The organism is Baekduia sp. (assembly GCF_035996765.1).
GTDB lineage: Bacteria > Actinomycetota > Thermoleophilia > Solirubrobacterales > Solirubrobacteraceae > Baekduia.
In genome coordinates, this window is record NZ_DASYJG010000077.1 from 1 (window position 1) to 54017 (window position 54017).

Consider the following 54017-nt stretch of genomic DNA (forward strand, 5'->3'; position numbering starts at 1 on the left):
TTCAGACTGAGAGCGGCGTTAGCGTGAAGCTGCATCCGGTGTGCTCCTTGGGACTGGGGTGCTTGGCAGCTCTCAGCCTCCAAGAAGCCCCGGATGCAACTACCTCACCCCCGAAACAACGTCCTCAGGAACTACATCTAGGTCGGCGTGTCAGCCGTCTTCCCGGTAACGCTTCGGGGGCGAACTTTGGGTCCGTGGCGCCTCATATCCCACATGGGAACACCAAACGACACGGACCACATCATCGCGGCGCTCGCGGCCGGCCAACACGGTGTCGTCAATAGAAGGCAGCTGCTGGCCAGCGGCATCTCGTCTAAGAAGATCGCGATGCGAGTTCGCGCGAAGCGGCTGCTGCCGCTCTACCCCGGCGTCTACACGGCCGGCCACGCTGAGCTGCGACGTGAGGGCAACTGGCTTGCAGCCGTATGGGCGTGCGGGACGACGGCGGTGTTGAGTCACTGGGACGCGGCGACGCATTGGGGATTGATGCCGTCGCGCGGCAGCCAGATTCACGTCACGCGGCCCTCAACGGCCGGCCGTGCTCCCGACCGGACGCGGATCAAGCTCCATCGCGTCGGCACCCTTCACGCCTGGGAGCGCACGCTCACCGACGGCATACCGACGACCACGGTGGCGCGCACGCTCCTGGACCTTGCACCAGACCTGCGACCCAGAGCCATCGAGGACACCATCGCCCATGCGAATCGCCTGGATCTCTTCGATCTCGTTGATGTCCGCCGGTGCCTCGATGAGCATCCGCGTCAGCATGGAGCGCCGGCGCTTCGACGCCTGCTCGACGCCCTCGCAGGCACCGGCGCCGCCGACCTGCGAAGCATGTTGGAGGTCTTGCTGCTCCAGCTCTCCGACGACCACCAGCTCCCCGAGCCCGTCGCCAACGCGCAAGTCGAAGGCTTCACCGTCGACTTCTACTGGCCCCAAAAGCATCTGATCATCGAAGCCGACAGCTACACCTACCACTCGATGCCATCGGCCTTCGAGCGCGATCGCGAGCGCGATCAGCAGCTCACGCTCGCCGGCTACACCGTCGTCCGGTTCACCTACCGACAAGTCACCCGACAGCCCAAGGCGGTCGCCGACCGCGTTCGCCGTCTGCTCAGCTGATGCATGGCGTCTGGTGTCCCTATGCGGGACACCAGACGACACGGACTGCCGGGGCGTGCCTCCCGGGGGCCCGAGCCGCCGCTACTCCTCGCGCCGCCGCTCGTCGTCGCGCTTCAGGGCGTTGGTGAAGCGTTGCGGGACGCGGGGTGGCGTGATGCCGCCGGCCTGCTCCCACAACGTCACGACGATGAGCTCGGCGCCGTCGCGGCGGCAGACGAAGACGAGTGAGCGATCGGTGAGGTCGCGGACGTAGACCGAGCCGCGGGCGCCGGTGGCGCCCGGCGGCGGCTCCTCGGTCGTCCGGCCCGCGGCGACCGCCCGGGCCACGCGCGCGATGATCTCGGGCCGTGCGTCCAACGCCCCCGCGACCCGCTGGCGAAAGCGCTCGACCGCATGATCAGTTACCGCGACCAACATGGTGTTCTACAAGACCAGCCGGTAGCGGATCTCGCAGACGCCGGGCAGCGTCTCCTGCTCGGCGCCGTCGGCCATCCAGCCGCGGCGCTCGTAGAGCGCGCGGCTGTGCGTGTTCTCGCGGAAGGTCCACAGCAGCGCTGTCGTGTGGCCGGCGTCACGCAGGATCGCCTCGGCGTGGGCGAGCAGGAGGTGGTCGACCTCGGCCTCGTGGCCGGTCACGGGGTCGACGTGCAGGACGCCGATCTCCCCATTAGCGACGCCGACCACGCCAACGATCTCTCCTTCGCGCTCGGCCAGCCACGCCTCGCCCGGCCTGACGCCGTTCCACAGCCCGATGCGGTCGTCGAGCGTCGGCATGTGGGCCTCGTCGACGAAGCCCGCGTACTCCGCGCGCCAGGCGCGCACCTGCAGGGCGGCGATGGCGTGCACGTCCCTCGCGGCGACCGGGCGGATCGTCATCGAACGTCCCCCCGGTGGGGGCGACCGCCCGCGACCGCAGCGTTCGACGTCATGGGGCGAGAGTCTGCCGGTAGCGAAGCTCGGGCGCCTCAGCGGTGGTGCCCGACGCCCCATCAGCGGACCAGCCGCGACGCTCGTAGAAGCCGCGCGCATGGCCGTTGTCTGCAAAGAGCCAGACGACCGCCTCGCTAAAACCTGCGTCGCGCAGCGTCGTCACCGCGTGCTCGTAGAGCGTCGCCCCCACGCCGGCGCCTTGGGCCGCAGGCTCGACATCGAGTCCGCACAGGCGACCAACCGATGGGTCATCGGCATCCGGGCCGAGCTTCACGACCCCGACGACGCGCCCCTCCACCTCGGCGACGAACGCACCGTCGAGAGCACCGTCGGAAGACCAATGAGCCTCACGCTCCTCGACCGTGATCATCTCCGGCTCGGCGACGATATCGACGTAGGCCCAGCGCCACGCCCGGACCTCCAGCTCGGCGAGCGCCCGGGCGTCGGTGACGGTCGCGGGCCGGATCACGCGTCGCCGAAGAGCAGCTGCTCCAGGCCGATCACGAGCGGCTCACGCTGGTCACCGACGTGACGGACGGCCAGCAGCACGCCCGGCACGAACGACGTGCGATCGGTGGAGTCATGGCGGATCGTCAGCGTCTGGCCAACGTCGCCGAGGATGACCTCCTGGTGGGCGACGAGGCCAGGCAGCCGGACCGAGTGGATCGGTACCTCGCCCTCCATCAGCTCCGCCGTCCGCTTCGCCGTGCCCGACGGCTTGTCGAGCTTGCCGTCGTGGTGGAGCTCGATGATCTCGGCCTTGGCCATCAGTTTGGACGCCTCGGTCGCAAAGCGCATCATCAAGATCGCGCCGATCGCGAAGTTCGGGGCCAGGAACGCGTTGCCGGGTGGGCGGGGGCGAATTTCACGCAGCGGCGCCGGGTCAAAGCCCGTCGTCCCGATCACCACGTGGACGCCGGCCTCGACGCACGCGATCGCGTTGTCCAGCGCCGTGTCGGGGCGCGTGAAGTCGACGACCACGTCACAGTCGCCGAGGATGTCGGCCAGCGGCGTGTCCAACGCAGGATCGGCGCGGCCGGCGAGGACAAGATCCTCAGCAGCCTCCACCCCGTCGCAGATCGCCCGTCCGACGTTGCCGGCTGCACCGGCGACACCAACCCGCAACGGCTGGCTCATGCGGCCTCGGCGAGCGTCGGGGACACCGCTTCCAGCGCGCCACGGAAGACGCTCTCGTCGCCGCCAATCCCGGCGGCGCTCAGGCGCTCGGGTGCGTACAGCTCGCGCGCCAAGCCCGCGACGTCGTCGAGCGTGACGGCGTCGATCCGATCGACGACCTCGTCGACCGTGAGCACCGGCATGTCGGCCAGGACCGAGGAGCCGAGCCGGTTCATCCGCGCCGTGGTCGACTCAAGTGCCAGCACAACGCGGCCCTTGACGTTCTCCTTGGAGCGGTCGAGCTCCTCGGCGGTGACGCCGTCGGCCAGCAGCTTGTCGAGCTCGGTGCCGACGACCTTCATCGCCGTCTGCACGTTGTCGGGGCGCGTCCCGAGGTAGAGGCCGATCTGGCCCGTGCCCGCGTAGGACCCCGTGAACGAGTACACGCTGTAAGCCAGACCGCGTTGTTCACGCACTTCCTGAAACAGCCGCGACGACGACGTCCCGCCGAGCACCGTGTCGAGGATGCGCAGCGCGAAGCGGCGATCGTCGTCACGGGCCAAGCCGGGCGCACCGAGCGCCACGTGGTACTGCTCGGTCTCCTTGGCGAAGAAGCGCCGTCGGGCCTGCGCGGTGCCGGGCAACGCGAGCGGCGCGGGCGGCGCGCCGACCGGAGCCGGATCGCCGATCGTCGCCGAGACCAGCTCGACGATGCGATCGTGGTCGACGGCGCCCGCCGCCGCGACCACGACGTTCTGCGCGGTGTAGCGGCCACCGTGAAACGCGCGCAGCTCGGCAGCCGGCGTGCCGGCCACCACCTCGCGCGTTCCGATGATCGCCCGGCCGAGCGGATGCTCGCCGAAGACGGCCTCGCCGAGCACGTCGAAGACGCGGTCCTGCGGGTCGTCTTCGTACATCGCGATCTCCTCGAGGACGATCTCGCGCTCTTGGGCGAGGTCCTCGTCGGTGATCCGCGGACGCCAGACCATGTCGGCCATGACGTCGAAGGCCCGCTCGAGGTGGATGTCGAGCACGCGTGAGTAGACCGACGTCGTCTCCTTGCCGGTCCCCGCGTTGATCTCGGCCCCCATGCCGTCGAAGATCTGATCGATCTCCAACGACTCGTAGCGGGCCGAGCCCCGGAAGAGCATGTGCTCCAACAGGTGCGACAGGCCCGCTCGATCGGCGTCCTCGAACCCCGAGCCCGTCCCGATCCAGAACCCCAGCGCCGCGGATCGCACGGAGTCCATGGACTCCGTGACGACCCGGACGCCCGAGTCAAGCTCGGTCAGGCGATGCTCTTCGCGCAGGGCGATTAGATGGTTGGGGGTGGGCGGTGGGAGCCGATTAGTCGCGGTCGGGATCGCGGTCCGAACGGTGCCGCGGGCGGCCGGAGCCGCGCGGGCGATCGCCGTCGCCGCCGCCACGCGGGCCGCCTTCGCGGTCGCGTCGCGGGCCACGGTCGCCGCCGCCGCTGCGCTCACGGCGCGGGGCGCCGCCGTTGCCGCCGCCGCCCCCACCGCCGGCGCTGACGGTCGCGAGCTCCTCGACCGACTTGCCGGCGATCTCGGGATCGTCGGCGAGGCGCAGGCCGATGCGGCCGCGCTCGCGGTCGACCTCGACCACGCGGACCTCGATGTCGTCGCCCTTGTTGAGCACTTCCTCGACGGTGCCGACACGCTCACCGGGCTTGACGTTGCTGATGTGCAACAGGCCGTCGGTGCCCTTGGCCAGCTCGACGAACGCGCCGAAGGTCGTCGTCTTGACGACCTTGCCGCTGAACGAGTCGCCGATCTCGACCTCCTTGGTCATCGTCCGGATCCGCTCGGCCAGCTTCTCGCCGAGCTCACCGTTGGCGGAGTACACGAGGACCTGACCGTCGTCGTTGACGTCGATCTGGGACTCGAACTCCTCCGACAGACCGCGGATCGTCTCGCCGCCCTTGCCGATCAGCAGGCCGATCTTGGACGGGTCGATCTGCACCGTGATGATCCGCGGCGCGTAGGCCGACAGCTGCTCACGCGGCGTAGCGATGACGCGCGCCATCTGCCCGAGGATGTCCAGGCGAGCCTCACGGGCCTGGGCGAGCGCGTCGCGCAGGATGTCGAACGTGACGCCCGTGATCTTGATGTCCATCTGCAGGGCGGTGATGCCCTCGGCGGTACCGGCGACCTTGAAGTCCATGTCGCCGAGGTGGTCCTCAACACCGGCGATGTCGGTGAGGACGGTGTAGTCGTCGCCCTCCTTGATCAGGCCCATCGCGATGCCCGCGACGGGAGCCTTGATCGGCACGCCCGCGTCCATCAGCGACAGCGACGAGCCACAGACCGACGCCATCGACGACGAGCCGTTGGACTCAAAGATGTCGGAGACGACCCGCACCGTGTAGGGAAAGTCCTCGATCGACGGGACGACCGGCACCAGGGCGCGCTCGGCCAGCGCGCCGTGACCGATGTCACGCCGCTTGGGGCCGCGCATGAAGCCCGTCTCACCGACCGAGAAGGCCGGGAAGTTGTAGTGGTGCCAGTAGTACTTCTTGGTCTCCAGGCCGAGCGTGTCGAGGCGCATCTCCTCCTTCAGCGTGCCGAGGGCGGCGACGCTGAAGGCCTGGGTCTGACCGCGCGTGAACAGCGCGGAGCCGTGCGTGCGCGGGGCGACCGAGACCTCGATCGAGATCGGGCGGATCTCGGTCTCGTGACGGCCGTCGGGACGCTTCTTGTCCTTGGCGATCCGCTCGCGGATGATCTGCTTCTCGATCTTGGCGAACGCCGTCTTGGCGTTGGCCTTGTACTCGCCGAACGTGTCGGCGTCAGGATCGCCGGCGTACTTCTCGACGACGGCCGTCTCGACGGCCTTGGTCGCGTCCTGGCGCTCGAGCTTGTCGAAGACCTGGGTGGCGGCGTCGAGGTCGGCGCCGTGCGAGCCGCGGATCTCGTCGAGCAGGTTGGCCGGCAGCTCCTTGACCTCGAACTCCAGCTTCGGCTTGCCGACCTTCTCGGCCAGCTCGCGCTGGGCGCCGCACAGCTTCTTGATCGCGTCGTGCGCGATGTCCAGCGCGTCGAGGATCTCGGCCTCAGAGACCACGTTGGCCCCGGCCTCGACCATCAGGATGGCCTCTTCGGTGCCGGCCACGATCAGGTCGAGGTCGGTGTTCTCGAGGAGGTCCTCCTCGTCAGGGTTGACGACGAAGTTGCCGTCGATCTTGCCGATGCGGACCGCGCCAACCGGGTTGGGCAGCGGGACCGGCGAGATCATCAGCGCCGCGGAGGCGCCGTTCATCGCAAGGATGTCGTACGGGTGGACGTGGTCGATCGAGAGCGGGATCGCGACGATCTGCGTCTCATAACGCCAGCCCTTGGGGAAGAGCGGGCGGATCGGCCGGTCGATCATGCGCGCCGTCAGCGTGCCCTTCTCGCCCGAGCGGCCCTCGCGCTTGAAGAAAGAGCCGGGGATCTTGCCCGCGGCGTACATCCGCTCCTCGACGTCCACGCTCAGCGGCAGGAAGTCGATGTCGCGGAGGTTGCCCACGGTCGCGGTGTTCAAGACCATGGTGTCGCCCTGACGGACGACGACGGCGCCGGATGCCTGCTTGGCCATCTTGCCCGTCTCGAAGGAGATCTCCTTACCGGCGATCTCGACGGTGACCGTGGTCACGGCGTCATCTGACATATGTCGTTCCTCCTGGGGCCCACGCGTCGGACTCGGCGGGCCGGGTGTTCTTCATCTTTGATCCGAAAGTTCGCTCGTCAGTCTACCGAGGGGCGCAGAAGGGCAGGGGTTACCGTCACGCCGGCGCGCATCCCCTCGCGCAGGTCGCGCGTGACCCGCTGCGCCACCGCGTCGGAGCGGCGGTCGACCTCGAAGCGGTCGAGGTCGAGGCCGAGGTCGTTGCAGCGGTCCCAGAGGTGCGGATCGTCGATGCGCCCCTGGTCGGCGAACAGCGCATCGTGGAAGGGCCAGAAGGCGCCCTGCATCGCGGCCGCCTCGGCCGCGTGGGCCAGCGGCACGGCGCGCGGATGGCGTGCGCGCAGCGCGAAGTGGCGGAAGACCACGGAGCTGCCGGCGTCCTTGAGCGCGATCGCCGCCACCGCGCAGCGCGGGCAGCTGAAGTCGGCGTACATGACGACCAGCTCGGGGTCGTCTGGCTGACCGCGAAGATGATCCTCGGGCCGGACCGCGGGGATCGGCGCGCTGGTGAGATCGCCCATGCGGTGCAGACCGTACCCACCGGTGATGAAGGTCTTCACATTGTCGCGAGAGCAGTCGCTGCCGGGCAGGCCGGAGGAGGTCTTCCCGTTCTTCGCCGATGCGCGCAACCTGCAGGCGATTACGCCGCCGTTGTTGCGCTTTGAGGTGGTGACGCCGGGTGAGATCCCGATGCGCGTCGGAACGCTGATCCAGTATCGGCTGACGCTGCGCGGGATCGGCGTGAACTGGCTGACGTCGATCCAGGAGTGGGATCCGCCGTGGCGGTTCGTCGATGTGCAGGTGCGGGGGCCGTATGCGGTGTGGCATCACACGCACGAGTTCGCTGCGGGGGCCGGTGGCAAGAACACCATCATGCGCGACACGGTGCGCTACGCGATCGGGTTCGGGCCTTTGGGCGCCATCGCGGCGCGGGCGTTTGTGCACCGGGACGTGGCCAACATCTTCAACTACCGCCGTGATGCAGTCGTGGCCGCGCTCAGTTCAGACGCTAGTCGCAGTGCGGAGCGTGGTGCGTTGGCATCGAGGAAGAGGTGAGCGGTACCCAGGCGCCTAGGGTCTGACCGCGAGCCGCGGCCGCGGGGCTGAGCGGGTCGTTCGCCGCCTCATCGAAGATTCAGGTCGATTTCACCCCAACAGTTGGGGTCAGACCGACCCGAATCTTCGATGAGGCGGCGAACGACCCGCGCCCAGGCGCCCGCGGACGACCCCGGGCGGTGGCGCGATCCTTCACGCTCACTCCCTCGAATGCCGACAGACCACGCACCGCGCCACGGCCAACGGGCGCGCTGGACGCCACCAACGCCCGCGCTACGAAGCGCCGCCGACGGACGCAAGCCCGTCGAAGATCAGGTTCACGCCGGGCAGGTCCCCGGGCGAGTCCGCGAGGTGCGACCAGGCCACGACCCCGTCGGGCCCGACGATCACGAGAGCCCGGTTGGTCATGCCGGCCGCCTCGAAGTACGCACCAAACACCCGCGAGCCCGCGCCCTTGGGCTCGAAGTCTGAGAGCATCTCGATCGAGACACCGAGCTTTTCCTTGAAGGCGGTCTGCGACGGGATCGCGTCGGTCGAGACGCCGTAGAGCGTCGCGCCCTGCTCGGTCAGCTCGCCCAGCGCCTCTTCGTAGATCTGGAACTGGTCGGTGCAGACCGGGCTGAAGGCGAACGGGTAGAAGACCAGGACGGTGGTCTTGCCCTGCAGGTCGTCGGGCGTGAACTCGGCGCCGTCGCCGCGCCGAAGCAGGAAGTCGGGAACCTTGGTCCCGGGCGCGATGATGCTCACGGGAGATCCTCGCCGGCGCTTACCGGCGCAGGCCGAGCTCGGCGATGAGGGCGCGGTAGCCCTCGAGGTCGTTCTTGCTCAGGTAGTTGAGCAGACGACGGCGCTGGCCGACGAGCATGAGCAGGCCGCGACGGCTGGCGTGATCCTTCTTGTGCTCCCGAAGGTGCTCGGTCAGATCGTTGATGCGCGCCGTCAGCAGGGCGACCTGGACCCGGGTGCTCCCGGTGTCCTGGGCGTTCTCCCCGAACTTGGCGACAATTTCCTGCTTGCGGTCAGCGGTCAGCGTGCTCATGTGCGACGCGGAAGGCTAGCAGGGGCGGGCGTCAACCCGCGGAGAGGTCGCGTGCCTCGTCGACGTCGCGGCCCATCTGCTCCACGAGGGCGTCCACGCTGTCAAAGCGCCGCTCGCCGCGCAGCCGGCGCAGGAACTCGATGCGGATCTTCTCGCCGTAGAGGTCGCCCGACCAGTCGATCAGGAACGCCTCGATCAGCTCCCCGCGACCGGTGACGAACTGCGGCCGGACGCCGACGTTGGTCGCGGCCGCGGCAAGCGACCCGTCCGGCAGGGCGACGCGGCAGGCATAGACGCCGTGACCCGGCACGACGAACCCCGGTCGCGGCACGAGGTTGGCGGTCGGAAAGCCCAGCGTGCGCCCGCGCTTGTCGCCGTGCTGGACCTCACCGTCGACGGCGAACGGCGCGCCGAGCAGCTGATCGGCGTACTGCACCGCACCACCGGCCAACAGGCCACGGATGTGGCTGGAGCTGACGACCTCCCCATCGACCTCCAGCAGCGGCACCGTGCGCGTCTCAAAGCGCGGATCGTCGGCGAGAAGTTGCGCATCGCCCTGGGCCTTGTGTCCGAACCGGAAGTTCTCGCCGACGCTGACGTGCGTGGCCGCCACGCGCTCGACCAGGACGTGGTCGACGAAGTCCTGGGCGCTGCGCGCGGCGAAGTCACCGTCGAACGGGATCACGACGAGCTCATCGATCCCGAGCGACGCCACCAGCTCGGCCTTGCGCTCCAACGTCGTCAGCAGCTTGGGCTGCGTGCCGGGCGCGACGACCGACTGCGGGTGCGGATCGAACGTGACGACGGTGTCGGCGCTGCCGATGACCTCGCGGTGGCCGAGGTGGACGCCGTCGAAGGTGCCGATGGCCACCCGCCGCGGTCGCGGCTCCACGTCGGGCAGGTACGTGAGCTTCACGCCCGGAAGCCTACGCGGGGCTTGGCACGACCGTCGGTGACATCGGCCACGCAGACCGCCTCACCGTCAGGATCGACTAAGTAGACGTCGCCTGTCGGCGCGTCCGCCCAGTGCCCGCCGCCGGTGATGTCGACGACCTGGCCGTGACCGGCGCGCCGCGCGGCGTCGGCGTCGACCGGCACCGCGGGCAGCACTCCGTTGAGCGCCTGCGCGAGCGTGAGGACGCGCGGTGCGAACGGTGCCGCGTCGGAGCGATCGGGCGGTGCGATGGCCTCCTCGACACGGAACGGACCGATCTGGGTGCGACGCAGCTCGACGCAGTAGGCATCACCGAGATCAGCGATCAACGACCGGACGTAGGTGCCCGACGAGCAACGGATGTCGTAGCGGGCGCAATCGCCCTCGCGCCAGCGCTCCTCGAAGCCGGTGACATAGATCTCGCGCTCGGGGATCTCCACAGCCTCCCCCGCACGCGCCATCGCGTACGCGCGGCGGCCGTCGATCTTGACCGCGCTGTAGGCCGGCGGGCGCTGACGGATCCTCCCGATCGGCAACGTGACGTCGCGCGGTGGCATGCGGCCCGTGTGGACCAGCTCACCTTCCGGATCGCCGGTGGTCGACGTCCACCCCAGCTGCGCAACCGTCTCGTAGGCCTTGGGCAAGGCCATCAAGTAGCGCTGGATCCGCGTCGCGCGGCCGAGCAGGATCAGCAGCAGCCCCGTGGCGAACGGATCGAGCGTTCCGCTGTGGCCGACCTTCGTCCCGCGCGGCAGCGTGCGCCGCACGCGGGCGACGATGTCAAACGACGTCGGACCGGCCGGCTTGTCGACCAGCACCACCCCATCAACCGGCAAGCAGCGCCTCCCCTAGGTCGACGACAGCGCCAACTGCGCGGCGATCTGCTCGCGCAGGAAGGCGACCAGCTCGTCGTCGCCGAGCTCGGTCGAGAAGCCCGCCGCCTGACGATGCCCACCGCCGCCGCCCGCGCGGGCGATGGCCGACACGTCGACCTCGCCGTCGGTCGAGCGCAGCGAGACCTTCTTGAGGATGCGCTCCGGATCGGCGCCGTCGATCTCGCGCGCCAGCGCGGCGACCTTGGTGTGCTCGACCGACCGCAGGTGGTCGATGATGCCCTCGGTGTAGCTGTCCTCGGCCCCGACGCGCTCGAAGTCCTCGCGCGTGAGCCGCGCGATCGTCAACGTGCCGTCATCGTGGCGCTCCACCCGCGCCAGCGCGCGGCCGAGGAGCTCGAGCTTCGCGTATGGCATGTCCTCGTAGAGCCGGCGGTAGATCGCATGCGTGTCGACGCCGGCCTCGATCAGCTCGGCGGCCATCACGTGCGACCGCGGCCCGGTGTTCTCATACATGAACCGGCCGGTGTCGGTGACGAGCCCCACGTACAGCGCCTCGGCCAGCTCCTGGTCGGGCTCGACCCCCAGCGCGCGCATCAGATCCCAGACGATCTCGGTCGTGCACGCCGACTCGGGATCCACGAGGTCGACCGTGCCGAAGCGCGTGTTGTCGTGGTGGTGGTCGATGTTGAGGATGTGGACGTCGTCGCCCTTGACGATCCCCAGCGGGTTGCGGTCGATGTTGCCGCAATCGAGGTAGATGATCGTGCGCTGCGGCAGATCGGTCGGCGGGACCGTCGAGAGCCCCTGCAGGTCGAAGAAGCGGTACTCGTAGGGCAGCGGGAACTCGTCGGCGGCCATCAGCATGACCGAGTCCTTGCCCAGCGCCGTGAGGATGCGGTGCATCGCCACCAGCGAGCCGAGCGCGTCGCCGTCGGGGTGCTCGTGGGTCACCAGGCAGAAGCCCTCGGCCCCGCGGATCTCGCGCAGGACCTCCTCGCGTGCCGCTGTCGCGCCGTTGCGGTCCATCAGGCTCCGTCCTCCGTGACGTGCTCGATCAGGGCTTCCAGCTTGGCGGCCTTCTCGGCCGTGTCGTCGAGCAAGAACTGCAGGGCCGGGGTGTGCTTCATCCGCAGCTCGCGGGCGATGCGCGTCTGGAGGATGCCGTGCGCTGACGCCAGGCCCTCGAGCGTCGCCGCCTTCTCCTCGTCGGTGCCGAACACGCTCACGAAGACCCGCGCTTGGCGCAGGTCAGCACTCGTTCGCACCTCGGTGACTGTCACGAAACCGACCCGGGGGTCCTTGAGATCATGGGCGACGGCATCGCCGAGCACCTCGCGGACGGCTTCGTCCACGCGGCGCATCCGCGCTCCTCCGGAACTCATCCTAGACCCTCTGCATGGCGTCGAGCAGTTGGAGCGGTGAGCAAGCCTTCATCGGCGCTCACCGCCCCGACCGGAACTACGACGGCTGGAGCTCGCGCTCCACCTGCCGCGTCTCGAAGACCTCCAGGACATCGCCTTCGCGAACGTCCTGGTAGTTGTGGAGCACGATGCCGCACTCGTAGCCGGACGCGACCTCGCGGGCGTCCTCGTTGAAGCGCCGCAGCGTGTCGACCGTGGTCTCGGTGACCACGGTCCCGTCGCGCACCAACCGGACCTTCGCCCCGCGACGCACGACGCCGTCGGTGACGTAGGAGCCGGCGATGGTGCCGATCTTGGACGCCTTGAACGTCTGGCGCACCTCGACCGTCCCGATCGTGTCCTCCACGATCTCCGGCGCGAGCAGGCCTGTCATGGCCGCACGCAGGTCGTCGAGCGCCGCGTAGATCACCGAGTAATCGCGGATCTCCACGCCCTGGCGATCGGCCAGCGCGGCGGCGTCGCCCACCGGGCGCACGTTGAAGCCGATGATGACGGCCTCCGACGCGGCGGCGAGCATGACGTCGGACTCGTTGATGCCACCGACGCCGCTGTGCAGCACGTCGACGCGCACCTCGTCCTGGGGCAGGCGGGCGATCTCGTCCTCGAGCGCCTCGACCGAGCCGGCGACGTCGCCCTTGATGACGAGCGGCAGCTCGGCGAGCTCGGCCTCACGGGCACGGCGGAAGACGTCCTCGAAGGACACCTTGCGGCCGGACCGACGGGCCAGCGCCTCGGACTTCTCGCGCGTCTCGCGCTCGGCGGCCAGGCGACGGGCCTCCTTGTCTGACTCGACCGCACGGACGTGCTCGCCGGCGTCGGGGACGCCGTCGAAGCCGAGGATCTCCACCGGATCGCCGGGGACCGCCTCGGTCACGCGCTCGCCGCGGTAGTCGATCATCGCGCGGACGCGACCCGGCTCGGCGCCGGCCACGATCGACTCACCGATGCGCAGCGTGCCGCGCTGGATCAGCACGGTGACGACCGGGCCGCGGCCCGGATCGAGCTTGGACTCGATGACGACGCCCGACGCCTCAGCGGTCGGGTTGGCCTCGAGCTCCTCGAGCTCGGCAACCACGAGGATCGTGTCGAGCAAGTCCTCCAGATTGGTGCCGGCCTTGGCCGAGACGTCGACGTACTCGGTCTCGCCGCCCCAGTCCGACGGCTGGAGGCCGAGCTGCGTGAGCTCGGTGCGCACCCGCGTCGGGTCCGCCCCCTCCTTGTCGATCTTGTTGACGGCGACCACGATCGGCACGTCGGCCGCGTTGGCGTGGTCGATGGCCTCGTTGGTCTGCGGGCGCGCGCCGTCGTCGGCGGCGACCACGATCACGGCGATGTCGGTCACCCGGGCGCCGCGGGCACGCATGGCGGTGAACGCCTGGTGGCCCGGGGTGTCCAGGAAGGTGATGGTCTTGCCGTTGTGATGGACCTGGTAGGCGCCGATGTGCTGCGTGATGCCACCGGCCTCACCGGCAGCGACCTCGGTCTTGCGGACCGCGTCCAGCAGCGACGTCTTGCCGTGGTCGACGTGGCCCATGATCGTCACGACCGGTGGGCGCTCGACGAGATCCTCGGCGGCGTCGTCGTACTCGATCTCGTCGTCGGCCTCGTCGGAGAGCGTGACGATCTCGATCTTCTTGTCGAGCGCATCGGCGACGAGCTGGATCTCCTCGTCGCCCAGCGTCTTGGTCACCATCGCCAGCACGCCCATGGACATGAGCTGCTTGATGACGTCGGGGACCGGGACGCCGAGGTACTCGGCGACGTCCTTGACCGTGGAGCCGGAGTTGATCCGGACCGTGTCGATCCGCGTCAGCTGATCGGCAGCCAACATGTCCGGCGTGTCCGGCATCGGCGTGCGGCGGCGACGCCGGCGACGGCGCGGCGGACGCTGCGGCGCCGGCCCGGGGCCCGCCCCGGGACCGCGACGGGCGGCCTGGGAGTCGATGACGACACGGCGCTTGCCGGCGCCGGGCCCACCCTCGCTGCGCATCCCGCCGCGCGTGGGGCGACCGGCCTGGCCCGAGGGCTGGGACTGCGTCTCGTCGCGCTTGGGGCGCTTGGGTGGCTCGGGGACCGAGATGATGCGCGGGCCTGCGCCGCGCGCGGGCGGCTCGACGTGCGGAACCAGCCCGGGCGTCTTGTCGTCCTTGCCCTTGGCGGTCGCGGCGCCCTTGGCGTCGTCGGGGGCCTCGGCGGCGGCCGCGTCTGCCGCGGGGGCCTCAGCCTCGGCGGCGGCCGCCTCGGCAGGCGGGGCGACGACCTTGGGGCGGTTGGCCTGGGAGTCGACCGACGGAGCCGGGACGGAGATCTTCTTGCGGCCCTTGGCCTTGGCGGGAGCCTTCTTGGCCGGTGTCTCGGCGGGCGCAGCGGCCTGCGGCGCCTCGGCTGCAGGCACGGCCTCAACCGCCGGAGCCGTGGTGGCCTCGGGCGCCTGCGGCGTGATCTCTTCGACTTCGACCGGCTCGGGCGCCTGGACCTCGGGCGACGCCGCCGCGGGCTGCGGCGTCGTGCGGGCCTGCCCCGGGCCGCTGCGGCCCATCTGGCGGCGCGGATCGACCGGGAGGTCGTCAAGGACGGGACGGCGCGGGACCGGACGGACGGGCTGCGGCGTGCCGCGGCTGCCCGGAGGCGGGCCGCCACGTGCGGGAGCCTGGCCGGGGCGTGCGGTGGTGTTGCCCAGCTGCGGTGCGCGTGCGGGCTGGCCACGGCCGGCGGGCGCGCGGGTGGGTGGGACCGGCTTCACGGGCTGACCGCGCCCGGCGGGCGGGCGCACGGGCTGCCCACGACCCTCGGGCGGACGCACGGGTGCGCCACGGGGCGCGCTCGCACGGGCGGGCTGGCCGCGCCCGGCGGGCGGCGCGGCCGCCGGAGCCTCGCCCTTGGGCGCGGCCGCCGGAGCCTTCGCGGGCGCCGTGGAAGATGGTGTGCCAGCGCCGTTGCCGGCAGCTGTCTTATCGCCGCTCATCGCGCGCAGCGCGTCGCCTTCCTCGACCGAGGAAGAAGCGGCCTTGACGTCAAGGCCCGCGGCCTGGAGCTTGTCGAGAACGTCCTTGCTGGACAGTCCCTGCTCCTTGGCGATCTCATGGATTCGCTTTTTTGCCATGCAGTCGTATCGATTCTACGAAGTCTTCGGAAATCTCCGCCGGTCCCCTCAGGGCACGGCTCACAGCGCGGCGCTTGACCGCCTGCTCAGCACACTCGGGGTTGCACACGTAGGCGCCCCGCCCGGGCATCGTCGCCGCCGGGTCTACCTCGACCCGACCTGCCACCGCAACCAGGCGCAGCAACTCGGATTTGGGACGGACCGTCCCACACCCGATGCAACGCCGGTGCGGTACAGAGCTTACGACGCCGGCTCCCCGGCCTGGGTCTCGGGGTCTGCGTCCACCGCCCCATCGGGCTCAGAGGCCTCCGGCGCGGGCTCGAGCCCGTTCTCTGAGGGCTCCTCCTCGACGAGCTCGGCCACCACCTCGTCGGCGCCCTCCGCGGGCACCTCGGCGGCAGGTGCGAGGTCGTCGTCGAACTCGCCCTCTTCCGGCTCGGCGTCTTCGTCGACGACCACTTCCTCCTGGTCGCCGTAGAGCTCCTCGGCCCTGGTGACGATGTCGACGACGTCGTCCCAGGTCTTGTCCGGATCGGCCAGGTCGGTGATCTCCTCGTCGCTGAGCGGCTCGAGGATCGCGACCGCGGCGGTGGTGAAGCGCGACAGCGCCTGGTGCTTGGGCAGGCCGCAGAACGGCGAGCCCGGCAGCGCCTCGTTGGGGCAGCGGCGACCGCGGACCGAGACGGCCTGGCAGCGGCCGCCGGTCTCCTCCTCGTACTCCTCAGAGGCGGTCGCCGTTGCGGCGAAGTCGGTCTCAGACTTGATGTCGATGCGCCAGCCGGTCAGCCGCGCGGCCAGACGCGCGTTCTGGCCCTCGCGGCCGATCGCCAGCGAGAGCTGGTCGTCGGGCACGATGACCGTCGCCTGCTTGGACTCGTCGTCGACGAGCACCTCGCGGACGCGGGCGGGCGACAAAGCCTTGGCGACGAACCGGGCGGGCTCGTCGTTGTAGGGGATGATGTCGATCTTCTCGCCACGCAGCTCGGAGACGACCATCCGGACGCGCGAGCCGCGCGGACCGACGCAGGCGCCGACGGGGTCGACGCCGTCGGCGTGCGAGATCACGGCGATCTTTGAGCGGTAGCCAGGCTCGCGGGCAACGTTGGCGATCTCCACCAGGCCGTCGGCGATCTCGGGGACCTCGAGCTCGAAGAGCTTCTTGATCAGCTCACCGTCGCGACGGCTGACGATGATCGAGGGACCCTTGGTGGAGGGCGAGACCTCCTTGATCACGGCCTTGACGCGCTGGCCATGGTCATAGCGCTCGCCGTCGACCTGCTCGCTCTTGGGCAGCAGCGCCTCGACACGGTCGCGCAGCTGCACGAGCGTGTAGCGGGAGTCCGACTGCTGGACGATGCCGGTGATCAGCTCGCCAACGCGGTCCTGGAACTCCTCGAACATCATGTCGCGCTCCGCCTCGCGGATGCGCTGCAGGATGACCTGCTTGGCGGTCTGCGCGGCGATGCGGCCGAAGTCGTCGGGGGTGTCGTCGATCTCCTCGATGCGATCCCGGTACTGCTCGAACTTCGCGGGGTCGATCTCGGGATCCTGCGGCTCGACCTTGTCGCCGGTCTCAGGGTCGATGTAGGACTCCTCGGCGATCGTCTCGCCGATCAGCTCGGCCTCGAGGTCCTTGGGGATGCGGTAGCGGATGACGACGAAGTCACCGGTCTCGGGATCGACCTCGACCCGCGCGTAGCGCGCGGCGCCGGGCAGCTTCTTGTAGGCCGAGAGCAGCGCGTCCTCGAGCGCGGCCATGAGCTTCTCGGGTGAGATGCCCTTCTCGCGCGCAAGCGCGGTCATGGCTTCCAGGATGTCGCGGGACATGAGGCTCCTGCTCCTAGGACTCGACGAGGTTGGATCGGGAGATGGCGTCGTACGGGATGGCGACGATGCCGGTACCTGCGGCCACCGTCACCTCCGTCTCGGAAGCTCCCACGAGCTCGCCGGTGAACGATCTGCGGCCGTCGTGCTCGTCGCGGGTGCGAACGCGAGCGCGTCGACCGATAAAGCGCCGGAAGTGCTCCGGCTTGCTTAGCGGACGCTCGGGGCCCGGAGAAGAGACCGTGAGGCCGTACTTCTCCAGGAGCTCGGGAAGCGCGTGGGTAACGCGCTCGCACAGCTCGAGCGTGACGCCTTCGGGATGGTCGATGAAGAGCTCCACGGTGTCCCCCTGCAACTCCGCGAGCAGCACCTCGACCTCGGGCTCGCGCTCAGCGAGCTTGCTCTCGATTTCAGCCTGGATCGTCGCGCTCATCAACCCTCCCCTCGAAAAATGAAAGAGCGGGCTCACGCCCGCTCCCTGTACATCACCGGGGACTGCTCCCCGGCACGGAAGTTGTGTGGTGAGAATAGCACCATGCCCTTACCCGAGCGGCTTCCGACACACGCCGTGACAGGGTCCATGCAGACGCGGCGCGGCGGGCGGCCTGAGGCCCGGATCGTCGTGGCTGGGCGTGCCGAAGGTCGGAGCCTCGTGCGCCAGCACCGGTTCCGGCCTGAGGTGCGTCCAGGCGCGTCGAGACGCCCCTCAGGCCGCCCGCCGACGGGCTTGGTCGCGGTATTTCGCATAGTCCGCCCGGTCGGGCTGAAGGTTGGCCGCGAGGACCAGCGGATGGAGCGCCTCGGCGTGCTGGCCGAGCTGCTGGAGGCAGCGGCCGAGGCAGAACAGCGCGTAGTCGTTGGTCGGCGCGTGCTCGACGACCGCCTCGAATTCGGCAGCGGCCTCGCTGAAGCGTTGAGCGAGGAAGAGCGCGCGGCCGTAGGCCTCGCGGACGGAGTCTTTGTCGGGCGCGAGCTCCCGGGCACGAGCCAGCGGCACCGTCGCCGCGTGGTGATCTCCGGCCTCTAGGAGCTCCGTGCCCTGGCGGAAGAGCTCGTAGGCACCTGGCTGGTCCATGAGCCTCAATTGTAGGACCGGCGGCGGCGCGGTCTCAACGCGTCCACCAGCTCGGCGGACCGCGGCGGGAGCGCCCACAGCGCCCGGATCCGCCCGCCCAGCCCGAGGCCCGCAGCCAACTCACGCCGCAGCGCGCGACGCTGGCGCGGTGTGGGCGACGGGCCGCCGGCGCCGTAGCGCGCGACCCGCAGCGAGGCGACGTAGCCCGAGGCCCCGTCGCTCCCGCGCAGCATCCCCTCGACCTTGGCGAGCGTGAGCTCCGGCAGGATGCCGCGGCCGGAGCGTTGCAGCGCGAGGCGTAACTCCTCGAGCTCGGGGTCGCCGCTGCGCGCCAGCTGGCGCCTGCGGCGGACGGCCATCATGGCGGCACCGGCGACCAGCGCGAGCGCCACGCCGCCAAGCACCAGCCAGGCGCCAAGGCCGATCCCCCCGCCGCCGGCGGCCGCGGCGGCACCGCCGGCTCGCGGGTCCGACAGCCGGTCGCCCGTCGACGCCGCACGACCCTTCGGCTTCGGAGCGGTGGACGCCACCGACACCGTGTCGGTCTGCTGCGAGCGCGCCGGCGAGTCGCCGGGCGTCGGGTCGAAGGTCACCCAGCCCAGGCGCGGGAAGTAGGCCTCGACCCAGCTGTGGGCATCGAGGTCGCGGATGACGTGCGTGGCGCCGTCGCGCGAGCCGGGCGAGAAGCCGGCGACGACGCGTGCCGGTACGCCGCCCATGCGCAGCAGCAGCGCGGTCGCGCCGGCGAAGTACTGGCAGTAGCCCGCGTGGTCGCGAAACAGGAAGGCGTCGAGCGGCTCGAGCCGGCCGGGGGACGGCGGCGCCTCGGTGTAACGCGCGTCGCGCTGGACGCGCGCGATCACCTTGCGCACGTAGTCATAGGGGTCGGTCGTCGCCCCGCTCAGCTCCTGGGCCAGCGCGTACTCGCGGGCGTAAGGCGAGGCGGACAGCGCCTGGTCGGCGTCGATGATCCCGAAGCCGCTCGCCGCGCGCGCCACGCTGGCCGCGTTGCTCCCCCACGGTGCGAAGTGCACCTCGACCGGGCCGATCCCTGGCTGCGACGGCAGCTCGACCGCGAGTTGGCGGATGACGTAGTAGGGGTAGTCGACGCCAGCGCTGTGGAGCTCGACCGTGCCCGGCGTCGGCACATAGACGACCGCGTCGTAGGAGTCGCCGCGGCGCAGCGGCTTGCCGCTGACCTGGAAGGTTCCCGGCGTCGCCGGGACGACGTCCTTGCTAGAGCGATTGACGACCGTGGTCGTTCCCGCGACCAGGAACTGGCGGCTCTTGAGACCTTTGACGGTGACGTGGATCGTCTGCGTCCAGTTGGGATGGCGTCGCGCGAACTGCGTGTCCGCACCGCCGCTCAGAACGCCCTTGGCCTGACGCCACTCGCGACCGTCGAAGTCCTCCAGGTTGGCGGTCTTGAGGTAGAGGTCGCCGCGGGCGCGCACCCGCGCGATCTCCAGACCGTCGCGCGGCCAGTTCAACGGGCCGTAGCTGTGGTTCCAGGTGAAGGTGGTGGTCTTGCCGCCCTGCAGCGCCTCGGCCAGCGCTTCGTAGTCGACCCACGGCCGCGGTGAGTCCAGGTGCGGAGCCAGCAGTGCCGAGCCCAGGACGGCGACGACGCCGATCGTGGCCGCTGCCGGCGCCTCGCGGCTGCTGAGGCGCTCGCCCCAGAGCATCGCGCCGAGCAGCAGCGAGAAGAGGATGCCGTCGAGGTAGGGGTGCGACGGGCGGTGCTCGATGATCGCCACCACGTAGAGGACGCCGAGGCAGAGCGTGGCCGCGAAGGTCTTCGGCCGCGGCGCGAGCGCGAGGATGGCGCCGGCCAGAAGTAGCACGCCGCCGCCGCTGATCAGCACGGTGCGCACCCACGGGTCGGTGCCGCGATAGGGCATCCGCAGTTCGGGGAGCGTGGCGATCGCGTTGGCGATGTTGACGCTCAGCGTGTCCCAACGATCAGGACGCAGGTACCACAGCGGCACGCCGGCCACCAGCAGGATCAGAGCGAGCGCTGCGAGCACGATCGCACTCATCGCAGCGATGCGCCGCCCGCGGGTGGTGAGCACCTCGCCCGCGGCCGCGGCCACGATGCCGGCGGCGAGGGCGATCAAGAACAGACCGAGCAGATCCCCGCCGGCGCCCGGCCGGACGATGCCCGCCCAGTGCGCGCCGCCGAAGAGCCCGAGCGCAGCGAACGTCGCGAGCCGCAGCGTCCAGGCCTCCGACCGCGAAGCGGCGCCGCGGGCGGCGCCCATCGTTCCGGGGACTGGGAGAGCTGTCATGCGACCGCCGCGCCGCGGCGCGCCTCCGACAGCTCATAGCCGATGCACTCGGCCACCGTGAAGGCCGCCCGGCGCCCGGCGATCGGCGCGGGCACCACGAGCACGCGGCCGCCGCCGGGCGCGTGGGCCAGCGCGCGCGGCGGGCGGGTGAGGCGGCGCGCGGCAACGTAGACGATTGGCCCACGGCGGGCGGCCAGACCGGAGACCGGCGGCGGCACGTTGCCGTCGACCAGCGCCAGGCGCGCATGCAGATGCGTCCAGCCGACGAGGCCCGGATCCAGCACGACCGGCCGGCGATCGCCGGGAATCAGCAGCGCGCACCCGCCCGCGTGCGCAAGATGGACGGCCAGTGACGCCGCTGCCCGCACCGCCGCGTCGAGATCCTCCTCGCTGGCCGCGGCCCGGGGATCCAAGACGACGAGCGGGCGCGTGTCGCTGTCGGCGCGCAGCCGACGCTCCAGCAGCTCGCCGCCCTTGGCCAGCGACGGCCAGTACATCCGTGACGCCGACGTCCCCTCGCGGGCCTGGCGCAGCCCGTCGAGCTCGATCTCCGCCGCTACCGACGAGCGGCGCCCGAGCTGGAGCGATCCGGAACCGTCGCCGCCGGCGCCCGGTGCCTGAACCGGCTCGATCCGTGGAAGCACCAGGACCTCGTCGGTGGCGATCGGCGCGCCGCGCACGATCCGCACCATCAGCCCGAGCGGATCGCGCACCGCCACGCGCGGTGGCGCGAGCAGCTTGCGTCCGCGGCGCGCGAAGCGCACCTCGATGCGCACGCACGTCAGCCGCCGGCCGGTCGCCAGCGGCGCGGGCGCCGGCAGCAGTGGGTCGAGCACGCCGCCGGTCGGCAGCGGCCGTGGCGAGGTCACGCGGATCTCGACCGGCACCGCCTCTTCTTCCAGGGCTCGTCGGCGGCCAACCGTGCGCGTGACGTGGATTCCGCGCGCGCCCGCGAGGACCCACGCGGCCGCCCCGAGCGCGACGGCGAGGAAGGCGGCGCCTGCCACGTACAGCGGCTCGGCGTCGAGCAGACCGGCGCAGAGGATGAGCAGCAGGCCGAGGGCGCCGGTGCGGAGGAGTGGGCGGGCGGTCTCCTCCATGGTCGGCTCCTCCAGACCCAGTCCTATAAGGCTGGGGTAGCGGCGAGCGCGTCGGCGACGACCTGCTCCGCGGTTGCGTCCAACGCCTCCGGCGCCAGGACGAGGCGGTGGGCAAGGACGACGCGCGCCAACGCCTGGACGTCGTCGGGCAGCGCATGGTCGCGGCCCTGCAGCAGCGCCCGCGCCTTGGCGGCGCGCAGCAGCATCAGCCCGGCACGCGGGCTCGCGCCCAACTCGGTGCGGGCGTCCTGACGTGTGCGCTGCAGCAACGCCACCACGTAGGAGCGCAGGCGGTCAGACGCGACGACGCGCGTGGCGATGTCGATCGCCTCCAGCACGTCGGCGGCGGTGGCGACCGGCTCCATCTTCTCGACGCGGTCGCCGGCCTCGTGGGCGCGCAGCATGTCGACCTCGGCGGCCGGCGTCGGGTAGCCGAGCGACAGCCGCGCCATGAAGCGGTCGACCTGCGCCTCAGGCAGCGGGTAGGTCCCCTCGAACTCGACGGGGTTCTGGGTGGCGAGCACGACGAACGGCCGCGCCAGCTCGTGGGAGTGGACGTCGACGGTGACGCGCCGCTCCTGCATGCACTCCAGCAGGCCCGATTGCGTCTTGGGCGAAGCGCGGTTGACCTCGTCGACGAGGACGACGTTGGCGAAGATCGGCCCGGGCCGGAACTCGAAGCGGTCCTCGCGCTGGTTGAAGACGTTGGTGCCGACGACATCGGCGGGCAGCAGATCGGCCGTGCACTGCACGCGCTGGAAGCCGAGGTCGGTCACGCGCGCGAACGCGCGCGCGAGGGTGGTCTTGCCGACGCCGGGGAGATCCTCGATCAAGACGTGGCCTTCAGCGAGGATGCAGACCAGCAGATCCTCGAGCACCTCCTGGCGGACCTCGACGACATCGTGAACCGCCTCGGCGATCCGCCGGGCCAGCAGGCCGGCGCGGGCGACCTCGGATCCGTCGAGGTGGCCCTCGGTGCTCATCTCACGCCCCGGCCTTCGCCTGGTTGGCGCGGAGCTTTTCGATGGTCGCGAGGATCGCCCGCGCGACCTCCGCTTTGGTCCCGCGCGGCACGGGCTCGTCGCCGGTGGCAGTGACCAGCGTCACCTCGTTGTCGACGGCGTCGAAGCCGATGCCGGGCTGGGAGACGTCATTGACCACCACCGCATCCAACCCCTTGCGGACCAGCTTGTCGCGGCCGTATTCCAGCGCGCCTGCGCCATGTTCTGCGGCGAAGCCGACGAGCGTCTGCTCGGGGCGACGGCCGGCGGCCAGTCCGGAGAGCACATCCTCGGTACGTTCGAGCACGAGCTCGAGTTCATCGCGGCCGGTCTTCTTGACCTTGCCCTCGACGGCGCTCGCCGGCCGGAAGTCGGCGACGGCCGCCGCCATCACCAGGACGTCGGCGGCGGGAAACTCGGCGACTGCGGCGTCGCGCAGCTCCGCCGCGGTCTCGACCTCGACGTACCGCACGCGCGGATGATGAGCGAGCGTGACGTTCGCGGCGATCACCGTCACCTCCGCGCCGAGCGCCGCGGCCTCCTCGGCGACGGCGAAGCCCATGCGGCCAGAGGAGCGGTTGCCGACGTAGCGCACGGCGTCGATCGGCTCGCGCGTGCCGCCGGCGGTGACGAGCACCTTGAGGCCGTCCCACGGGCGGGCGCCCACCGGAACCACGGCCTCGAAGGCGGCGACGAGATCGGCGACCTCCGCCAGCCGGCCCGTCCCCCACTCGTGCTTGGTCGCCAGCGCGCCGGTCCCCGGCTCGATCACGATCACCCCACGCTCGCGCAGCAGCGCGAGGTTGGCCTGCGTGGCCGGGTGCTCCCACATGTGATGGTTCATCGCGGGCGCGACGAGCACCGGGCAGGACGCGGCCAGCGCCGCGCTGGTCAGCAGGTTGTCGGCCTGCCCGTGGGCGAGCTTGGCGATCGTGTTGGCCGACGCAGGCGCGATCAGATACGCGTCGGCGTTGCGGACCAGCTCGAGGTGGCTGGCCGGATCATGCGCCGGCGGATCCTGATCGGGGAACGCGCCACGGGCGGGGTCGCGTTCGAACTCGTCGGTCAGGACCGGGGCGCCCGTCAGCGCCGCGAACGAGGCGGCGCCGACGAAGCGTTGGGCGGTCGGCGTCTGAATCGTCCGAACGGCATGCCCGGCCTTGGTGGCCAGGCGCACGACCTCGAGCGCCTTGTAGGCGGCGATGCCCCCGCTGACTCCGAGGAGCAGGCGCGCCACGATCTAGCCCTAGCGGTACTGGTACTTGATCTTGCCCGCTGCGACTTCCTCGAGCGCGATCGTGAGGTAGTTCTTGCTGATGGTCTCGACCATCGGGGGCGGGAACTCGTCGAACGTCCCCTCACCCAAGTTGTGGTAGTACGAGTTGATCTGTCGCGCGCGCTTGGCGGCGACGAGAACCGACGCGTAATTGGAGTCGACGTGGTCGAGCAGCTTGTCGATGCGGGGGCTGATCACGGTTCCAGTGTACCCCGCACGATCGCCTCCAGCTGATCCACCGCCGCATCAAGACGATCGTTGACCACGACGTGCTTGAACTCGCCCGCCGCTGAGAGCTCTTCGCCGGCCACGTTCAGGCGGCGCTCGACCTGCTCGGGAGTGTCGGTGCCGCGGCCGACGAGACGGTCGCGCAGCGCGTCGTCGCTCGGCGGGCGGATGAAGATCTGCGTTGCGTCGGGCAGCGTCTCGCGTACCTGGCGCGCGCCCTGGACCTCGATCTCCAGCAGCACGGGACGGCCGCCGGAGGTGTGGCGATCGAGCTCCTCGCGCAGCGTGCCGTAGCGACGCCCGGAGTACTCGGCCCACTCGACGAAGTCACCCGCGTCGACGTGACGAGCGAACTCCTCGTCGGAGAGGAAGTGGTAGTGCTCGCCCTGGGTCTCCCCCGGGCGCGCCTGGCGCGTGGTGGCCGAGACGCTCAGCGCGAGCTCGGGCACACGCTCACGCAGCAGACGGATGAGCGTGCCCTTGCCGACCCCCGAGGGACCGGTGATGACGAAGACACCGGACACGTGTATCTCGCGCGCGGCGCGCGCTACTTGCGGAGCATGCCGACGAGCTCGGCACGCTGACGATCCGACAGGCCGCCGATCGTCTTCGACGGCGAGATCCGGCAGGTCTGCAAGATCTTGTTGGCCTTCACCCGCCCGTACTTCGGGACGGCCAGGAGCATGTCGAAGACCTTGGCGGTCTCGAGGAACTCGGGCGGATCGAGAAGCAGTTTGTGGATCGACACTCGACCGGCCTTCAGGTCGCGCTTGAGCTGCGCGCGACGGGTGCGGATGACGTTGGCCTTTTGGAGGGCGTCCATCCGCTGATTGAGGCTGCGTTCGGGTGCCGCCGTGTGCTTGATGGGCGAGTTGGCGGCCGGCGACATCGGGGCGCCGATACTACACACCAACGGGCCTCCAGCAAGGCGTGACAGAGCAATTCGGCTGGACCTCGACCTGAGGTCCACCCTTCTTCACCCTGCTTGACGGTGCCGACGGGTTTTGCAGGTACTTTCCTGCCCCATCTCCACGCGCGGCCACATGGCCGACCGGCACGCTCCGCGAGCGTCCTCCGGTGTTTGCGGCTTTCCGTCTGAACGAGTGTGCAATGGCGACATACATCGGCCTCGAGCGCCAGACGTCCGTGGACCGACAGACCGCTCAGCGATCGTCCGCAGCCCGGTTCGAACCCGCATCGTGAAGCTGGCGCGCGAGCCCTCGCTGAACGCGTGACGGCCACAGCGGACCGCCGTAGACGAAGGCGGTGTAGGCCTGCACGAGCGTCGCCCCCGCGGCCAGCCGAGTTGCCACGTCCGTCGCGCTCTCCACCCCGCCGACCGACACGATCACGAGCTCGTCGCCGAGCCGCGCGCGCAGCCGCAGCAGCACCGCGAGCGACCGCTCGGCCAGCGGCGCGCCGGAGAGTCCGCCCGCGCCGGCGCCGGCAATCCCCTCAGCGGTGCTGCGCAAACCGGCGCGCGAGATGGTGGTGTTGGTCGCGACGATGCCGTCCAGGCGGGTCCGCAGCGCGAGCTCGGCCACGGCGTCGATGTCCTCGTCAGCCAGGTCGGGCGCGATCTTGACCAGCAGCGGGACGGTGTGGCCGGCGGCGGCCAGGCCCTCGCGCACCGCGACGATCAACGGCTCGAGCTGCGCCACCGCCTGCAGGTCGCGCAGCCCCGGCGTGTTGGGCGAGCTGACGTTGATGACGAGGTAGTCGGCGTGCGGCGCCAGCGCCTGGGCACTGGCGCGGTAGTCGGCCGCAGCATCCTCGGCGAGCTTCGTCTTGCCGATGTTCACGCCGACTACCACGCCGGGGTCGCGCGCGCGAGCCAAGCGCGCGGCCGCCGCCTGCGCCCCGGCGTTGTTGAAGCCCATGCGGTTGACCAGCGCGCGGTCGGCGGGCAGCCGGAACATCCGCGGTCGGGGGTTGCCGGGCTGTGGTTGCGCCGTAACCGTCCCGATCTCCACGAAGCCGAAACCGAGCGCCGTCAGCGCGTCGACGTGCGCCGCCTCCTTGTCAAAGCCGGCAGCCAACCCCAGCGGGCTGGGGAAGTCGAGGCCGAGGGCGCGCACGCGCAGCACGGGATCGCGCGGCGCCAGCGCGCGCCGCGCCAGCCGCCGCGCCCAGCGGGAGCCGAGCACGACGTCCAGCGTCCGGGTCCCGAGCCGGTGAGCGGTCTCGGCGTCGACGCGCCGCAGGACCAGTTCGAAGAGCAGCCGCCAGATCAGGAGGCGCTCGGCTGAGTGGGCATGGACAGCGCAGCTGATCGCGCGGCGTGCAGCTCCTGCAGCGAGATCACCTCGGCCACCCCCTGGCGTTCGGAGGAGATCGCGCGCGCGGCGCTGAGGCCGGCGCTCAGCGTCGTCAGGCACGGGATGCCCGCGGCGACCGCGGCGCGCCGGATCTCCCAGCCGTCCGTACGTGCACCCGAGCCCGTCGGGGTGTTGACCACCAGGTCGACCTTGCCTTCTTCGATCCAGGTGACCACGTTCGGGGTGCCCTCGTTGATCTTGTTGATGACCGTGGCGGGCACGCCCCAGCGCTGGATCGCCTCGGCCGTGCCGCGTGTGGCGACGATCTGAAAGCCGAGGTCGTGCAGGATCTGGGCGACGGCGCCGGCTGCCGGCTTGTCGGTGTCGGTGACCGTGATGAAGGCCGTGCCCTCGGTCGGCAGCGCGGCGCCGGCCGCGGCCTGGGCCTTGGCGAACGCGCTGGGGAAGTCGCGGGCGACGCCCATGACCTCGCCGGTCGAGCGCATCTCCGGACCAAGCACGGCGTCGGAGCCCTCGAAGCGGTCGAACGGCAGCACCGCCTCCTTGACGCTGACGTGATCCAGCGGCGCGTCCTCGGCGGGGAGGTCGAGCTCCACCAGCTTCTCGCCGAGCATCAGCCGGCAGGCCATCTTGGCCAGCGGCACGCCGATCGCCTTGGAGACGAACGGCACGGTCCGCGACGCGCGCGGGTTGGCCTCGATGACGTAGAGCTCGCCGGCGTGGACGGCGTACTGCACGTTGCAGAGGCCGACGACGCCGAGCCCGAGCGCGATCCCGCGCGTCGCCGCGCGGATCTGGTCGAGCATGTCGGGGCCGAGCGAGTGCGGCGGCAACACGCAGGCGCTGTCACCGGAGTGGATCCCTGCCTCCTCGACGTGCTGCATGATCCCGCCGAGCCAGACCGATTCCCCGTCACAGAGCGCGTCGACGTCGACCTCGATCGCGTTCTCCAGGAAGCGGTCCAGGAAGATGTCGCGCCCATCGCGGGCATGGCGCGTCAGGTAGTCGGCAAGGCCATCGCGGGAGTAGACGATCTCCATCGCGCGACCGCCGAGAACGTAGGACGGACGCACGAGCAGCGGATAGCCCACGGTGTCCCCCGCGTCCAGCGCGCCCTCGATCGTCGCGGCGGTGGCGTACGGCGGCGCCTTGAAGCCGAGGCGATCGAGCAGCTCGCCGAAGCGACCGCGCTCCTCAGCCAGATCGATCGAGTCAACGCTGGTCCCGAGGATCTTGACGCCGGCCTGTTGCAAACCATGCGCCAGCCGTAACGGGGTCTGACCCCCGAACTGGACGATGACGCCTTCGGGCTGCTCGATCGCGATGACGCCGAGCACGTCCTCCAGCGTCAGCGGCTCGAAATAGAGCCGGTCCGACGTGTCGTAGTCGGTGGAGACCGTCTCCGGGTTGCAGTTGATCATCACCGCGTCGCGGCCGCTCTCGCGGACGGTCATCGCGGCGTGCACGCAGCAGTAGTCGAACTCGATGCCCTGGCCGATGCGGTTCGGACCCGCGCCGAGGATCACGACCGAGGCGTTGTCGCCGCGGCGAACCTCGTCGGCCGCTTCGCGCTCCCAGGCCGAGTAGAAGTACGGCGTCTCGGCGGCGAACTCCGCCGCGCAGGTGTCGACGGCTTTGTAGGTCCGGACGCCGCTGAACGGCGCGTCGGGATCGAGCGCGACGGCTTGGAGCTCCCGGAGGAACCACGGGTCGATGAACGTCTTGGCGCCGATCTCCTCGATCGTCGCCTCCTTGCGGAAGGCCGCGAGGATGACGTCGAAGCGGTCCGAGGCCGGGCGGTCGAGCATCGTCAGCAGGTCGGCGCGGCCGAGCGCGTCCAGGCGCGGCGGCGCGTCCAGCTCGCGTGAGCGCATGGCCTTCAGGAACGCCTGGGAGAACGTGCGGCCGATCGCCATCGCCTCGCCGACGGACTTCATGTGCGTCGAGAGCTCGGCATTGGCGCCGCTGAACTTCTCGAAGGCGAAGCGCGGCCACTTGACGACCACGTAGTCGATCGTCGGCTCGAAGCTCGCCGGCGTCACCCGTGTGATGTCGTTGGGGATCTCCTCCAGCGAATACCCGACGGCCAGCCGCGCGGCGATCTTGGCGATCGGGAAGCCGGTGGCCTTGGAGGCCAGCGCGGAGGACCGCGACACGCGCGGGTTCATCTCGATGACGAGGATCTCCTCGGTGCTCGGGTTGACCGCGAACTGCACGTTGGAGCCGCCGGTCTCGACGCCGACCGCGCGGATGCAGGCCATCGCCTGGTCGCGCAGCTTGTTGTAGAGGCGGTCGGTGAGCGTCTGCTGCGGGGCGACGGTGACGCTGTCGCCGGTGTGCACGCCCATCGGGTCGAGGTTCTCGATCGAGCAGACGATCACGACGTTGTCGTTGTGGTCGCGCATGACCTCGAGCTCGAACTCGCCCCAGCCGATGACCGACTGGTCGATCAGCACCTGGGTGATCGGCGAGGCGGCGAGGCCGCGGGAGACGATCGTGCGGTACTCGTCCTCGGTGCGCGCGATGCCGCCGCCGCGGCCGCCGAGCGTGAACGCCGGACGCACGATCGCGGGCAGGCCGATGCGCTCGCGCGCCGCCTCGGCCTCTTCGATCGTCGTCGCGATCGCGTTGGCCGGCATCTTCAACCCGGCCTTGGCCATCGCCTGCTGGAAGAGCTCGCGATCCTCGGCCGTGTTGATGGCGTCGTAGTTCGCGCCGATCAGCTCGACGCCGAACTTCGCCAGCGTGCCGTCCTCGTGCAGCGCCTTGGCGAGGTTGAGCGCGGTCTGGCCGCCGAGCGTCGGCAGCAGTGCGTCGGGGCGCTCCTTCTCGATGACCTGGGCGACCGGGCCGGGCAGCAGCGGCTCAACGTAGGTCGCGTCGGCGAACTCCGGGTCGGTCATGATCGTCGCCGGGTTGGAGTTGACCAGGACGATCTCGTAGCCCTCCTCGCGCAGGACCTTGCAGGCCTGCACGCCGGAGTAGTCGAACTCGGCGGCCTGGCCGATGACGATCGGACCGGAGCCGAGGATCAGGATCTTGTGGATGTCGTTGCGGCGGGGCATCGGTCAGGCAGCGCTCCGGACGGCGTTCAGGAAGCGGTCGAACTGGTACAGCGCGTCGTTGGGGCCCGGGCCGGCCTCGGGGTGGTACTGGACGGTCGCGCCGTTGACCTCCAACAACTCCAGCCCCTCGACCGTGCGGTCATAGAGGTTGACGTGGGTCAGGGCGGCCTCGCCGAAGTCGGTCTGCCAGCGCACGGGCTCGTCGGCCTCGACGCGTCCGGTCCCGTCGGGAGCCTTCACGGCGAAGCCGTGGTTCTGAGCGGTGATCTCGATCTTGCCCGTCCGGAGATCCTTGACCGGGTGGTTGCCGCCGCGGTGGCCGAAGGGCAGCTTGTAGGTCTCCAAGCCGACGGCCTGGCAGAGCAGCTGGTGGCCGAGGCAGATGCCCCAGACCGGGCGCTTGCCGACGAGGTCGCGGACGGTGTCGACGACATAGCCGAGGGCGGCCGGGTCGCCGGGGCCGTTGGCGAGGAAGAACGCGTCGGCGTCGGTGGCCAGCAGCTCCTCGGCCGTGACGGTGCACGGGTGCAGCGTGACCTCCGCCCCGCGCTCGACGAGGTTGCGCACGATCGAGGACTTGATGCCCGTGTCGATGGCGTGGATCTTGGTCGCCCCGCCGAAGCCGAGGGTATGGGCGACCTTGGGCGTGACGACCTTCGCGAAGTCCGCGCCGACCATCGACGGCTCGGCGGCGATCAGCTCGCGCGCTTCGCTCTCGGAGATCTCGCCCGTGAAGACGCCGCCGCGCATCGCGCCGGCGTCGCGGATGTGGCGGACTAGCGCGCGCGTGTCGGCGCCGGAGATCGCCGGGATGCCGCAGTCGATCAGCCAGTCACACCAGCCGCGCTCGGCCTCCGGCGCGTCCTCGCGGTTGACGGCCTCGCGCATGATCGCCGCGCGCGCCCAGACGGCCTCGGACTCCATCGCGGACTGCGAGACGCCGTAGTTGCCGATGTGCGGGTAGGTGAAGGTGATGAGCTGGCCGGCGAAGGACGGGTCGGTCATCGACTCCTGGTAGCCGGACATGCCGGTGGTGAAGACGACCTCGCCGGTGGCGTGGCCTTCCGCTCCCACAGACTCGCCGTCAAAGCGCGTGCCGTCCTCGAGCAACACGTAGGCGTTGGACTTCTGCATCAGAGGATCACCTTCTGGACGGCCTTGAACTCGGGGGTGCCGGCGCGCTCGCAGAGCTCGAGCAGCGCGGCTTCGACGGTGGTCAGGGTCGCGCCGGCGCGGTCGAGGCGCTGAAGCCCTACCTCGCGATCGTGCGCGTGGCGGGAGCCGACCGCGTCGGTGACGATCTGCACGCTGACGCCGCGGTCGAGCAGGTCGAGCGCGGTCTGCATCACGCAGACGTGGGCCTCGATGCCGCAGAGCAGCACCTGGTTGCGCCCGGCGAGGTTGAAGCCGTCGGCGCGGACCGCGCTGAAGACGGACTTCTCGACGATCGTCGCGTCGTTTGGCAGCCCGACCTCGGGCGCGGTGTGCTGCAGGCCCTTGGGGTACTGCTCGGTCGCGATGATCGGGACATCGAGGATCTTCGCGCCCTCGACGAGGCGACCGCAGGCGGCGGCGACGTCGGCGAACGTGTCGTAGGAGCGGAAGCCGTCCTGGACGTCGACGACGACCAGCGCCGAGCGGCGACGGTCATAGAGCCGCGTGGAGTTGCTCTGAGCGCTCATCTCTAACGGACCACTTCCAGTTGGCGGGCCCGGAACGCGAGCGTCCCGGCGGCGATGGTCAGCAGCACCTTGCCGCGCAAGGTCTGGCCATCGAAGCAGCAGTTGGCCGAGCGCGACTCGTAGCCGCCGTCCCCCACCACCCATTCGCGCTCGAGGTCGACGAGCGTCAGGTTGGCCGGCTGGCCGGGCGCGACGGTCGGCGTGGCGAGGTCGAACAGCGCGGCGCCGTCGGTCAGGCGCCGCAGCAGCAGCTCCAGCGTCAACACGCCGGGCAGGACCAAGTTGGTGTAGATCGCCGCAAAGGACGTCTCCAGCCCGGTGGTCCCCATCGGCGCTTGCTCGAACGGGACCTCCTTCTCGTCGCGCGCGTGGGGCGCGTGGTCGGTCGCGATGCAGTCGATCACGCCGGACTTCAACCCGGCGATCAGCGCCTGGCGGTCGTCCTCGGTGCGCAGCGGCGGGTTCATCTTCATGCGCGTGTCGAGCGTGCGGACCGCGTCGTCGGTGAGGCAGAGGTGGTGCGGCGACGCCTCGCCGGTGATCTGCACCCCGCGCTCCTTGGCATCGGCGAGCGCCTGGACCGACGCGCGCGCACTGAGGTGCTGGATGTGGATCCGGCCGCCTTCGTATTCGGCGATCAGCGCGTCGCGAGCGACCATCGTGGACTCGCTGATCGACGGGATGCCGGTCACGCCGAGCTGCGCGCTGACGTCGCCCTCGTGCATGGCGCCCTTGCCGCTCAGCGTCGGGTCCTCCTCGTGCAAGGCGATGACGCCGCCGCACAGGCGCTGGTACTGCAAGGCCTTGCGCAGCATGCCCGCGCTGACGACCGGACGGCCGTCGTCGGTGAAGCCTGCGGCACCCTCCTCGCGCAGCGCCGCCATCTCGGTCAGCTCGGCGCCGTTCATGCCGCGCGTGACGGCGGGCAGGAAGCCGACGGGGATGCGCGCGTCGCGGGCGGCCGCGTCGCGGACCGAGCGCAGCAGCGGCGCGGAGTCGAGGACCGGGTCGGTGTTGGGCATCGCCAGCAGGGCGCAGAAGCCGCCGGCGGCGCCGGAGCGCGTGCCGGTCTCGAGGTCTTCTTTGTGCTCCTGGCCGGGCGTGCGCAGGTGGACGTGCGGGTCGACGAAGGCCGGGAAGAGGTGGCGGCCTTGTGCCTCCACCGTCTCGGCTTGGTCCGGCGCGCTGAGTGTCCCGGCCGGCCCGATCTCGGCGATCTCGCCGCCCCGGACGAGCACGTCGCGTTGTTCGTCGATCCCGGCGCGCGGGTCCAGCACGTGGGCCTCGCGGATCAGGACATCGACCGGCGAGGCCGAGTTGTGCACCAACAACGGAGCGGCCATCAGGCGGGGACTCCTTCGGGGGTCCGTGTCGTGCTCGGCACATGGGCCAGCACTTCGTAGAGGACCGCCATCCGGACGACGACGCCTGCCGCGACCTGGGCGGTGATGACGGCTTGGGGCGAGTCGACGACCTCGGCGCTCAGCTCCACTCCGCGGTTGACGGGGCCCGGGTGCATCAGCACCTGCTTGGGGCCGAGGCGCCGGCCGTTGATCTGGTACCAGTGAGCGTACTCGCGGATCGACGGGACCCAGCTCTCGTCCATGCGCTCGTTCTGCATCCGCAGCGCGTAGACGACGTCGGCCTGCGCGAGGTCGTCGAGGGTGTAGCGGACCTCGCAGCCCATCGCCTCGATCCCGCGGGGGATCAGCGTCGGCGGGCCGGCGAGCGTGACTTTGGCCCCCATCTTCTGGAAGGCCATGATGTTGCTGCGCGCGACGCGGCTGTGCAGGACGTCGCCGACGATCCAGATGTTGAGGCCGTCGAGGCCACCGAGCCGCTGGCGCAGCGTGTGGACGTCCAGCAGCGCCTGGGTCGGGTGCTCGTGCTTGCCGTCGCCGGCGTTGATGATCGAGGCGGGCGTCCAGCCGGAGACCAGCTCAGCGGCGCCGGCCCACGGCGTGCGGATGACGATCGCGTCGGGCTTGTGGGCGCCGAGGGTCAAGACGGTGTCCTTGAGCGACTCGCCCTTCTCGACGCTGGAGCCGGACGCGCTGAAGTTCACGACGTCGGCGGAGAGCCGCTTGGCGGCGAGCTCGAAGGAGCTACGGGTGCGGGTCGAGGCCTCGTAGAAGAGGTTGAGGACCGTGCGGCCGCGGAGCGCGGGGACCTTCTTGATCTCGCGGTCGGCGACCTCGGCGAACGAGGCGGCGCGGTCGCAGATGCGCTCGATGTCGGCACGATCGAGGTGCTCAATGGAAAGAAGATGCTTCATGACAGTGGCCTCGATGGTGCGGCACGGTCGAGGTGCTCGATGGAGAGGAGGTGCTTCATGGGCTAGGCCACCACTTCCGCGATCTCGGTGATGCGGACCTCGTCGACGTGGTCGAGCTCCTCGACGTGCACGTTGACGCGCTCGGTGCGCGAGGTCGGCAGGTTCTTCCCGACGTAGTCAGGGCGGATCGGCAGCTCGCGGTGGCCACGATCGGCGAGCACGGCGAGCTGGACCTTGGCGGGCCGCCCGTAGCTGAAGAGCGCCTCGATGGCGCTGCGCACGGTGCGGCCGGTGAAGAGGACGTCATCGACCAGCACGATCGTGCGGCCGTCGAGGTCGAAGTCGATGTGGCTGGAGTGGACGGTGGGCTGGTCGGGAAGGGGGTGGGAGCCAATCCGGCCGACGTCATCGCGGTAGAAGGCGATGTCGAGATCCCCGATCGGGACCTCGCGCTCCAGGAGATCGACCAGCAGGGCGTGGATGCGGCGGGCGAGGATCGCGCCGCGGCGGTGGATCCCGACGATCGCCAGATGCTCTGGCTGATCGTTGCGCTCCACGATCTCGTGGGCGATCCGGACGAGGGTGCGACGCATGTCGTCCTCGTCGAGGACGACCTTCTCATGGTCCATCGGTGTTCCGTTCCTTCCTGGCCTCACAGGACCGGGTTAAAGGAGTGGTTGCTGCGATCAAACCTAGCGGACCGTCCGGGCGTATGGTCGTGTCATGAGCGACGCAGCGCAAGACGATCGCGCCTTCAAGGCGCGGACCCGGGCCATGTGGGCGACCGGTGACTTTCCTCGCGTGGCACGTGAGACGATCAAGGACGTCGGCCCAACGCTGGTCGCCGCCGCGGGCGTGCGCGCTGGCCAGCGCGTGCTGGATGTCGCGGCCGGTTCGGGCGCGACGTCGATTCCAGCGGCGCTGGCCGGCGCCGACGTCGTCGCCTCGGACCTGACGCCGGAGCTGCTGGAGGCCGGCGAGGAGGCAGCGCGCGACGCCGGCGTCGAGCTGGAGTGGGTCGAGGCCGACGCTGAGGACCTGCCGTTCAGCGACGCCTCGTTCGACATCGTGCTGTCGTCCTTCGGCGCGATGTTCGCGCCACGCCATCTGATCGTGGCCGACGAGCTGCTGCGAGTGGTGCGACCGGGCGGCACGATCGCGATGGCCAACTGGACGCCCGAGGGCTGGGTCGGCCAGTTCTTTTTGACGATGCTGCCGTTCATGCCCCCGCCGCCGCCCGGCGCGCTGCCGCCGCCCGCCTGGGGCGTTGAGGATCACGTGCGCTCGCTGTTCGGCGAGGGCGTGAGCGAGCTGACGTTCACCCGGCAGATCCAGGCCGTCGACCACTTCGCCACGCCGGAGGCGCTCATCGACTACTACCGGGAGAACTTCGGGCCGACGATCATGGCCTATAAGTCGCTGGCCGGCGATCCGGAGCAGACCGCCGCGCTGGACGCCGCGCTGATGGACTTCGCGGTGCGGATGAACCTCGCCGGGCCCGGCGAGCCGGCGCGCTACGAGTTCGAGTACATGATCGTCGTGGCCCGTCGCGCGGCCTAGATTGCCCGACATGCCCGACGATCCCGAGCGTTCCCTCCAGTCGCTCTACCGCGCGGTGCTGGCCGCGTGGAACACCGACGACGCCGCGGCCTTCGCAGCCCCGTTCGCCGACGACGGCCAGGTCGTGGGCTTCGACGGCAGCGAGATCACCGGGCGCGCGAGCATCGCCGAGCAGATGGCCGCGATCTTCGCCGACCACGCGACCGGCAGCTACGTCGGCATCGTGCGCTCGGTGCGCCCGCTGGGCGCGGACGCGGCGCTCTTGCGCGCAGTGAGCGGCGTCGTGCCCGCCGGGGAGTCCGACCTCAAGCCCGAGCTGAACGCCATCCAGTCGCTCGTCGCCGAACGTCGTGACGGGAGCTGGAAGATCATCCTGTACCACAACACCCCGGCCCAGTTTCACGGCCGGCCGGAGCTCGCCGAGGCGCTGACCGAGGAGCTGCGGGGACAGCTGCCACCCGACCGCGACTAAGCGCGCGGAGCGTGTGTGGCCTCGATGCCGCGGACGTCGCCGTCCTCGTCGAGGAGGACGGCGACATCGGTGAAGCCGTGGCGGGCGAGGTCGTCGTGGAGGCGCTCGGGCTGTCCGGCGCCGAGCTCGAGCAGCAGCGCGCCGCCGGGGCGCAGGAAGCGCGGCGCGCCGGCGATCGCGCGGCGCAGGTGGGTGGTGCCGTCGTCGCCACCGTCGTAGGAGAGCGCGGTCTCGAAGGTGAAGGTGTCGCGCTGGAGCAGGTTCAGCTCGGGGGTCGGGACGTAGGGAACGACGCCGACGATGGTGTCGACCTGACCTTCGAAACGGTGCGGGAGCGGGTCGAGGAGATCGCCCGCGAAGACCTCGACGCCGTTGGCCCGCGCGCAGGCCGTTGAGCGCTCGTCGACCTCCGTCGCGACCACGCGAGCGCGCGGGTGATGGGCGCGCAGCACCGCGGCGATCGCGCCGCTGCCGGTGCAGAGGTCGACGGCGGTCCCGTCGTTCGGAAGGCGCTCGACGGCACGGAGCGCCAGCTGCTCGCTCTGCCAGCGCGGGACGTAAACGCCGGAGTCGACCCGGACCTCGATGCTGCAGAACGTCACGCTGCCGGTGATCCAGGCCAGCGGCTCGCCGGTGAAGCGCCGCTTGATCAACTCCTCGAGCCGCTCGTCGTCGCCGGCCGCGCAGGCCAGCAGCTCGTCGGCCTCCTCCTCAGCGGCGACGAAGCCGCCGGCTTCCAACCGCGCGACGAGTGCCGCGCGTTCCTGGCTCAAGCGATCGGTCCCTGGGCGGGCGCTGTCTCCACCGCCGGCGCGGGCCGGCTGGGGTCCCAGCGGTGCAGCTCCGGAGGCCCCTTCTCGGGAAAGGGCACGTCGATGAGGTCGAAGTCGCGCGGGACCTCGGTGCGCGGGAAGATCGCGCGCGCCTCGTCGCGAATCTCGCCGCCCGCGTAGCGCGTCGAGACGTGCGTCAGCGCGAGCAGCCCGACACCGGCCTCGACCGCCAGTTCGGCCGCCTGGCGCGCGGTCGTGTGACCGGTCTCCAGCGCCCGCTCGCGCTCCTCGGAGGTGAAGGTCGCCTCGTGGACGAGCACGTCAGCGCCGTCGGCGGCCACCCGCACCATGTCGCACGGCGACGTGTCGCCCGAGAACACCAACTTGCGTCCGTGCCGCGTCTCCCCCACGACCTGCTCGGGCGTGACGCCGCCGACGGTCTCGCCACGCTGCAGCCGTCCGAAGTCCGGCCCGGGCGCGACGCCGAGCTTCGCCGCCAGCACTGCATCGAAGCGACCGGGGCGGTCCTCCTCGATCAGCGCGTAGCCGTAGGCCTCACCGCGATGGCGGACGCGCAGCGCGTGAATCTCATACCCATCGAACTCGACGATGGCATCCGGTTCGAGGTCGACGACGCGCAGGCGGTACTTCAGCCGGCCGAAGATCGTCTGCTGCACGGTGTCGAGCAGCTTCTTGGTGCCGGGCGGCCCGAAGATCGTCAGCGGCGCCGTGCGGTCGCGCAGATCGAAGGACTTCAACATGCCTGGCAGGCCGAGCCAGTGGTCGGTGTGGAGGTGGGTGAGGAAGACCTCGGTGAGGTCCGGCAGCCCGACGCTGCGAATCAGCTGCCGCTGGGTCCCCTCGCCGCAATCGATCAGCACCTTGTCGGCGCCGCGACGGATCAACGTCGCGGGCAGGCCGCGGCGGGCGGTGGGCACGGAGCCGGCGGTGCCGGCGAAGAAGATCGAGAGGTCCATCAGGCGCGTGTGGAGGCTACCGCCGGGGGTAGGGTCGACCCATGCTCAAGGATTTTCGACAGTTCCTGCTGCGCGGGAACCTCGTCGACCTGGCGATCGCCGTGGTCATCGGCGCGGCCTTCGGCGCGGTCGTCGCGGCGCTGGTCAAGGACATCATCACGCCGTTGATCGCTGCGATCGGTGGTCAGCCGGACTTCAGTGGGTTGGACTTCACGATCAACAAGAGCCGCTTTGCGTACGGCGACTTCCTCAACGCGATCCTGACCTTCGTGATCATCGCGGCGGTGGTGTTCTTCTTCGTGGTCAAGCCGGTGAATGCGCTGATGGAGCGGATGCAGACGTCGGAGCCGGTGGATGAGGAGACGCGCGAGTGCCCGGCGTGTCTGAGCCAGATTCCGTATGCGGCGCGGCGGTGTGCGTATTGCACGGAGGAAGTCGGGTCGGCGCCGCCTCCTGTTGCCTCCGCCTAGGTCTACTTCGGGACGTCATACGGGCGGGGTTGGCTGGTCGGCGCTCCGTGACGTCGCCACCGCGCTCATGGGGTCTGCGGCGTTGAGTGAAAGTATGCACTGTGGTTCGGCGCGCATTTGTGTGGGCACCGAACGGGGCGCCGCCCGGATGCCGACATCACGGATCACCTCTCGGTTCAACGCACTCGCGCCGCTACCGAGCCGCCGCGCGGTTTGTGTCGGAACTGTGCGAGTCGTCGCGGGCCTGTGACGCCTTTGGTCACGTTGTGGCGGCGCGTGACCTCGTTGGGTCTGGGGCCTCGAGGTCCAGGGCGTTTCGTGGTCAATAGTTCACCACCAGACGCCCCGCATCGGTCGGGGGCGTTTCCGGCTCCATCTTGGAGCCCAAATCGACCCGGATTTCCCGCCCAAGGATCGAGGGCGCCCACCCCGAGCTCCGAGCGCGGGGTGGGCCTGTTGAACGCGAGCAGATCGTGCCAGATAGGCCCACGACTCCTGCACGACGTCGCGGACTCGACGTGGGCCCGTACAGCGACGCAGAACGTCCGCCAACAGGCCCACCCTCCCCGAGGCCAGAGCGGATGACGAGCCAACGCCGCGAGGCACCGATCCCGCTCACTCCCCTCGGTGCCGACAGACCACGCTGCACGCCCCGTCCCCGATTGCGCTGAGCGCCCGGACGTCCACACCCGGAGTTGTTGATGTGGTCGCGCAGCAGCACCGGTGCAACTTTGCACCAATTCTGCGCAGCTGACCAATACCGTCCGCCCCGTCAGCTAGGCTTATTCCTTCAATCAAATACAGCACCCCCGCGCCGGTGAGACGGCCGGGGGCATGACCCAAAGGAGTAGTCGCTCCCATGAGTACCCCGCAGCGTATCCACGCCCGGACGATCGTCGTCGATCGCGAGACCGCCGATGTCCTCCGGCGTGAGACCAAGAAGATGATGGATCTCGGCCACGAGCTCTTTGAGGACTTCCTCCTCTACGGCCCCGAGGCCCAGTACGTGCTCGCCATGCGCTTCTGCGCAGCGACCGCGCTCATCACCGCCGTCGGCTGGGATCCCGACAACGTGGACCCCGACGTCGAGACGTTCGAGGTCCCGTTGACCGACGACCTCGTCGAGCAGTTGCGCCACCGCCGCTACGACCTGGCGCTCTGCAACAACGACCGTCTCGACGGCCTACCTGTCGACAAGCCGATCGATCCCGACCTCCTCACCGAGATCACCACCGACCGCCTCGCCGCCCAAGCCTTGGACCGCCTCTTCGCCACCTACACCAAGGCCACCAAGAACTAACCGACAACCGCTCGGGTCGTGGCACCACCGCTGCGACCCGAGCCATCGGCGGGCCATCGGCCTACGGCCGTCTGACCTCCCCCGCGGAGTCGCGTACCGTCGCCTGCTTCTCCCCTGCCATCTCCAGCTGGTCCCGATGCTGTCAGCGACCTCCGGCATCGCGGCGTGCATACGGCGAGCAACACGAACGTGACCATCCGCCGCTCGCGGTGTACCACCTGTCATGACCTTCTCCCCCGCGATCGCCGTCGCTCGGCGTCACGCTCGTACCCTGCTCGCTGTCGGCATGGTCGCCACGCTGGCGTTCGCGCTCTACGCGCGGCGGGGCGATCTCGTGGCTTTCGACTGGTCGGTCAATCCACTGGCGCTTGCCGCCGCCGCGCTGCTGCTGGCGGTTCCGGGCCTCGTCCAGGCGGGGACGTTCGTCGTCGCGCTGCGTCGCGTCGGGGCGGGCGCGCGCTGGCGGCCGGCGCTCAGGATCTGGGCACGTTCGTGGCTGCTGCGTTACGAGCCCAGTGGCGCTGTCGGCTTCGCCCATCGCGTCGGTGCGCGAGAGCGTCTGGAGGCGACCACGCCGCAGGTCCTCACCGCCACGGCCTACGAGCAGCTGGCCGCTGTGGCCGGCGGCGCGCTCGCCGCGCCGATCGGCTTCGCGGTCGCGGGGCTCCAGCCTCCCGCGATCGCCCTCGCAGCCGCATCAGTCGCGGTGTTGACGCTCGTCGCGCTGCGTCCGGCGTGGCTTGGCGGGTGGGTCCAGCGGCGCCTGCAGGCACGTGGCATCGCCGCAGCCGCACCGCTGCGCGGCCGTGAGGTCGCGGCGCTCGTCGCCGTGCATGCCGCCGGATGGGCGGCGACCGCCGGCGGCCTCGCGCTGCTTGCTGGCACGCTCGGACTGTCCGACACGAGCACCGGTGTCCTGCTCGGCGCTGCCGCGCTGTCGTGGCTGGCCGGCGTGCTTGTCCCGATCGCGCCTGGCGGCCTCGGCGTCCGCGACGCCGCGCTGGCTATCGGCCTCGCACCAGTGCTCGGTGCCGGCGCGGCGACCGGCCTGGCGGTCGCGCTGCGCGTCGTGGGCTTCGCCGGAGAAGTGATGGCCTATGTGATCGCCGAGGCGCTCGCGGCCCTTCCGTCTCGCGCCGCAGCAGTAGACGCACCCGCGCCCGCTTTCCTCCCACCGACCGACCGCTCCGGCGTCATCGTCGTCGTCCCGACCTACCAGGAGGCCGAATCCCTTCCCCTCTTCGTCGAGCGCTTCGCCGCCACCGGCGTCGAGCTGCTGATCGTCGACGACGCCTCACCGGACGGCACCGGCGCGCTCGCCGACGAGCTGGCCGCCCATCGCCCGTGGATGCACGTCCTGCACCGCGAGGGCAAGGACGGGCTCGGCGTCGCCTACCGCGCCGGCTTCTCCTGGTGCCTGGCCCGCGGCTACCGCGCGATCGGCCAGATGGACTGCGACCTCTCGCACCCGCCGGAGAAGATCGCCGAGATGCTGGCCGTGCTCGACGGCCGCGAGGCCGACCTCGTCATCGGCAACCGCTACCTGCCCGGCGGCGGCACCGCCAACTGGAGCCGTTCGCGCCGCGCGCTCAGCCGCGTCGGCTGCACGATGAGCCGCCTGCTGCTCGGCCTGCCCTACGACGACCTCAGCGGCGGCTTCAAGCTCTGGCGCGCGAGCTGCCTGGAGGATCTCGGCCTCGACGGGATGCTCGCCGCCGGCTACGCCTTCCAGATCGAGACGACCCAGGTCGCGCATCTGCTCGGCAAGCGCATCGAGGAGATCCCCTTCACCTTCCAGGAGCGCGTCGCCGGCGAGTCGAAGATGTCGCTGGCGATCTCCCTCGAAGGGATCGGCGTCTGCCTCCAGCTGCGACGCCGGGGCCACGCGATCGGTGCGTGAAGCGCGCGAGGAGGGATTCGAACCCCCGACTTCCTCCTCCGGAGGGAGGCGCTCTATCCACTGAGCTACTCGCGCGGGTACGGGCATCGTAGCGGTCCCGGTCAACACCACCTGGACCTGGACGCCGAGAAGCCCATCATGTTGAGGTCCAAAGCCCTTGAGGACCGGCGGCTGCGGTGCCATCGTGCACACGGCATGGATGCCGCCAACGACCCGCTCACCCGCCTCGCCTCCGAGCTCGAGCGCCTGTCCCAGGCTCACCTCGCCCTCAGCGAGGCCACCGCATCCCTGATTCCACAGGCCGCACCCCACGAGCGCCGCATCCTCGGCCAAGCCGCCGCCGCATCCCGCGCCGCCGCACGCACGGCCGCCGAGGCGAGCGCCAAGACGCTGGCCGCCACCGACGGCTGAGCGTCAGCCGCTTCACCTGCCTGGCCTAGCGCTCGACCCAGACCCGCGAGTGACCTTGGATCGGCCGCGTTCGACTCTGGACCGCAGACCTGAGACGGCAGTTCATCGTCCGTGTTGCTGCGCGACGGTTAGACGGGTCAAGCGTCGCCAAAGTGCTGGATCTTTGATCCACAGTTCAGAGAATGGCTGAATCTGGCGTCCTTCCCAACGCACAAACCACCAGAACACACCGAAATCGTCTTCGCGTACTTCCTCGATCATGCGTCGTCTTGCTGGCATGGTATTGCCCGACGCAAGCACATCACTCGCGGCACGCCGCAGCCGCCGGATCATTCGATAACGACCTTCGACGACTGCTTCGTGGTTGATCCTGTTGAGCACATCAAGTGTGGCAAGTCCACGCACATCGACGACGTCCCCGGGGTGGACCTTCGGAGCAATCACACCCGTATCGGCCAATGCCAAGTGAGCCCACGCGTCGGTCCGTGTGGGATCGATCACGAGCGGCCCGAGATCAGGGTCGACCGGGAAGCGCGTCGACTTTCGCCGGTTGCAGTCGGTGCACGCCCACAGATGGTTCCGCCACACAAATGTGCTCGCATATTCGGAGTCGATCGGCGCGTAGTGATCGACATCTGTCCCCCGAGAGTCACTGCAGTAGAAACAGCGATCGCGAACACCTGCCATCCGGCGAAGTTCGTCCACGAGCGGACGAGCTTCGGCGAGCGGCCGGAACGCCTTCCACTCCTGTCGTGCCGTCTGGACATCTGAACATCTGTCGCCGCGACGAGCAAGCGCAACACGTGTTGCCAGCGGCAACTCCTGGCGGTACAAGCGCCGCACGCGCCAGTTACGTCCCGGACGCAGCAAAGAGGGCCAGTTGCTCTAGCTCGCGCGTCTCATCAGCAGAAAGGCCCACTGTTAGACGCTTCCCCTGAAGCAGTGCGTGTCGATTCCTAGCTCGGACCGCTCGGGGAGAACGCGTTTGCTGCAAACCGAATGCGGGCGTTAGCAGGATCTCGTCGGGCTTACCGGCGACGACCTCGTTGTAATCCTCGGTCGAAAGGCGAAACGCCTCACCTTTACCCGGTTGGGGCAGGTGATAGATCCGTCCATAATCTGCCGCCGGACACACCAGCGGACTGTGCGTCGTCACGATGAACTGAACATTCGGGAAATGAGACTTGAGCCAGAACCCGATGTCTCGCTGCCAATCAGGATGAAGATGTGCGTCCACCTCGTCGATCAGCACAACGCCTGGACGAGCGACGAACACGCTGCCGTCAGCTTGACTCGCGACGATGTCCGGGCCATAGACCATCGACATGTGCCGGAAGATGTCGATCAGCATCGCCAGTGCGGCCCGGTAACCCTCGCTCATGTCGCTCAACGCGATGCGTCGGCCCGCGGCATCTCGCAGCCAAACGCCTTGTGAATTCACCTCCTCCACGGCTGCCCCTTGACGAAGAAAATGATCGTTCAGAAGCATCAAGAGCCCAGCGAGTTGACGGCCGGCGCGCCCATCCTGCTCGCGTCGGCTTTGCTCTTCGAGGTGCTGGTACTGGAGATCCTTGATCCACTCTTCGCCTTCACCAAGCGTCGCGTCTTCCTTGAATAGGGTCGCGTAGTGAGGCACCCGACCAGGCAGCACCATCAGTCGCTGTGCATCGGGCGAACTTCCGTACAGACGCCGGAACGGCCCGTATCCCAGCGAGAACCAGCCATTGGTAGACGGCTGCCACGGCCCGTTCTGGGCGCTGACGCGCTTGTTTCGTCGGATGTCCACCGGCGCGAGGCGCCACACATTGTCCTCGCTGTAAATCTGGATCTCCGCCCAGAAGGTGCCACGAAGAGGAGCACCACCACGACGCGTGCTATCCCACTCGTGATGCGGCTTGACCTCAACGGAGACGGCTCCACGCTCTTCCCCCGTCTGAGCCCAACCCGAGAAGTCCTGCACTAGCCCGCGCGATTGGTCCGGTCCGAGTAGCGCAAGCGCAATGGCTCGTAGCAATGCGGTCTTACCCGCGCCGTTGTCGCCCGTAATAACGGCCCAGCCCGCATACTGTCCCTCTTCCGGACAGAAGTCGAACTGTGCATTCTTGAAGCTCTTTACGTCCGATAGCTCCACACGCTTGATGTACATCAGGGCTCCACTGGGCTGTACGTCACTTTCGGCAGCCTACGCGCTGGCCTCGACGTTCCGGAACCGCCAGCTTGGGACATCAACCATCTCCGGCGCGAAAGGCGAGACCCGGTTAGCTGTTTGCGCGGCAAGGAATGCTTGACAACCACCCCGTCGGCGCGTCCGTGAGAACCGGCGCGGACACGCGGCAACTCGATGGCAACGATCCGGGCCCAGCGCGGGAGGCTTCGGTCTCCATTGCGTCGCTCTCGGACGACGAGTTTGACCAGCGCCGACGCGTCGGCGTACAGAACGCCCTCGGTGGCTTCAGCCACGTTCTCCGCGCTGCTCCTGCAGCGCACGTGTGCCGGCGTCGGTGATCGGGCCGGTCAGCGGTCCGCGTCGTGCGAGCACGTCGCGCAAATCCGCCGTCGCGGGTCGGAGGCGACCCTCGCGTTCGAGACGATCGAGAACCGGGTCCGTCTTCGATGTGCGGCGCTGCGGCTCCACGCCGACAGCGTGTCACGTCCGACACAGCATCTGCAGCATCCCCAGCGCCCGTGACGGATCGCGGCGCATCATGGTGAAGGCGGCGCGTGCCTGCTCGACGTCGTCGAGGGTCGCGTCGGGACGCTCGACGCAGAAGCGGCCGATCCAGCGGACGGCGGCGCGCTCGTAGCGCTCTGGCTCGCGGTCGCGGAGGAGGACGCAGACCTCGAGCGCGTCGTCGAGCCGGACGGTCGGCAGCTCGGTGGCTGCGGCGCGGATGATCGTGAGGTTGCCGGAGCGCAGGGCGCGCTGGAAACGGGCGTAGGCGGAACCTTCATCTGACACGAACACATGTTCGCATACCGCGCAAGACCATCATGTTCCTCCCAACACGCGCCTCAGCCAGCAGGCAGCTCCTGCACCACCGCCAGCGCGTCGGCGAACAGATCGCCCTGGTCGCGCACGCGCGCCAGCACCGCGTCGAGGTCGAAGACGAGCTCCTCGGCACTCCCCGCCTCCACCGCCGCGGCGACCTCGTCCCAGCCCAGCGGCGTCGAGACCACCGGCCGCTCGCGGGCCCGCGGCGAGTAGACCGACACGGTGGTCTTGTTGATGTCGTTCTGGCTCCAGTCGACCAGGACCTTGCCCTTGCGCAGCGCCTTGGTCTGGCGCGCCACGACGAGGTCGCCCGCCTCGGCCTCCAGCAGCTCGGCCACCGCCTTGGCAAAGCCCTTGGTCTGCTCGTAGGTCACGCCCGGTGTGTTGAGCGGGACGTAGACCTGCATGCCCTTGCCTCCCGACGTCTTGACGACCGCGCGCAGGCCCAAGTGCTGGAACATGCCCTGCAGGACGGTCGCCACCTGGCAGCACTCCAGCAACCCCGCCGGTTCGCCGGGGTCGAGGTCGAAGGCGACCATCGTCGGCGCCAAGAGCTTGCCGTCGTCGTCTGCCCGGTGCATCGGCGTGTGCAGCTCGAGGTCGGCGAGGTTGCCGAGCCAGGCGAGCGTCGGCGTGTCGCCGGCCACCACGTAGTCGATGGTCTTGCCGCGCTCGAGCTTGACCGGCATGGTCGCGACCCAGTCGGGCCGGTGCGCCGGCGCCTGCTTCTCATAGAAGAACTGGCCCTCGGAGCCGTGCGGGTAACGCTTGAGCGTCAGCGGGCGGTCGCGGAGATGCGGGAGCAGGACCGGCGCCAGCTCGACGTAGTAGCGGATCAGGTCGTTCTTCGTGTGGCCCGAGGGCCACAGCGCCTTCTCCAGGTTGGTGAGCCGCAGCTCGCGGCCTTCGACCTCGGCGCGCACGGCCGTGGCGCCGCGAGCCCCCTTGGGCGGTGCGACCGGCTCGCGGACGACCAGCGCGGCGGGCTTGTCGTCACGCAGCCCCTTGTAGGACGGCGCGCGCAGCACGCCCTCCTGCGTCCACGCGATGAACTCGACCTCGCAGACCAGCTCGGGCTCGACCCAGACCGCCTCGCGCGGGATCTTCACGGCGCGTGGAACCTCGTCGAACGGCGACGTGTCGCGGACCAAGGGCCCCAACAACTCCCCGAGACGGTCGAGCTCGGCGTCCGTGAAGCCCGTGCCGACGCGACCGGCGAAGCGAAACGGCGCGTCGTCGTCCTCACGCACACCTACCAGGAGCGCCCCGATGCGGTCCTGACGCTTGCCCTCCCCCGGCAGCCAGCCGCCGATCACCAGCTCCTGGCGGTTGGTGTTCTTGATCTTGCGCCACGCGCCGCTGCGCCGGCCGGGCTCATACGGGCAGTCCAGCCGCTTGGCGACGATCCCCTCCAGCCCCTGCTCGCGGCTGGCGGCCAGCACCTGCGCGCCGCCGCCGACGACATGGTCGGGGACCTGCCAGCGCTCGCCGTCAGCCAGCAACGCACGCAGCGCGGCGCGGCGCTCCGCATACGGAAGATCCATCAGCGAACGGCCGTCCAGCCACAGCAGGTCGAAGGCCATGTAGTTGACCGGCGCCTCCTTGGCCAGCCGCCGCACCTGCGCGTCGCGCGTCAGATGCATGCGGCCTTGCAAAGCAGCGAACGACGGTTTGCCGTCCGCGTCAAAGGCCACCACCTCGCCATCGAGGATCGTCCGATGCATGCTCAGCGCCCGGTTCATCCGTCCCAGCTCCGGATAGCGCTGCGTGACGTCGTTGCCGTTGCGGGTCACGAAACGCATCCGGCCAGGCTGGCTGAAGACGATGGCGCGCACGCCGTCCCACTTGATCTCGTACGCCCACTCCGCATCCTCGCGTGCCGGCGGGAGCGCGCCGGCCTTGGCCATCATCGGCACGAGCTGGTCGGGCATCGCCTCCTGGCCGAGGACCCAGCCGTCGACGGCCGGCTCGCCCATGCGGTGGATCATCCAGTCCTTGGCATCCGAGCCCATCGGGAAGAGCGCGTAGCGGCCGGTCACGCGCTCGCCGTGGAGCTCGACCTCGACCTTCTTGCCCTCTTCCCACTTGAGCAGCTCGTAGGTGCCGCGGTCCCAGATCGTCATCGTCCCGGCGCCGTAGGAGCCCTTCGGGATCTCGCCGTGGAACTCCAGGTACTCGAGCGGATGGTCCTCGGTGTGGGCGGCGACGCGGTTGTCCTTAGCCGCCCACGGCAGGCCGTTGGGCAGTGCCCAGGAGGCCAGAGCGCCGTCGTGCTCGAGGCGCAGGTCCCAGTGCAGGCGCGTCGCGCTGTGCTCCTGGATGACGAAGCGCGGCAGGCCGTCGTCCGCGCTGCTGTCCTCGCCGCCCGCCGGCTCGGGCGTCGCGGAGAAGTCGCGCTTGGCGGCGTACTCGTCCAGGCGCTGAGCCATCGCCGAAGGGGCTACCCGCCGGCGATGCGCAGCACGGTCTCGCGAAGCTCGGAGATCGGCGCGTCCTTCTCGACGTAGGCGACGGCACCGCCGCGACGGCCTTCACCGTAGGCGCGCGGATGGCCGCTGAGAACGACCACGCGGATGTCGGGGACGACCTGCTGCAGCTCGCCGACCGCATCGCGATCGACATCGAGAAGATCGAGCAGGACGATGTCGGGCCGCGTCTCGCCGGCGACCTGGAGGGCAGCGTCCACGTCGGGTGCCTCGCCGACGATCTCGATGTCGGCATCGTCCTCCAGCTCCGCGCGGATCAGTGCCCGGAAGGCCGATGAGTCATCACAGTGCAGGACACGGACCATGCGTTGCGCAGACTACTCCGCGGCTCGGGCGTCTCCTTCGGGAAATCCACCGTTTCGTGTTTTGCGCGGTCGGCTGTAGCGCAAAGGCCGTCGTTGTAGCTTTCCTCCAATGACCATCGCGCATCAGCCCGGCGAGCCGCTCCGTGTCGGGGCCGTCGACCTGCGCGACCTCCTCAGCGCCCATGTCGACGCGCTGGCCGACGCGGTGCTGGAGCGCTTTGCCGCCGGCGCCGGACCTGACGGCGCACCGGATGCCGCGACGCTGCGCAACCTGCGCCTCGGTGCCCGCGCGGCGGTCGACTGCTTCCTCGCGCGGCTGGCCGGGGAGCGCCGTGTGGCTGATGACGCGCTCTTCGTCGCCCACGGCCGCGCGCAGCAGGCGGCAGGCCGGACGCTGACCGAGCTGTTGTCGTTCTACCGGCTCGGCGGGCTGGCCATGTGGGAGCGGTCGACCGCGCTGCTGCCGCAAGCGACGTCGCTGCCGGCCGCCGAGATCTTCGCCTTCGGCAGCGCGGTGCTCGAGCTGGTGGACGAGCTGTCGGTCGCCGCCGCCGGCGGCTATGCCGCACAAGAGGCCGAGGCGCGCCGGCGCGGTCGCGCGCTGCGCGAGCGCCTGGTCTCGCTGCTGCTCAGCGACCCGCCGGTCGCCGAGGACGTGCTCGACGCGGCCGCCGCTGCGGCGGGCTGGCGACTTCCGGCCCAGGTGCGCGTCGCGGTCGCCGCGCTGCCCGCCGACCCGCTGGCCGTGCCGGCCGGTCCGCCGCCGGACCGCGTGCTAACCGCCACCGTCGGCGATGGCCGCCTCGCGCTGGTGGTCGCCGACGGCGAGGAGACCGAGCGCTGGCTGGCGCGTGCCGCGACGGCGCTGATGCTCGAAACGCCGATGGCGATCGGCCCGTCCGTGCCGGCCGCCGCCGCCGCGCGCAGCGCCGCCCGCGCCGTCGCGCTCTTGGACCACGTCACTGCCGGTGCATTGGGCGACCGCGACGGGCTGGAGGTCGTGCGCTGCGACGACCACGAGATCGCGCTGCTGCTCGGCGCCGCGCCGGATCTCGCCCACGAGGTCGCCGGCCGTCGCCTCGCGCCGCTGGCGACGCTCGAGCCCGCCGCGCGCGAGCGCCTGACCGCCACCCTCGCCGCCTGGCTCGCGGACCCCGGCCGCCCGCAGGCGATGGCCGACCGCCTTGGTCTGCACGTGCAGACCGTCCGCTACCGGCTTAAGGCGCTGCGCGGTTTGTTCGGCGACGCGCTCGATGATCCGGACGAGCGCTTCGAGCTCGCGCTGGCGCTGCGCGTCGGCGAGCGGTAAGCGGGCGCAGCAGGCGCGCAGACCTCCCATCTCACGCGCGACTCGGCGAGTTCGTCCCCACGGCTGACCTCGCGCGAGCGGACCGGTTCCGAGCTCGATGCGCGATATAAGTGCGACGGTGACTCCCGCGCCGCAACTCGGAGAAGCGCGGTGATGCGGTTCGGTCTGCTGTGTTCCGCCCAGGCGACCAGCGACGCAGAGTCGGCGCTCCCCGGTCAGGGTCTGCGCGACTGGCTCGAGTTCAACGAACAAGCAGAACGCCTCGGCTTCTACTCGAGCTTCCTGGTCGAGCATCACTTCACGGGCTGGGATCAGGTCTCGGCCACGCTGACGATGTTGGCCTGTCTGGCCATGCGCACCAGCACGCTGCGCCTGGGCTCCGGCGTGCTCGCCCTTCCGTGGCACAACCCCGTCCTGCTGGCCGAGCAGGCCGCGACCGTAGACCTCGTGTCCGGCGGTCGGCTGGATCTCGGCATCGGCAAGGGCTACCGGCACGCCGAGTTCGCCGGGTTCGGCATCGCCCCCGAGGACGGTCAGCGCCGGTTCGACGAAGCCGTCGAGGTGATGACCCGCGCCTGGACGAGCGCCTCCCGGTTCTCGCATGCCGGCACGCATTGGTCCTTCAACGACATCGTGGTCGAACCCAAACCCGCGCAGTCACCCCACCCGCCACTGTGGATGGCGGCGGGAAGCGACGCGTCGGTCGCACGAGCGGCAGCGGCCGGATACAACCTGATGCTCGACCAGTACGCCCCGCCCGTCCAGATCGCCGAACGCATCGCCACCTACCGCGACCAGCTGACCGCCCGCCCGTTTGACCCCATGAACGTCGCCGTGGCCCGCCACGTCCATGTCGCCGACACCGAAGCCGAAACCGTCGCCGCGCGACGTCGGCTCGCTGCCGGCACCCAACGCATTCTCGGCGTGGCCCGCGACCCCGAGCGCCCCACGACCGGCTCCCATGTGCTCGCCTATCAGCATCCTGGCGCAGCCGATGCCCACGCGCTCTACGGCACACCCGACCAGATCGCCGAAGGTCTCGCTGCGCTCCACGAAGCCGGCGCGGCCTACCTCCTGCTCATCTTCGAGACCGACGTCGCCCAACTCCGCCGATTCCGTGACGACGTCCTCCCGGCGATCGCCGCGCGCGGGCTTTTCTCGGATCCTGCTGTCTGAGTCGACGGCGCGAGCGATCGCGCCTACGATGTCTGACGTGCTGACCGGTTCTGACGCAGGTACCCAGATCGAGCGCGAGTTGGAGACGCACCGGCGTGCGTTGACGGGCTATTGCTACCGGATGCTCGGCTCCGGCTCGGAGGCCGAGGATGCGGTCCAGGAGACGATGGTGCGCGCGTGGAAGGCGGCCGATCGGCTTCAGGAGCGCGCCGCGTTGAAATCGTGGCTCTATCGGATCGCGAGCAACGTCTGTTTCGACATGCTCCAGGGGCCCCAGCGGCGCGCGCAGCCGATGGATCTTGGTCCGGCGTCGGCGGCGGACGCCGCACTCGGGGCGCCGCTGACCGAGGGCGCGTGGGTGCAGCCGATCGCCGACGCGCGTGTCGCGCCGGCCGAGGGCGATCCGGCCGAGATCGCCGCGGGCCGCGAGACGCTGCGGCTCGCCTTCGTGGCGGCGCTCCAGCATCTTCCGGCACGCCAGCGTGCGGTGCTGATCCTGCGCGAGGTGCTGCGCTGGCAGGCCACCGAGGTCGCCGAGCTGCTCGAGACGTCGGTCGCGTCGGTCAACAGCGCGCTGCAGCGCGCTCGCGCGACGCTGTCAGAGCTCGACCTCGACGCGACCGACGGCCCCGCTGCCGTCGACGACGAGCAGCAGGATCTTCTGGTCCGCTATGTCGACGCGTTCGAGCGCTATGACATGACCGCGCTCGTCGCGCTGCTGCGCGAGGACGCCGAGTTCTCGATGCCGCCCTTCCCGCTCTGGGTCAAGGGCACCGACGACATCGTCGCGTTCATGACCGGCACAGGTGCCAAGTGCGAGGGCTCGCGGGTGCTGGCGACCGCGGCCAACGGCGGCCCGGCGATCGCGATCTACAACCAGGACGACGAGGGCTACTCGCCGTGGGCGATCGTCGTGGTCGAGACCTCAGAGGGACGGATCAGCGGGCTCCACCACTTCATCTACCCCGAGCTCTTCGCCGAGTTCGGGCTCCCGCCGCGCCTCGAGCGCGAGCACGCAGGTTAGGCCGCACAGCTCGATCAGCTCGATCAGGCCGGGCGAGGCGTCGCGGATCCGCAGGCCCATGCCACCGCGGCGTGTGGCGAGGTGCATGCGGGCAAGCAGATCGACGAGCACCATGTCGGGACAGCTCGCGTCGAGATGGGCGACGAGCGTCTCGGCACCCTGCTCATCGACGACCACGAGGGTCGTCGCTCTGTCACGCGCGTCGCGCATTGCCCTGTTGAGACGCCCGCGGAGGTCCGAACTCATCGGCAGCCGATGAGTTCGTCGGGTCGGCGACGTCTGAGCGACCATGACGACGTTCGCGCTGATCCCCGGCGCCGGCTCTGACCAGTGGTACTGGAGCCGGCTCGTGCCGCTGCTGACGCAGCGCGGCCACGAGGCGCTCGCGCCGGAGCTGCCGGTCGACGATCCCGACGCGGGCTGGGATGCCTACGCCGACGCGGTCGCCGCAGCGATCGGCGACCGCACCGGCGTCGTGGTCGTCGCTCAGTCGATGGGCGCGTTCACGGCGCCGCTGCTGTGCTCACGGGTCGACGTGGCCCGGATCGCGCTGCTGTGCCCGATGATCCCGGCGCCGGGCGACACGGGCAACACCTGGTGGGAGGCCGCCGGTCAGGCGGCCTCAGCGCGAGCCGCCGCCGAGCGCGAGGGCCGCGACCCGGACGCGCCGTTCGAGCTGGAGACGACCTTCCTGCACGATCTGTCTACCGACGTCCGCACAGCGCTGCTGTCACGACCCGCGCCCGCGCAGGAGGACCGGCTCTTCGAGGAGCGTTGGCCGCTGGACGCGTGGCCCGAGGTCCCGACCACGGTGCTGGCCGGCAGCCGCGATCGCCTCTTCCCGCTGGACCTGGTCCAGCGCCTGGCACGCGAACGCTTGGGGCTGGACCACGTGGAGACCGTTGCCACCGGCCACCTCGCGGCGCTCGTGGCGCCGGAGGCTGTGGCCGACTGGCTGCGCTAGCCGCCCGCTACTGCGGGGAGGATCTGCACTTCTCCGCCGTCCTTGACCGGCGTGGCGAGACCGTCGCCAAAACGCACGTCCTCGCCGTCGACGTAGACGTTGACGAAGCGGCGCAGGCCACCGTCGCCGTCCGACAGGCTGTCGCGCAGCTCGGGGTGCTCGGTGTAGAGCGCCTCGAGCACGGCGCCGACGGTCTCGCCCTCGAGCGGGACCTTCGACGCACCGCCGGCCGCAGCGCGCAGCTGCGTTGGCAGCTTGACCGTGACGCCCATCAGGCGTGAGCGGCGGGATGGACGGTGGACCGCATAACCACGTTCTCGAACTCCGAGAACTTCGGGTCGATCGTATGCGCCTCGAAGGTGTCGCGCACCGCGTCGAGCGTCTTGAGGCCGTCGCCGGTGATGACGAGTACAACGCGCTCCTCCGGATCGATGTCGCCACGGTCGGCGAGCTTGGCGAGCGTCGCGGTGGTGACGCCGCCTGCCGTCTCGGTGAAGATGCCCGTCGTCTCGGCCAGCAGGCGGATGCCCGCCTTGATCTCCTCGTCGGTGACGCTATCGACGCCGCCGTTGGTGCGGTTGGCGAGCTCGATGGCATACGGGCCGTCGGCCGGGTTGCCGATGGCCAAGGACTTGGCGATCGTGTCCGGCTTGACCGGGCGGCAAACGTCAGTGCCCGCGGCGAACGCCGTGGCCACCGGCGAGCAGCCCGTGGCCTGGGCGCCGTTCATCGTCGGCGTGTCGCCCTCGATCAGGCCCAGCTCACGCCACTCGTCAAAGCCCTTGGCGAGCTTGGTGAAGAGCGAACCCGAGGCGATCGGCGCGACAACGCGGTCCGGCGTCGAGAAGCCGAGCTGCTCGGCGATCTCGTAGGCCAAGGTCTTGGAGCCCTCGGCGTAGTAGGGGCGCATGTTGACGTTGACGAACGCCCAGCCCTCCTGCTCGCCGCTGATCTCGGTGCAGAGGCGGTTGACGTCGTCGTAGTTGCCGTTGATCTTCACCAGGTTGGTGCCGTAGACGCCGGTCGCGAGGATCTTCTGCTCCTCGAGGTCGGCCGGGATGAAGACGTAGGACGGCATCCCCAGCGCGGCGGCCGTGGCGGCCACGGCGTTGGCGAGGTTGCCGGTCGACGCGCAGGCCAGCGTGTCGAAGCCGAGCTCCCGCGCGCGGGCGGCAGCGACGGAGACGACGCGGTCCTTGAAGGAGTGCGTGGGATTGTGCGCGTCGTTCTTGACCCAGACCTCCTTGAGGCCCAGGCGCTCGGCGAGACGGTCGGCGCGCACCAGCGGCGTGCAGCCGGCGGGCAGGCCGACGCGCGAGAGGATCTTCGCGCTCGGGCCAGGCTGGCCGTCAACGAGCGGCAGGAAGTCGACGTAGCGCCAGATGTTCTGCGGGCCGGAGGTGATCCGGCGGCGCAGCGAGGCGACGTCGCCCGCGAGCGCGCTGTGGTCGTACTTGACCTCGAGCGGGCCGAAGCACTTGGTGCAGACGTACTGCGCCGTGAGTTCGTACTCGGTCCCACATTCACGGCATGAGAGGTTGGTGACAGCCATTGAGGAAACTCCTTGTTCTTCGCCGATAATTCGGTGTGTGACGAAGAAGTGGCTTCCTACGCCACACGTCTCCAGGAATTGGCACCTTCCCGCCTAAGCGGGGGTTGCCGGGGTTTCATCGGGCCAGTCCCTCCACCCCTCTGGACGTGTACAGCTCTGTTCGTGAGAACGATAGCAAGCGACCTTGATGCTGCAAAACGACATGTCGGCAGCGTGGTTTCGGCGGGCGAACGGTAGACTCCCTGGCGTCGTGATCCCTTCCGTCGACGAGCCCTTCAGTCGTAATGCCGAGGCTGCCCCGCCCGCCTCTGCGTCGCGCTGCCCGCTCCCGTACGGACGGCATCGCTCGCGTCGCCGAGCCTGACACCCCGAACGTCGAGGTCGTCGAGGCCGAGGGACTGCGCTGGATCAACATCGAGCGCCCCCGCCAGATCGACCGCGCGTGGCTCGAGGAGCACTTCGACTTCCACCCGCTGGACTACGAGGACGTCTTCTCGCGCAACCAGCGCCCGAAGGTCGACGAGTACGAGGGCTACCTCTTCGTCGTCCTGCACTTCCCGGTCTTCGACAAGCGCGTCAACCGGCTCAACGGCGCCGAGGTCGACATCTTCGTCGGGCCCGACTTCATCATCACGCTCCCCAACGAGGGGCTGCAGCCGCTGCAGTACCTCTTTGACCGCTGCCGGACCAACGAGGACATCCGCGAGGACATGTTCTCCAAGGGCGCGGGCTACCTGTTGTACAAGGTGGTCGACGCCTGCGTGGACGCGTCGTTCCCGATGCTGCGCAAGATGGGGTTGAAGCTGGAGCGCCTGGAACAGGCGATCTTCGAGGAGGAGGCCAACCGCGAGATCGTGCGCGACCTCTCCAACGCCAAGCAGGAGATCATCAACTTCCGCAAGATCGTCCGGCCGCAGCGCGTCGCGCTGAAGGACCTGGAGCGCACCAAGCGCTACGTGACGGGCGAGCTCGACATCTACTTCGACGACATCAACGACGCGTCGGAGCG

The 54017-nt window shown here is 70.0% G+C and carries 55 protein-coding genes, 1 tRNA gene and 1 riboswitch; of the genes, 13 read left to right on the forward strand and 43 right to left on the reverse strand.

From position 1 onward, the window contains the following. The first annotated feature begins 213 nt into the window (after positions 1-213). On the forward strand, positions 214-1122 hold the full coding sequence (locus VGO10_RS16960) for a DUF559 domain-containing protein (protein WP_327470519.1): 909 nt from the start codon (positions 214-216) through the stop codon (positions 1120-1122). An 81-nt stretch (positions 1123-1203) separates the two neighbouring features. Here the strand turns inward: VGO10_RS16960 and VGO10_RS16965 are convergent, their stop codons facing one another. From VGO10_RS16965 to VGO10_RS16995, 7 genes are all read right to left on the reverse strand, one after another. After that, entirely contained in the window at positions 1204-1539 is a 336-nt protein-coding gene (locus VGO10_RS16965; RefSeq protein WP_327470521.1) for a hypothetical protein, read from the reverse strand. Positions 1540-1545: 6 nt separating this feature from the next. Further along, a complete protein-coding gene (locus VGO10_RS16970; protein ID WP_327470523.1) occupies positions 1546-1998 on the reverse strand; it encodes a GNAT family N-acetyltransferase in 453 nt (150 codons plus the stop codon). A gap of 49 nt (positions 1999-2047) precedes the next feature. Next, positions 2048-2521, reverse strand: a complete 474-nt coding sequence (locus tag VGO10_RS16975; protein ID WP_327470525.1) for a GNAT family N-acetyltransferase — start codon at positions 2519-2521, stop codon at positions 2048-2050. Further along, positions 2518-3189, reverse strand: a complete 672-nt coding sequence (locus VGO10_RS16980) for a 4-hydroxy-tetrahydrodipicolinate reductase (protein ID WP_327470527.1) — start codon at positions 3187-3189, stop codon at positions 2518-2520. Before VGO10_RS16980 ends, VGO10_RS16975 begins: the two co-directional genes overlap by 4 nt. Further along, positions 3186-4595 (reverse strand): pitrilysin family protein, encoded by a 1410-nt coding sequence (locus tag VGO10_RS16985; RefSeq protein WP_327470529.1) that lies wholly within the window; start codon positions 4593-4595, stop codon positions 3186-3188. Before VGO10_RS16985 ends, VGO10_RS16980 begins: the two co-directional genes overlap by 4 nt. Then, positions 4516-6837, reverse strand: coding sequence for a polyribonucleotide nucleotidyltransferase (locus VGO10_RS16990; protein WP_327470531.1), 2322 nt, complete (start codon positions 6835-6837; stop codon positions 4516-4518). The genes VGO10_RS16985 and VGO10_RS16990 overlap by 80 nt, the downstream gene beginning before the upstream one ends. Before the next feature lie 77 nt (positions 6838-6914). Continuing rightward, entirely contained in the window at positions 6915-7376 is a 462-nt protein-coding gene (locus tag VGO10_RS16995; protein WP_327470533.1) for a DsbA family protein, read from the reverse strand. A 25-nt stretch (positions 7377-7401) separates the two neighbouring features. On the opposite strand from VGO10_RS16995, the gene VGO10_RS17000 reads away from it, so the two are divergent. After that, complete coding sequence (locus tag VGO10_RS17000; protein WP_327470535.1) at positions 7402-7911, forward strand: SRPBCC family protein; 510 nt, start codon at positions 7402-7404, stop codon at positions 7909-7911. 273 nt (positions 7912-8184) lie between these two features. Here the strand turns inward: VGO10_RS17000 and VGO10_RS17005 are convergent, their stop codons facing one another. The 25 genes from VGO10_RS17005 to pyrR form a co-directional block, all read right to left on the reverse strand. After that, positions 8185-8658 (reverse strand): redoxin domain-containing protein, encoded by a 474-nt coding sequence (locus VGO10_RS17005; protein ID WP_327470537.1) that lies wholly within the window; start codon positions 8656-8658, stop codon positions 8185-8187. A gap of 19 nt (positions 8659-8677) precedes the next feature. After that, positions 8678-8950, reverse strand: coding sequence for a 30S ribosomal protein S15 (gene rpsO, locus VGO10_RS17010; RefSeq protein WP_327470539.1), 273 nt, complete (start codon positions 8948-8950; stop codon positions 8678-8680). Positions 8951-8981: 31 nt separating this feature from the next. After that, a complete protein-coding gene (locus tag VGO10_RS17015) occupies positions 8982-9866 on the reverse strand; it encodes a bifunctional riboflavin kinase/FAD synthetase (protein WP_327470541.1) in 885 nt (294 codons plus the stop codon). Then, entirely contained in the window at positions 9863-10720 is an 858-nt protein-coding gene (gene truB / locus VGO10_RS17020) for a tRNA pseudouridine(55) synthase TruB (protein ID WP_327470543.1), read from the reverse strand. Before truB ends, VGO10_RS17015 begins: the two co-directional genes overlap by 4 nt. A gap of 12 nt (positions 10721-10732) precedes the next feature. Continuing rightward, positions 10733-11746, reverse strand: a complete 1014-nt coding sequence (locus tag VGO10_RS17025) for a DHH family phosphoesterase (RefSeq protein ID WP_327470545.1) — start codon at positions 11744-11746, stop codon at positions 10733-10735. Then, positions 11746-12081 carry a 30S ribosome-binding factor RbfA gene (rbfA, locus tag VGO10_RS17030; RefSeq protein WP_327470547.1) on the reverse strand — a complete coding sequence of 112 codons (336 nt, stop codon included), beginning with the start codon at positions 12079-12081 and terminating at the stop codon, positions 11746-11748. The genes VGO10_RS17025 and rbfA overlap by 1 nt, the downstream gene beginning before the upstream one ends. Positions 12082-12178: 97 nt before the next feature. Next, complete coding sequence (gene infB / locus VGO10_RS17035) at positions 12179-15244, reverse strand: translation initiation factor IF-2 (RefSeq protein WP_327470549.1); 3066 nt, start codon at positions 15242-15244, stop codon at positions 12179-12181. Next, entirely contained in the window at positions 15222-15461 is a 240-nt protein-coding gene (locus VGO10_RS21855) for a YlxR family protein (RefSeq protein ID WP_414642252.1), read from the reverse strand. Before VGO10_RS21855 ends, infB begins: the two co-directional genes overlap by 23 nt. 23 nt (positions 15462-15484) lie before the next feature. Then, entirely contained in the window at positions 15485-17071 is a 1587-nt protein-coding gene (nusA, locus tag VGO10_RS17040; protein WP_327470551.1) for a transcription termination factor NusA, read from the reverse strand. A 13-nt stretch (positions 17072-17084) separates the two neighbouring features. Then, a complete protein-coding gene (gene rimP, locus VGO10_RS17045; RefSeq protein WP_327470553.1) occupies positions 17085-17501 on the reverse strand; it encodes a ribosome maturation factor RimP in 417 nt (138 codons plus the stop codon). A gap of 273 nt (positions 17502-17774) precedes the next feature. Next, complete coding sequence (locus VGO10_RS17050; protein ID WP_327470555.1) at positions 17775-18143, reverse strand: tetratricopeptide repeat protein; 369 nt, start codon at positions 18141-18143, stop codon at positions 17775-17777. 5 nt (positions 18144-18148) lie between these two features. Further along, positions 18149-20431, reverse strand: a complete 2283-nt coding sequence (locus tag VGO10_RS17055) for a transglutaminaseTgpA domain-containing protein (protein WP_327470558.1) — start codon at positions 20429-20431, stop codon at positions 18149-18151. Continuing rightward, positions 20428-21531, reverse strand: coding sequence for a DUF58 domain-containing protein (locus tag VGO10_RS17060; RefSeq protein WP_327470560.1), 1104 nt, complete (start codon positions 21529-21531; stop codon positions 20428-20430). Before VGO10_RS17060 ends, VGO10_RS17055 begins: the two co-directional genes overlap by 4 nt. Positions 21532-21554: 23 nt before the next feature. Continuing rightward, on the reverse strand, positions 21555-22514 hold the full coding sequence (locus tag VGO10_RS17065) for a MoxR family ATPase (protein WP_327470562.1): 960 nt from the start codon (positions 22512-22514) through the stop codon (positions 21555-21557). Between the two features lies 1 nt (position 22515). Next, positions 22516-23769, reverse strand: coding sequence for a bifunctional phosphopantothenoylcysteine decarboxylase/phosphopantothenate--cysteine ligase CoaBC (gene coaBC / locus VGO10_RS17070; RefSeq protein ID WP_327470564.1), 1254 nt, complete (start codon positions 23767-23769; stop codon positions 22516-22518). A 9-nt stretch (positions 23770-23778) separates the two neighbouring features. Next, positions 23779-24006 (reverse strand): DNA-directed RNA polymerase subunit omega, encoded by a 228-nt coding sequence (gene rpoZ, locus VGO10_RS17075; RefSeq protein WP_027007495.1) that lies wholly within the window; start codon positions 24004-24006, stop codon positions 23779-23781. Then, a complete protein-coding gene (gene gmk / locus VGO10_RS17080; protein ID WP_327470572.1) occupies positions 24003-24560 on the reverse strand; it encodes a guanylate kinase in 558 nt (185 codons plus the stop codon). Before gmk ends, rpoZ begins: the two co-directional genes overlap by 4 nt. Before the next feature lie 23 nt (positions 24561-24583). Then, positions 24584-24925 carry an integration host factor, actinobacterial type gene (mihF, locus tag VGO10_RS17085; RefSeq protein ID WP_327470574.1) on the reverse strand — a complete coding sequence of 114 codons (342 nt, stop codon included), beginning with the start codon at positions 24923-24925 and terminating at the stop codon, positions 24584-24586. A 274-nt stretch (positions 24926-25199) separates the two neighbouring features. Beyond that, complete coding sequence (locus VGO10_RS17090) at positions 25200-26270, reverse strand: quinone-dependent dihydroorotate dehydrogenase (protein WP_349258961.1); 1071 nt, start codon at positions 26268-26270, stop codon at positions 25200-25202. Further along, a complete protein-coding gene (gene carB, locus VGO10_RS17095; RefSeq protein WP_327470576.1) occupies positions 26267-29380 on the reverse strand; it encodes a carbamoyl-phosphate synthase large subunit in 3114 nt (1037 codons plus the stop codon). The genes VGO10_RS17090 and carB overlap by 4 nt, the downstream gene beginning before the upstream one ends. Positions 29381-29383: 3 nt before the next feature. Beyond that, a complete protein-coding gene (gene carA, locus VGO10_RS17100) occupies positions 29384-30514 on the reverse strand; it encodes a glutamine-hydrolyzing carbamoyl-phosphate synthase small subunit (protein WP_327470578.1) in 1131 nt (376 codons plus the stop codon). Further along, positions 30514-31062, reverse strand: a complete 549-nt coding sequence (locus VGO10_RS17105) for an isochorismatase family protein (RefSeq protein WP_327470580.1) — start codon at positions 31060-31062, stop codon at positions 30514-30516. Before VGO10_RS17105 ends, carA begins: the two co-directional genes overlap by 1 nt. A 2-nt stretch (positions 31063-31064) precedes the next feature. After that, a complete protein-coding gene (locus VGO10_RS17110) occupies positions 31065-32405 on the reverse strand; it encodes a dihydroorotase (protein ID WP_327470582.1) in 1341 nt (446 codons plus the stop codon). Beyond that, positions 32405-33337 carry an aspartate carbamoyltransferase catalytic subunit gene (locus VGO10_RS17115; RefSeq protein WP_327470584.1) on the reverse strand — a complete coding sequence of 311 codons (933 nt, stop codon included), beginning with the start codon at positions 33335-33337 and terminating at the stop codon, positions 32405-32407. Before VGO10_RS17115 ends, VGO10_RS17110 begins: the two co-directional genes overlap by 1 nt. Positions 33338-33399: 62 nt before the next feature. After that, positions 33400-33966: a bifunctional pyr operon transcriptional regulator/uracil phosphoribosyltransferase PyrR gene (pyrR, locus tag VGO10_RS17120; RefSeq protein WP_327470586.1), complete on the reverse strand. Its 567-nt coding sequence runs from the start codon at positions 33964-33966 to the stop codon at positions 33400-33402. A 94-nt stretch (positions 33967-34060) separates the two neighbouring features. Here pyrR and VGO10_RS17125 point away from each other — a divergent pair, with 94 nt between their 5' ends. Both VGO10_RS17125 and VGO10_RS17130 read left to right on the forward strand, forming a co-directional pair. After that, a complete protein-coding gene (locus VGO10_RS17125; protein ID WP_327470588.1) occupies positions 34061-34897 on the forward strand; it encodes a class I SAM-dependent methyltransferase in 837 nt (278 codons plus the stop codon). A 10-nt stretch (positions 34898-34907) separates the two neighbouring features. Further along, positions 34908-35369, forward strand: a complete 462-nt coding sequence (locus tag VGO10_RS17130) for an SgcJ/EcaC family oxidoreductase (RefSeq protein WP_327470590.1) — start codon at positions 34908-34910, stop codon at positions 35367-35369. Here the strand turns inward: VGO10_RS17130 and VGO10_RS17135 are convergent. Next, the gene (locus VGO10_RS17135; RefSeq protein ID WP_327470592.1) at positions 35366-36142 is read right to left on the reverse strand and encodes a HemK/PrmC family methyltransferase; all 777 of its coding nucleotides are present in this window, start codon (positions 36140-36142) and stop codon (positions 35366-35368) included. The two genes, VGO10_RS17130 and VGO10_RS17135, sit on opposite strands and share 4 nt — an antisense overlap. Continuing rightward, positions 36139-37119 (reverse strand): ribonuclease Z, encoded by a 981-nt coding sequence (gene rnz / locus VGO10_RS17140; RefSeq protein WP_327470595.1) that lies wholly within the window; start codon positions 37117-37119, stop codon positions 36139-36141. The genes VGO10_RS17135 and rnz overlap by 4 nt, the downstream gene beginning before the upstream one ends. 41 nt (positions 37120-37160) lie before the next feature. Here rnz and mscL point away from each other — a divergent pair, with 41 nt between their 5' ends. From mscL to VGO10_RS17155, 3 genes are all read left to right on the forward strand, one after another. Then, entirely contained in the window at positions 37161-37589 is a 429-nt protein-coding gene (mscL, locus tag VGO10_RS17145) for a large conductance mechanosensitive channel protein MscL (RefSeq protein ID WP_327470597.1), read from the forward strand. Positions 37590-38448: 859 nt separating this feature from the next. After that, complete coding sequence (locus VGO10_RS17150) at positions 38449-38889, forward strand: hypothetical protein (RefSeq protein ID WP_327470599.1); 441 nt, start codon at positions 38449-38451, stop codon at positions 38887-38889. Between the two features lie 223 nt (positions 38890-39112). Further along, positions 39113-40789 (forward strand): polyprenol monophosphomannose synthase, encoded by a 1677-nt coding sequence (locus VGO10_RS17155; RefSeq protein WP_327470601.1) that lies wholly within the window; start codon positions 39113-39115, stop codon positions 40787-40789. Between the two features lie 2 nt (positions 40790-40791). Here the strand turns inward: VGO10_RS17155 and VGO10_RS17160 are convergent. Continuing rightward, positions 40792-40864, reverse strand: a tRNA-Arg gene (locus VGO10_RS17160). A gap of 120 nt (positions 40865-40984) precedes the next feature. Here VGO10_RS17160 and VGO10_RS17165 point away from each other — a divergent pair. Beyond that, the gene (locus VGO10_RS17165) at positions 40985-41200 is read left to right on the forward strand and encodes a hypothetical protein (RefSeq protein ID WP_327470603.1); all 216 of its coding nucleotides are present in this window, start codon (positions 40985-40987) and stop codon (positions 41198-41200) included. 102 nt (positions 41201-41302) lie between these two features. Here the strand turns inward: VGO10_RS17165 and VGO10_RS17170 are convergent, their stop codons facing one another. The 5 genes from VGO10_RS17170 to VGO10_RS17190 all read right to left on the reverse strand — a co-directional run bounded on the left by VGO10_RS17170 (position 41303) and on the right by VGO10_RS17190 (position 46983). Then, entirely contained in the window at positions 41303-41905 is a 603-nt protein-coding gene (locus VGO10_RS17170; protein WP_327470605.1) for a hypothetical protein, read from the reverse strand. Between the two features lie 145 nt (positions 41906-42050). Continuing rightward, positions 42051-43346 (reverse strand): AAA family ATPase, encoded by a 1296-nt coding sequence (locus tag VGO10_RS17175; RefSeq protein ID WP_327470607.1) that lies wholly within the window; start codon positions 43344-43346, stop codon positions 42051-42053. A gap of 501 nt (positions 43347-43847) precedes the next feature. Beyond that, a complete protein-coding gene (locus tag VGO10_RS17180) occupies positions 43848-44159 on the reverse strand; it encodes a hypothetical protein (RefSeq protein ID WP_327470609.1) in 312 nt (103 codons plus the stop codon). 53 nt (positions 44160-44212) lie between these two features. Then, entirely contained in the window at positions 44213-46621 is a 2409-nt protein-coding gene (gene ligD, locus VGO10_RS17185) for a DNA ligase D (RefSeq protein ID WP_327470611.1), read from the reverse strand. Between the two features lie 11 nt (positions 46622-46632). Beyond that, positions 46633-46983 (reverse strand): response regulator, encoded by a 351-nt coding sequence (locus VGO10_RS17190; protein WP_327470613.1) that lies wholly within the window; start codon positions 46981-46983, stop codon positions 46633-46635. Between the two features lie 109 nt (positions 46984-47092). Here VGO10_RS17190 and VGO10_RS17195 point away from each other — a divergent pair, with 109 nt between their 5' ends. From VGO10_RS17195 to VGO10_RS17205, 3 genes are all read left to right on the forward strand, one after another. Then, a complete protein-coding gene (locus VGO10_RS17195; RefSeq protein ID WP_327470615.1) occupies positions 47093-48292 on the forward strand; it encodes a helix-turn-helix domain-containing protein in 1200 nt (399 codons plus the stop codon). Between the two features lie 153 nt (positions 48293-48445). Beyond that, positions 48446-49468, forward strand: coding sequence for an LLM class flavin-dependent oxidoreductase (locus VGO10_RS17200; RefSeq protein ID WP_327470617.1), 1023 nt, complete (start codon positions 48446-48448; stop codon positions 49466-49468). A gap of 28 nt (positions 49469-49496) precedes the next feature. Continuing rightward, the gene (locus tag VGO10_RS17205) at positions 49497-50492 is read left to right on the forward strand and encodes a sigma-70 family RNA polymerase sigma factor (RefSeq protein ID WP_349258959.1); all 996 of its coding nucleotides are present in this window, start codon (positions 49497-49499) and stop codon (positions 50490-50492) included. Here the strand turns inward: VGO10_RS17205 and VGO10_RS17210 are convergent. Next, positions 50394-50783 carry a hypothetical protein gene (locus VGO10_RS17210; RefSeq protein WP_327470621.1) on the reverse strand — a complete coding sequence of 130 codons (390 nt, stop codon included), beginning with the start codon at positions 50781-50783 and terminating at the stop codon, positions 50394-50396. The genes VGO10_RS17205 and VGO10_RS17210 overlap by 99 nt on opposite strands. Here VGO10_RS17210 and VGO10_RS17215 point away from each other — a divergent pair. Continuing rightward, positions 50782-51456, forward strand: coding sequence for an alpha/beta hydrolase (locus VGO10_RS17215; RefSeq protein WP_327470623.1), 675 nt, complete (start codon positions 50782-50784; stop codon positions 51454-51456). The two genes, VGO10_RS17210 and VGO10_RS17215, sit on opposite strands and share 2 nt — an antisense overlap. Here VGO10_RS17215 and VGO10_RS17220 read toward each other — a convergent pair. After that, on the reverse strand, positions 51453-51728 hold the full coding sequence (locus tag VGO10_RS17220) for a ubiquitin-like small modifier protein 1 (RefSeq protein ID WP_327470625.1): 276 nt from the start codon (positions 51726-51728) through the stop codon (positions 51453-51455). The genes VGO10_RS17215 and VGO10_RS17220 overlap by 4 nt on opposite strands. Next, the gene (gene thrC / locus VGO10_RS17225) at positions 51728-53008 is read right to left on the reverse strand and encodes a threonine synthase (RefSeq protein WP_327470627.1); all 1281 of its coding nucleotides are present in this window, start codon (positions 53006-53008) and stop codon (positions 51728-51730) included. Before thrC ends, VGO10_RS17220 begins: the two co-directional genes overlap by 1 nt. A 62-nt stretch (positions 53009-53070) precedes the next feature. Next, positions 53071-53159: riboswitch (SAM riboswitch) on the reverse strand. A 133-nt stretch (positions 53160-53292) separates the two neighbouring features. Here thrC and VGO10_RS17230 point away from each other — a divergent pair. Beyond that, positions 53293-54017, forward strand: a 725-nt coding sequence (locus VGO10_RS17230) for a magnesium transporter CorA family protein (protein WP_327470629.1), incomplete at its 3' end; no start/stop codon positions are given.

What these genes read in the sequence shown, in the direction of transcription:
- VGO10_RS16990 (WP_327470531.1), bottom strand. Translation starts at nt 6,837, where the DNA reads ATGTCAGATGACGCCGTGACCACGGTCACCGTCGAGATCGCCGGTAAG.
- VGO10_RS17195 (WP_327470615.1), top strand. Translation starts at nt 47,093, where the DNA reads ATGACCATCGCGCATCAGCCCGGCGAGCCGCTCCGTGTCGGGGCCGTC.
- VGO10_RS17175 (WP_327470607.1), bottom strand. Translation starts at nt 43,346, where the DNA reads ATGTACATCAAGCGTGTGGAGCTATCGGACGTAAAGAGCTTCAAGAAT.
- rnz (WP_327470595.1), bottom strand. Translation starts at nt 37,119, where the DNA reads ATGGACCTCTCGATCTTCTTCGCCGGCACCGCCGGCTCCGTGCCCACC.
- ligD (WP_327470611.1), bottom strand. Translation starts at nt 46,621, where the DNA reads ATGGCTCAGCGCCTGGACGAGTACGCCGCCAAGCGCGACTTCTCCGCG.
- VGO10_RS17000 (WP_327470535.1), top strand. Translation starts at nt 7,402, where the DNA reads ATGAAGGTCTTCACATTGTCGCGAGAGCAGTCGCTGCCGGGCAGGCCG.
- VGO10_RS17110 (WP_327470582.1), bottom strand. Translation starts at nt 32,405, where the DNA reads ATGGCCGCTCCGTTGTTGGTGCACAACTCGGCCTCGCCGGTCGATGTC.
- VGO10_RS17130 (WP_327470590.1), top strand. Translation starts at nt 34,908, where the DNA reads ATGCCCGACGATCCCGAGCGTTCCCTCCAGTCGCTCTACCGCGCGGTG.
- rpsO (WP_327470539.1), bottom strand. Translation starts at nt 8,950, where the DNA reads ATGAGCACGCTGACCGCTGACCGCAAGCAGGAAATTGTCGCCAAGTTC.
- infB (WP_327470549.1), bottom strand. Translation starts at nt 15,244, where the DNA reads ATGGCAAAAAAGCGAATCCATGAGATCGCCAAGGAGCAGGGACTGTCC.
- VGO10_RS16980 (WP_327470527.1), bottom strand. Translation starts at nt 3,189, where the DNA reads ATGAGCCAGCCGTTGCGGGTTGGTGTCGCCGGTGCAGCCGGCAACGTC.
- carA (WP_327470578.1), bottom strand. Translation starts at nt 30,514, where the DNA reads ATGCAGAAGTCCAACGCCTACGTGTTGCTCGAGGACGGCACGCGCTTT.
- VGO10_RS17025 (WP_327470545.1), bottom strand. Translation starts at nt 11,746, where the DNA reads ATGGACCGCAACGGCGCGACAGCGGCACGCGAGGAGGTCCTGCGCGAG.
- VGO10_RS17065 (WP_327470562.1), bottom strand. Translation starts at nt 22,514, where the DNA reads ATGAGCACCGAGGGCCACCTCGACGGATCCGAGGTCGCCCGCGCCGGC.
- mihF (WP_327470574.1), bottom strand. Translation starts at nt 24,925, where the DNA reads ATGTCGCCGGCCGCCAACTCGCCCATCAAGCACACGGCGGCACCCGAA.
- VGO10_RS16960 (WP_327470519.1), top strand. Translation starts at nt 214, where the DNA reads ATGGGAACACCAAACGACACGGACCACATCATCGCGGCGCTCGCGGCC.
- rbfA (WP_327470547.1), bottom strand. Translation starts at nt 12,081, where the DNA reads ATGCGCCGCGTGGACGAAGCCGTCCGCGAGGTGCTCGGCGATGCCGTC.
- VGO10_RS17165 (WP_327470603.1), top strand. Translation starts at nt 40,985, where the DNA reads ATGGATGCCGCCAACGACCCGCTCACCCGCCTCGCCTCCGAGCTCGAG.
- VGO10_RS17220 (WP_327470625.1), bottom strand. Translation starts at nt 51,728, where the DNA reads ATGGGCGTCACGGTCAAGCTGCCAACGCAGCTGCGCGCTGCGGCCGGC.
- VGO10_RS16965 (WP_327470521.1), bottom strand. Translation starts at nt 1,539, where the DNA reads ATGTTGGTCGCGGTAACTGATCATGCGGTCGAGCGCTTTCGCCAGCGG.
- thrC (WP_327470627.1), bottom strand. Translation starts at nt 53,008, where the DNA reads ATGGCTGTCACCAACCTCTCATGCCGTGAATGTGGGACCGAGTACGAA.
- VGO10_RS17115 (WP_327470584.1), bottom strand. Translation starts at nt 33,337, where the DNA reads ATGAAGCATCTTCTTTCCATTGAGCACCTCGATCGTGCCGACATCGAG.
- pyrR (WP_327470586.1), bottom strand. Translation starts at nt 33,966, where the DNA reads ATGGACCATGAGAAGGTCGTCCTCGACGAGGACGACATGCGTCGCACC.
- nusA (WP_327470551.1), bottom strand. Translation starts at nt 17,071, where the DNA reads ATGTCCCGCGACATCCTGGAAGCCATGACCGCGCTTGCGCGCGAGAAG.
- VGO10_RS17210 (WP_327470621.1), bottom strand. Translation starts at nt 50,783, where the DNA reads ATGGTCGCTCAGACGTCGCCGACCCGACGAACTCATCGGCTGCCGATG.
- VGO10_RS17150 (WP_327470599.1), top strand. Translation starts at nt 38,449, where the DNA reads ATGAGTACCCCGCAGCGTATCCACGCCCGGACGATCGTCGTCGATCGC.
- VGO10_RS17155 (WP_327470601.1), top strand. Translation starts at nt 39,113, where the DNA reads ATGACCTTCTCCCCCGCGATCGCCGTCGCTCGGCGTCACGCTCGTACC.
- VGO10_RS17060 (WP_327470560.1), bottom strand. Translation starts at nt 21,531, where the DNA reads ATGGAGGAGACCGCCCGCCCACTCCTCCGCACCGGCGCCCTCGGCCTG.
- VGO10_RS17105 (WP_327470580.1), bottom strand. Translation starts at nt 31,062, where the DNA reads ATGAGCGCTCAGAGCAACTCCACGCGGCTCTATGACCGTCGCCGCTCG.
- VGO10_RS17215 (WP_327470623.1), top strand. Translation starts at nt 50,782, where the DNA reads ATGACGACGTTCGCGCTGATCCCCGGCGCCGGCTCTGACCAGTGGTAC.
- VGO10_RS17055 (WP_327470558.1), bottom strand. Translation starts at nt 20,431, where the DNA reads ATGACAGCTCTCCCAGTCCCCGGAACGATGGGCGCCGCCCGCGGCGCC.
- mscL (WP_327470597.1), top strand. Translation starts at nt 37,161, where the DNA reads ATGCTCAAGGATTTTCGACAGTTCCTGCTGCGCGGGAACCTCGTCGAC.
- carB (WP_327470576.1), bottom strand. Translation starts at nt 29,380, where the DNA reads ATGCCCCGCCGCAACGACATCCACAAGATCCTGATCCTCGGCTCCGGT.
- VGO10_RS17200 (WP_327470617.1), top strand. Translation starts at nt 48,446, where the DNA reads ATGCGGTTCGGTCTGCTGTGTTCCGCCCAGGCGACCAGCGACGCAGAG.
- VGO10_RS17050 (WP_327470555.1), bottom strand. Translation starts at nt 18,143, where the DNA reads ATGGACCAGCCAGGTGCCTACGAGCTCTTCCGCCAGGGCACGGAGCTC.
- VGO10_RS16970 (WP_327470523.1), bottom strand. Translation starts at nt 1,998, where the DNA reads ATGACGATCCGCCCGGTCGCCGCGAGGGACGTGCACGCCATCGCCGCC.
- VGO10_RS17205 (WP_349258959.1), top strand. Translation starts at nt 49,497, where the DNA reads ATGTCTGACGTGCTGACCGGTTCTGACGCAGGTACCCAGATCGAGCGC.
- VGO10_RS17190 (WP_327470613.1), bottom strand. Translation starts at nt 46,983, where the DNA reads ATGGTCCGTGTCCTGCACTGTGATGACTCATCGGCCTTCCGGGCACTG.
- VGO10_RS17125 (WP_327470588.1), top strand. Translation starts at nt 34,061, where the DNA reads ATGAGCGACGCAGCGCAAGACGATCGCGCCTTCAAGGCGCGGACCCGG.
- VGO10_RS16995 (WP_327470533.1), bottom strand. Translation starts at nt 7,376, where the DNA reads ATGGGCGATCTCACCAGCGCGCCGATCCCCGCGGTCCGGCCCGAGGAT.
- rimP (WP_327470553.1), bottom strand. Translation starts at nt 17,501, where the DNA reads ATGAGCGCGACGATCCAGGCTGAAATCGAGAGCAAGCTCGCTGAGCGC.